The following is a 56,617-nucleotide window of genomic DNA, read 5'->3' as shown; positions in this document are numbered from 1 at the left end:
AGGGGGTTGATCTCGGAGACCGCGCCGACGAACGTGGTCTTGCCCACGCCGAAGCCGCCCGCCACCACGATCTTCGCGGAGGTGGTGGAGCGAGCGGTCCCGGCGTGGGAGCCTCCGTTAGAGCTTGCGAAGTCCACTGAGAACCCTCTCGAGCAGCGTTACATCCGGCGTGCCGCCGGCCTCTCCATTGCCCGGCTGGTGGATGGCCACCATTCCGGCCTCGGCCAGGTCGGCCACGAGGATCCGGGCGACGCCGAGCGGCATCGACAGCAGTGCCGAGACCTCGGCGACCGACTTGACCTCGCGGCACAGCGTGCAGATGCGCTGGTGCTCGGGGAGCAGGCCCGACAGGTGCATCGGATCGGCCGTGGTGCTGACCAGCGCCTCGATGGCGAGCTGGTAGCGCGGCCGGGTCCGGCCGCCGGTCATCGCGTAGGGACGAACCAGCGGCTGGTCGCCTTCCGCGTACGACGAATCTCCGTACGAATCGGGGTAGGCGGGGGGCGGGGTCATGAGTCCTCCGGGCTGGACAGCAGTGGTCAGCGTGCCGTCTGACGGGGCCGGTGGGGGGAAGAGATGACGGCCTGGTGGTGGTACTTGGCTCCCGGGGCCAGGGGCCCGGGTCTTCCGGCCGGCAGTACCGGCCGGCCGGAAGATGGCGGTCAGATGAGCAGGCTGCCCTGCAGTTCCGCGCGCAGGTCCGGGGTGAGGACGCTGCCCGCGCGGTCCACGAGGAGGGCCATCTCGTAGCCCACGAGGCCGATGTCGCATTCGGGGTGCGCGAGCACGGCCAGCGAGGACCCGTCGGAGACGGACATCAGGAACAGGAATCCCCGGTCCATCTCGACCACGGTCTGGTTGACGGCGCCGCCCTCGAAGATGCGGGAGGCTCCGGCGGTCAGCGAGGTCAGTCCGGAGGCCACGGCCGCCAGCTGATCGGCGCGGTCACGCGGGAAACCTTCGGACATCGCCAGAAGGAGGCCGTCGGCGGAGACCACCACGGTGTGGGACACCCCAGGGGTGTTGTCCACGAAGTTGGTGATCAACCAGTTCAGGTTCTGTGCCGCCTGGCTCATCGAACTCAACTATCGCTCCTGCTGGTAAGTGGGGTCGATCTGGTAACTGCCGGTCGCGGGCCCGCTGTTGCCGGCCTGACGTCCCTGCTGGATACCCCGTCGGAGGTTGGTCAGACGGCCGCGGACGTCGTCCGGGGCACGGGAGACCTGCGGGCCGGACTGGGCGTCGGCCTGCTGCTGCGCCGTACCGGCCACGAGGTTCGCTCGCGGGACCCGGCGGGGCAGCCCCGAGGTCGTGATGCCGCCCGCGGCGGGCTGGCGCACGCGCTCGGCCTGGCGCATCAGCTCGTCGTTGGGCGAGGAGCGCCAGCTCACCGTCGGCGTGGCACCGGTGGCCTGGGCCGCGGGCTCGGCCGCGCGCTCCTGGCCGCGCTGCGGCATCATCGGCGGCTGCTGACGCTGCGGCGGCTGGGCCGTCGGCGCCTGCTGCGGCTGCTGGGGCACGTTCTGGCCGCCGTCCTGGCGGGACCAGTTGGACTCCAGCGTGTCGAAGATCGGGCTGCGGGCCTCCGAGGAGCTCGGGGCCGGCGGCAGCGCCTCCGGCTGGTGGCCCTGCGGCAGCCGCGGCGTCTCCGGCCGCGCCGGTACGGGCGCCTGCGGGGCGCCCTGGCCCTGCTGGCCGTACGCACCGACACCCGGACCGCCCGGCCGCGGCGCGCCGAAGTCGGGGCGGGCGAACTGACCGGTGGACGCCGGGTCCTGCCCGCCGCGCACGTCGGGGCGCTCGAACTGGCCGGTGGTGCTGTTGGCGCTGTTGGACTGGGGGTACGGGGCGTTGAAGTCCGGGCGGGCGAACTCCGCCGTCGAGCCGGGGCCCGTCAGCTCGTCGTGACCGCGCGGGACGTCCTGGCCGCCCCGGCCCGGGGCGGCACCCCAGCTGGTGGTCTGCGGCTGGCCGGCCGGAGCGCCGCCGGCGCCCGGGAGCTCCGGACGCGGCGCGCCACCGCGCGGGGGCAGCTGCGCCCGCGGGCCGCGGCCCTGCGGAGCTGCGGGCGCGGACGGCGTGGCCGGCATCGGGGGCGCCGGCTGCGGCCGCTCGAAGCCGCCCGTGCCCTGGGGGAACCCGGCCGGACCGGCCTGGGCCGACGGCGCGGGAGCCGGACGCTGCTGCGGGCCACCGGCCGGCGGCCCGGCGGGCGAGGACGCGGCGGGGCCGCGGCCGGGACCGGCCGGAGCGCCGGCGCCGAAGGCGTTCTGGGTGGGACCCGCGGGCGCGCCCGGACCACGCTGCTGGCCGCGCTGCTGACCGGAGCCGTCGCGGCCCGGCAGGGCGGCACGCTGGGCGCCGCCGGGAACCTGACTGCGCTGCGGGCCCGCGCCGACCGGCTGACGGGCACCCGGAGCGGCCATGGAGTTCTGGGCGCCGGCCTGCTGGCCGCCGGGACCGCCCGGGGTGCCGGGCGCGCCGCCCGGACCGCCCTGACCGGGCATCGGGCCGGGCTTGCGGCCGCCCTGGGCCACGTCGACCGGGAGCATGACGAGCGCCGTCGTACCGCCGGAGTCGGAGGGACGCAGCTGGATGCGGATGCCGTGTCGCAGGGACAGGCGGCCGACCACGAACAGACCCATGCGCCGGGAGACCGACACGTCCACGGTGGGCGGCGACGCGAGCCGCTCGTTGATCGCGGCGAGGTCCTCGGGGGACAGACCGATACCGGTGTCGTGGATCTCGACCAGCACGCGGCCGTCGGGCAGCGCGTGACCGGTCACCTTGACCTTGGTCTGCGGCGAGGAGAACGAGGTCGCGTTCTCGAGCAGCTCGGCGAGGAGGTGCACGAGGTCGTTGACGACGCGGCCGGCCACATCGGTCGAGGGGACCGAGGCCAGTTCGATGCGCTCGTACTGCTCCACCTCGGACGCGGCGGCACGGAGCACGTCGACGAGCGGGACGGGGCGGGTCCACCGGCGGCCCGGCTCCTCGCCCGCGAGGACGAGGAGGTTTTCGCCGTTACGGCGCATACGGGTCGCGAGGTGGTCGAGCTTGAAGAGCGAGGACAGCTGGTCCGGGTCGGCCTCGCGCGACTCCAGCTCGGAGATGAGCGAGAGCTGGCGCTGGATGAGGCCCTGCGAACGGCGCGAGAGGTTGGTGAACATCGCGTTGACGTTGCCCCGCAGGAGGGCCTGCTCGGCGGCGAGGCGGACGGCCTCGCGGTGCACGTCGTCGAAGGCCGCGGCCACCTGGCCGATCTCGTCGCGCGAGTGCACACCGACGGACTCCACGGACGTGTCCACGTCCTGCGGGTCGGTCTCGGACAGCTGCTTGACGAGCTCGGGCAGACGTTCCTGGGCGACCTTGGTCGCGGTGTCCTGGAGCCGGCGCAGCGAACGGATCATGGACCGGGCCATGATGAACGCGCCGACGAGGGAGACGCCGAGGACGAGGAGGATCAGCGCACCGTTGATGATGGCGTCGCGCTGCGACTCGTTCTTGAGCTCGCGGGCCTTCTGCTCCATGTCCTCGAGCAGCGTGAGCTCGATGACCTTCATGGCGACGAGCTTGGTGTCGTCCGCGTCGTACCAGTCCATCCAGGACCGGTTCTTCTCCTTGCCGAGCTGCCCCGGGTTGCTGAGCACGCGGCGGGCGTAGTGGTCGGCGGTGCCGACCTCGGCGTTGCCGTCGCCGAGCGACTGCAGGAGGTCCTCGGCCTTGCCCTGGTAGACGAGCTCGAAGGTCTTCCTCGCCTGGCCCTCACCGCGGAGCGCGGACTGGCCGTACAGACGGTTGTTCTCGTCCATGACGCCCGGCTTGTCGCCCGTCTCGGGGAGGGCGGCGGCGATGATCGCGCGCTGGATCGAGGCGTACTCCTTGGCGGAGGAGAACGCGGCCAGGGCGCGCGTACGCTTGATCATCTCCGGGTTGGAGGTGGCCTGGGCCATGTCCTGGGAGAGCGAGAGCAGGGAGACGATCAGCGAGTTGTACTCGGTGATCGTCTGCTGGGCGCTGACCTGGTACGCCTTCTTGCGGATGTCGTCGATGGTCGCGAGCTGACGGCCGATCTGCAGGATGTTGTTGCGGATCGACTTGAGGGTCTCGTCGGTGTCGCTCTGGGTGTCGACCTTGTCCGTCGCGGCGTTGAAGGCCGCCAGGGCCGAGTCCGTGGAGTCACGGACGCCCTCGACGATGCTGTTGGGCTTGCCGGCCTTCTCGGGGTTGTTCTTGTCGACCGTCAGCGGACCCGCGGACTTGTCCCGCTCCTCCTGGAGCATGGCGGCCAGGTTGGTGGCCTGCCGGGTCATCGTCGTCAGGAGCTGCATGTGCTCCAGCTGATCGATGTCGTTGAGCGAGTCGTTGATACGGAAGCCACCCAGCGTGGTGGCCGCGACGACCGGCAGGGTCAGCAGCGACACCAGTCGCGTGCTGATGCGCCAGTTCTGCATGGACAGACGGGAACCGGACCCACTGGGGGCCTTGGGTATCGCCTGGTCCTGCTCGACGGCCTCGTCCGGCGGCGTGGTGGCGCCGCGGCCCTTGCCCTTGTTCCGGCCCCTGCCCGCCTTCACGGGGGTGGGGGAGGAGGTGTCGGGGGCGCCTTGACCGGCAGCCGGCCCGCGGTTCTGGGCGTGCTGGGGCGAGGAGCCACGGTCGGTCCCGCCGCGCGGCTCCTGCTCCGCCGCAGCGCTGCCATCCCTCTTGAATCGTCCCTGCACTAGCGTCGCAACCTCTGGACCAGGCGTCCCTCCGGGTGACCGGTGGGACGGTGTCGAGTCGTGGGGCGCGAATGGCCCCATGGTGGTCGTAGGTGACCGGCGCGTCTCCCCTTCCTGCCCGCCGGGCTCGGCGCGTGGAAGCGCCCCCTGCGCGCCGGCTGATACCCGCGGCGGTCCCGCGAATTCCAGCACAGTGCTCGATCTCCAACAAGGTGCGAGCGTGGCCCCGGAGCGTCGGTGACGTCACGTGACGGAGGCGCTACGTGGCGTGGAGGCTCTTTCGGTAGGAATCGGACGTACACCACCCAAACGACGAGATCGTCAAGGTGTCCCAGTCGAGATGATCAGGAGCGGAATGGCGCATTCAGTGGCGCAATGTCCGTTTCTTCGGGTCATTTTGACTGCCTGCAATGTCCATAATGCCCGGTCACTGGTGAGCAAACTCACACAGCTGTGGCCATTACTTCCCGGTTCCCGCGGGGATGCCGATGTTTAGCCTGAGCCTTTACAGGGGTGGCACATCCGACAACCGCCCCAGTGACCGAGGACCCGATACCCCGATGAAGACGACGATGATGTTCCGCAACATAGCCAACCCGCGCCGCACCACGCTCGCCCACCTCAAGGACGCCGAGGAGCTGCAGGCGCCGCAGGCCCCGGAGCACGCCGTCGAGCTGCCCACCCAGACGGCCAACCCGCGCCGCACCGTCCTCATGGACGCCCCGGCCGCCGCCGCGCAGTAGCGGCGGGGCCCCGCGCCGCCGCGCGAACAGCGCGGGGAGGCGCTGCCCACCGCGTTAGCCTGGAGTCCGCAGACTCCAGCCAGCGGAAACACAAGAGGGGCAGACGCAACACGTGCGCATCGCCAGGTTCTCGATCGACGGCAACGTCGCCTTCGGCGCGGTCGAGGGCGACGCCGCCCCCGGCGCCGAGGGCGAGCTCGTCCTCGACATCATCAAGGGCATCCCGTTCGCGGACTTCGAGCTCTCCGGCACGAAGGTCCCGCTGAACAAGGTCCGCCTGCTGCCGCCCGTGCTCCCGAACAAGATCGTGGCCATCGGCCGCAACTACGCGGAGCACGCGGCGGAGCTCGGCAACGAGGTCCCCGAGGCCCCGATCACCTTCTTCAAGCCCTCCACCTCCGTGGTCGGCCCGGGCGACCCCATCGCGTACCCCTCCTTCACCCAGGACCTCCACCACGAGGCGGAGCTCGCCGTGGTGATCGGCCGGATGTGCCGCGAGGTCCCCCGCGAGCGGGTCAAGGACGTCATCCTCGGCTACACCTGCGCCAACGACGTCACCGCGCGCGACGTCCAGCAGCGCGAGAAGCAGTGGTTCCGGGCCAAGGGCTTCGACAGCTCCTGCCCGCTGGGCCCCTGGATCGAGACGGACCTCGACCCGGCGGCGGTCGCCGCGGGCCTGGCCGTCCAGTGCACGGTCAACGGCGAACAGCGCCAGCTGGGCAGCACCAGCGACATGGTCCGCTCCGTCGAGGACCTGATCGTGCACATCACCGAGGCGATGACGCTGCTCCCCGGCGACGTCGTCCTCACGGGGACCCCGGCCGGAGTCGGCCCCCTCAACGTCGGCGACGAGGTCGCCGTCACCATCGAAGGCATCGGCACTCTCACCAACAAGGTGATCAAGCGTGGCTAACGGCTCCGTCCGCGTACGTTTCTGTCCCTCCCCGACCGGCAACCCCCACGTGGGCCTGGTCCGGACCGCCCTCTTCAACTGGGCGTTCGCCCGCCACCACGGTGGCACGTTCGTGTTCCGCATCGAGGACACCGACGCGGCGCGCGACTCCGAGGAGTCCTACGAGCAGCTGCTCGACTCCCTGAAGTGGCTCGGCTTCACCTGGGACGAGGGCCCCGAGGTGGGCGGCCCGCACGCCCCCTACCGCCAGTCCCAGCGGATGGGCCTCTACGCGGACGTCGCTGCGAAGCTCATCGACGGCGGCTACGCGTACCACTGCTACTGCACCGCCGAGGAGCTCGACGAGCGCCGCGAGATCGCCCGCCGCGAGGGCCGCCCCTCCGGCTACGACGGCATGTGCCGCGTGGTCACCCCCGAGCAGAAGGCGGCGTACGAGGCCGAGGGCCGCACCTCGATCGTGCGCTTCCGGATGCCCGACGAGCCGATCACCTTCACCGACCTGGTGCGCGGCGAGCTGACCTTCACCCCGGAGAACGTGCCGGACTACGGCATCCTGCGGGCCAACGGCGCGCCGCTGTACACGCTGGTCAACCCGGTCGACGACGCGCTGATGGAGATCACGCACGTGCTGCGCGGCGAGGACCTGCTGTCCTCCACCCCGCGCCAGATCGCCCTCTACAAGGCGCTGATCGAGCTGGGCGTGGCCAAGGAGATCCCGCAGTTCGGCCATCTGCCGTACGTCATGGGCGAGGGCAACAAGAAGCTCTCCAAGCGCGACCCGCAGGCCTCGCTGAACCTCTACCGCGAGCGCGGGTTCCTGCCCGCGGGCCTGCTCAACTACCTGTCGCTGCTGGGCTGGTCCTTCTCCAAGGACCAGGACATCTTCTCGATCGACGAGATGGTGGCGAAGTTCGACATCACGGACGTCAACGCCAACCCGGCGCGCTTCGACCTCAAGAAGTGCGAGTCGATCAACGGCGACCACATCCGCATGCTGGACCCGAAGGACTTCGCGGACGCCTGCGCCCCCTGGCTGCGGGCCCCGCACGCCCCCTGGGCGCCGGAGGACTTCGACCCGGTCGCCTGGGAGGCCATCGCGCCGCACGCCCAGACCCGGGTGACCGTCCTGTCCGACATCACGGACAACGTCGACTTCCTCTTCCTGAAGGAGCCGGCGTTCGACCAGGCCTCCTGGGACAAGGCGATGAAGGGCGAGCCGGCCGCGCTGCTCACCACGGCCCGCGCGCACCTGGAGGCGGCGGACTGGAGCGACCCCGAGTCGCTCAAGCAGGCCGTCCTGACCGCCGGCGAGGCCCACGGCCTCAAGCTCGGCAAGGCCCAGGCCCCGGTCCGCGTCGCCGTGACCGGCCGCACCATCGGCCTGCCGCTCTTCGAGTCCCTGGAGATCCTCGGCCGGGAGCGCACCCTGGCCCGCATCGACGCGGCCCTGGCCAAGCTCGCCGCGTAGGCACCGGCGGTCGGCGCACCCCGTCGCACCGCGTTCATCACCCGTACGTCCTGAAGCGCCCGGAAAGGCCCCCCGCCGCCGGGCGCTTCGGCGTAAGGTCGGTCACATGCCGATCCGCGCCGTGCTGTGGGACATCGACGACACGCTCTTCGACTACACGGGGGCGGACGCCGCCGGGCTGGCGCGCCACCTGGTGGACGAGGGGCTGGGGGAGAGCTACGGCACACCGCTCCAGGCGCTGGCCCGCTGGCGCGAGATCACCGACCGGAACTGGGCGCGCTTCGCCGCCGGCGAGGTGGGCTTCCAGGAGCAGCGGCGGGACCGGGTCCGGGACTTCCTGGAGCGGCCCGAGCTGGGCGACGAGGAGGCCGACGACTGGTTCGAGCGGTACGTCGCGCACTACAAGGCCGCCTGGGCGCTCTTCCCGGACGTCCTGCCGGTCCTGGACGCCCTGGGCGCGGACTACCGCCACGGGGTGCTGTCCAACTCCAGTACGGCCAACCAGGACCCCAAGCTGCGTCACCTGGGGCTGCGCGACCGCTTCGAGGTGCTGGTGTGCGCCGCCGAGCTGGGCGTGAGCAAGCCCGAGGCCGCCGCGTTCCGGGCGGCGTGCGACGCCCTGGGGCTGCCGGCCGCCGACGTGGCGTACGTCGGGGACCAGCCGGAGATCGACGCCCGCGGCGCGCGGGACGCCGGGCTGGTCGCCGTATGGCTGGACCGGGACGGCGAACGCGGTCCCGGACCGGACGGAGTGCACCGGATCAGGGGACTCGCCCAGCTCCCGGAGCTGCTGGCCGGGGATACCCGTTTTGGAGCACGGTCAGGCATCCGGTAATGTTCTTTCTGCGCCGCCGGAGCGGGCCGAAAGGCCGGACGGAGGCGCCACTCAAAAGAAAGCCCCACAGGGGGTTGACTTTTGGTGGGGTATAGTGTAATTGGCAACACGAGGGTTTCTGGTTCCCTTATTCTAGGTTCGAGTCCTGGTACCCCAGCGCAGTGCAGCAGTAACGCAGTGCTTAGCCCCCGTTGTGTAGCGGCCTAGCACGCCGCCCTCTCAAGGCGGTAGCGCCGGTTCGAATCCGGTCGGGGGTACAGATCCTTCCCGCGAGGTCTCTTGGGTAGCTCCCGGACGTCTCGATGCAGGATCGCTAGGGCCCCCGTTGTGTAGCGGCCTAGCACGCCGCCCTCTCAAGGCGGTAGCGCCGGTTCGAATCCGGTCGGGGGTACTCGGTCTGGTATAGACCACTTTGGGCTATGGTGTAATTGGCAACACGAAGGTTTCTGGTTCCTTTGTTCTAGGTTCGAGTCCTGGTAGCCCAGCGCAGTGCAGCGCATGCTGTGATGCAGGCCCCCGTTGTGTAGCGGCCTAGCACGCCGCCCTCTCAAGGCGGTAGCGCCGGTTCGAATCCGGTCGGGGGTACGCACAGGAGAGGCCCTCCGCGATGATCGCGGAGGGCCTCTTCGTCGTTTCCGGAACGTACGCCGGGACCCGCCGGCGGGCACAAGTAGGGGCCCGGGGGCGCGCGTTCGAACGTGTGCGGCGTCGTGCGCGCCCCGGGGCCCGGGGGGTGGAGGGACAGGCGGAACGGGTCAGCCGGAGCGGCGCAGGGCCTCCGTGAGGCGGGCGGCGGCGTCGATGACCGCCTGCGCGTGCATCCGGCCCGGGTGGCGGGTCAGGCGCTCGATCGGCCCGGAGACCGACACGGCGGCCACCACGCGGTTCGAGGGCCCGCGCACCGGCGCCGAGACGGACGCCACACCGGGCTCCCGCTCGCCGATGGACTGGGCCCAGCCGCGGCGCCGTACGCCGGAGAGGGCCGTCGCCGTGAAGCGCGCCCCCTGCAGACCGCGGTGCAGCCGCTCGGGCTCCTCCCAGGCCATCAGGATCTGGGCCGCCGAGCCGGCCTTCATCGGGAGCGTGGAGCCCACGGGCACGGTGTCCCGCAGGCCGGAGAGCCGCTCGGCAGCCGCCACGCAGATACGCATGTCGCCCTGCCGGCGGTAGAGCTGCGCGCTCTCGCCCGTCACGTCGCGCAGGTGCGTGAGCACCGGTCCCGCCGTGGCCAGCAGGCGGTCCTCGCCGGCCGCGGCGGCGAGCTCCGCCAGCCGCGGGCCGAGGATGAACCGGCCCTGCATGTCCCTCGCCACCATCCGGTGGTGTTCCAGTGCCACGGCAAGGCGATGTGCCGTGGGTCGTGCGAGCCCTGTCGCCGCGACCAGCCCGGCGAGGGTGGCCGGACCGGACTCCAGTGCGCTCAGTACCAGAGCTGCCTTGTCGAGAACGCCGACGCCGCTAGAGTTGTCCATGAAACGATATTCACGTCTCACACTGTGAAACGCAAGTTCAATTTCGCCAGGAACTTGCGAAGGTGGTTGTGCGGCCGTACAACGGCCCGCGAATCGGGCACCGAGAAGTGCCGGCGCAGCCGTCGGCCGGAGGGAAAGCGATGGGTAGGACACTCGCGGAGAAGGTCTGGGACGACCATGTCGTCCGGCGGGCAGAGGGCGAGCCCGACCTCCTCTTCATCGATCTGCACCTGCTGCACGAGGTGACCAGCCCCCAGGCCTTCGAGGGGCTGCGCCAGAACGGCCGCGCGGTCCGCCGCCTCGACCTCACCATCGCGACCGAGGACCACAACACCCCCACCCTCGACATCGACAAGCCGATCGCGGACCCGGTCTCCCGCGCGCAGCTGGAGACGCTGCGCAAGAACTGCGCCGAGTTCGGCGTACGGCTGCACCCGCTCGGCGACGTCGAGCAGGGCGTCGTCCACGTGGTGGGACCGCAGCTGGGCCTGACCCAGCCCGGCACCACCGTGGTCTGCGGCGACTCCCACACCTCCACGCACGGCGCCTTCGGCGCGCTGGCCTTCGGCATCGGCACCAGCCAGGTCGAGCACGTGCTGGCGACCCAGACGCTGCCGCTGGCCCGCCCCAAGACCATGGCGATCACGGTCACCGGCGAGCTGGCCGAGGGCGTCACCGCCAAGGACCTGATCCTGGCGATCATCGCCAAGATCGGTACCGGTGGCGGCCAGGGCTACGTCCTGGAGTACCGCGGCGCGGCCGTCGAGAAGCTCTCGATGGAAGCCCGCATGACCATCTGCAACATGTCGATCGAGGCCGGTGCCCGCGCGGGCATGATCGCGCCCGACCAGACCACCTTCGACTACCTCCAGGGGCGCGACCACGCCCCCACGGGCGAGGACTGGGACGCGGCGGTCGCGTACTGGAGGACCCTGCGCACCGACGATGACGCGGTCTTCGACGCCGAGGTCGTCATCGACGGCGCCTCGCTCTCCCCGTTCGTCACCTGGGGCACCAACCCGGGCCAGGGCGCGCCGCTGTCCTCCCGGGTCCCCGATCCGGCTTCGTACGAGGACGCTTCGGAGCGCCTGGCCGCCGAAAAGGCCCTGGAGTACATGGGGTTGACGGCCGGGCAGCCGCTGCGCGAGATCAAGGTCGACACGGTCTTCGTAGGTTCGTGCACCAACGGCCGCATCGAGGACCTGCGCGCGGTCGCCGGGATCATCGAGGGCCGCAAAGTCGCCGACGGCGTACGGATGCTGGTCGTCCCCGGCTCCGTCCGGGTCGCCCTCCAGGCCGTCGAGGAGGGCCTGGACAAGGTCTTCAAGGAGGCCGGCGCCGAATGGCGGCACGCGGGCTGTTCGATGTGCCTGGGCATGAACCCCGACCAACTGGCCCCGGGCGAGCGTTCCGCCTCCACCTCCAACCGCAACTTCGAGGGCCGGCAGGGCAAGGGCGGCCGTACCCACCTGGTCTCCCCGCAGGTGGCCGCGGCCACCGCGGTCCTGGGTCACCTGGCCTCGCCCGCCGACCTGTCCGAGTCCTCCGCCGCTCCCGCCCCCTCCGGAGTCTGATCAGCCATGGAAGCCTTCACCACGCACACCGGCCGGGCCGTCCCGCTGCGCCGCAGCAACGTCGACACCGACCAGATCATCCCGGCCCACTGGCTGAAGAAGATCACCCGTGACGGGTTCGAGGACGGGCTCTTCGAGGCCTGGCGCAAGGACCCCGAGTTCATCACGAACCGCCCGGAGCGCCAGGGCGCGACGGTGCTGGTCGCCGGACCCGACTTCGGCACCGGTTCCTCCCGCGAGCACGCCGTCTGGGCCCTGCAGAACTTCGGCTTCAAGACCGTCATCTCCTCGCGGTTCGCCGACATCTTCCGCGGCAACTCCCTCAAGAACGGTCTGCTGACGGTGGTCCTGCCACAGGCGACCGTCGACGCGCTGTGGGAGCTGACCGAGGCCGACCCCGCCGCCGAGATCACCGTCGACCTGGTCGCGCGCCAGGTCCGCGCGACGGGCATCGAGGCCGAGTTCGAGCTCGACGACAACGCCCGCTGGCGTCTGCTGGAGGGCCTGGACGACATCTCGCTCACCCTTCAGAACGAAGCCGACATCGCGGCGTACGAAAGCGCCCGGCCGTCCTACAAGCCCCGCACGATCGCGCTCTGATTCCAGCCTGATCAGCGCTTCTTCACCCCTCGGGTGATCACCGCACCGGCACTGTGCCCCCCGCCCTCCGGCGGGGGGCACAGTCGTATGTTGAGGCCCCGTGAGGCGACAACTCGCCCCAGATGGCACAATCTGTGCATGGAACGCGACAGTCAACTCGAGCTCTACGAACTCGTCGCGGACCGGTTGAAAGAAGCACACGCAAGGGTGCGCTCACTGCAAGTCCCGGAGGGCGTAAGGATGGCGCTGTCCCGGAAGCTGTTGGTCGTCACGGCTGCGGCGAAGCATGATCTCGCCGATGCGGCAAGGCGCCTGGACAGGTTGATGAAGGACCTCGACGAGGGTCGATTCCCTGAAGGCGACTGATGCGAAGGAACTCCGCAACGGCCCCCATCGTTGCGGCACTAGGGTGATTAGCCCGTTTCGTGTTTGATTTGCGGTATATATCCGCCTAACGTGCGAAATAGCTTGAACACATTCGTTCTGGCGATGTCTCCGAAGGGGAAGACGTGAACAAGGCGCAGCTCGTAGAAGCGATTGCCGACAAGCTCGGCGGCCGCCAGCAGGCCGCGGACGCCGTCGACGCGGTACTCGACGCGATGGTCCGCGCGGTCGTCGCGGGCGACCGGGTCTCGGTCACGGGCTTCGGCTCGTTCGAGAAGGTGGACCGTCCGGCCCGCTACGCCCGTAACCCGCAGACGGGTGAGCGCGTCCGGGTCAAGAAGACCTCGGTTCCCCGCTTCCGCGCGGGACAGGGCTTCAAGGACCTGGTCAGCGGCACCAAGAAGCTCCCCAAGGGTGACGAGGTGGCCGTCAAGAAGGCGCCGAAGGGCAGCCTGACCGGCGGCGCTTCCGCGACGGTCAAGAAGGCCGCCGCGAAGAAGACCGCCACCGCCAAGAAGGCCGCCGCGAAGAAGACCACGACGGCCGTCAAGAAGACCACGGCCACGGCCAAGAAGGCCGCCGTCAAGAAGACGACGGCCGCCAAGACCACGGCCGCCAAGAAGACCGCCGTCAAGAAGGCCGTCGCGGCGAAGAAGACCACGGCCGCCAAGAAGACGGCGACCGCGAAGAAGACGGCGCCGGCCAAGAAGGCCGTCGCCAAGAAGGCGCCCGCCAAGAAGGCCACGGCGCGCAAGACCACCGCGAAGAAGGCTCCCGCCCGCAAGAAGTAGGGCAGCCGTCACACACGCCGGGCCGGCTTCCCCGCTGGGGAGGCCGGCCCGCGGTGCGTCCGCACCCGCCGCCGCGCGGGAACCCGCAGGTCAGGCGGTCGCGGTCGCGGCCGTAGTCGTACGAGGCGTCAGAGCGTCTGCAGGGTGATCAGCGTGATGCGCAGGGCGCCGCCCGACCCCTCGGTCTCGATCCGCACCCGCTGCCCCGGCCGCAGCAGCCGCAGGCCGCCCGCGTCGAACGCCGGGGCCTCGAAGGGAACCGGGGTGCCGTCGTCCAGCAGCACACTGCCGCTGCGGGTCCGGGGGTCGTACGTGTACGCGGTCGCCTGCATACCGGCACTGTATCGGGCCGTGTACGGGCCCAGGCCCAGGGCCGCCGCCGCCCGCAGGTCCTCGGCGGTGTCCACGTCCCGCCGTACGCTCACCACGTCCGCCAGCGCGATTTCCACCGCCCCCGACGCCGAATGCCGGGCCCGCGACGGACCCCCGAACGAGGGTGCCAATTCCACGCCCGGGGCCGCGGAAAGCAGTGTCGTCCCGATTCCTGCCGCATCCGCCAGAAATGCCCGGGGGAATTCCGCGGCGTTTTCGAGCACGCGTAGCAATTCCGGCGTCCGCAGGGCCGGGAGATCCGCGTTCATCGCGGCCACCGCCGCCCGCGGGCGGCCCGAGCGCACCGCCCGCACCCCGTGGGCCAGCGCCGCGTTGAGCCCGGCCGCCGGCACGTCCGCGACGACCCGCGCGCCCAGCGCGGCCAGTTCCGCCCCGGCCAGCGCGTCGTCCGTGACGACCACCACATCCGCGACCGCCGCGCAGGCCAGCGCCCCCGCCACGGTGTCCTGCGCGAACGCCAGCGCGAGCCCCGCACGGTCCGCGCCCGCCGCCGCCGCGAGGCGGCTCTTGGCCACCGCGAGGGGCTTCAGCGGCACCACCAGGCTCCAGACGGCGTTCGTGACGGCCCCTCCCTGTCGTACGTACGTCCGTCCATTGTCGCCCCCGTACGGCGACCGGGGGTCCCGGTACCGCGAGCGGGGCGTACGGTGTTCTCGACAGAGACCGGACCTGGGGCGACACTTGTCCGGCCGACCGGGTGCCCGAGAGCCGCGCCGGTCCGAGAGGAAGGTGTACGCGTGTCCCGCCGCAGAATCGGCTTCTGGTACCGCCTGGCGGCGGTCATCGCAAAACCGCCGCTGGTAGTGCTGTTCAAGCGGGACTGGCGGGGAATGGAGCACATTCCGGCCGACGGCGGATTCATCACCGCGGTCAATCACAACTCGTATCTGGACCCGCTCTCCTACGCGCACTTCCAGTACAACAGCGGCCGGGTGCCCCGCCTGCTCGCCAAGGCCGCCCTCTTCAAGGCGCCCATCGTCGGATCGATCCTGCACGGCACCGGCCAGATCCCCGTGTACCGCGAGACCACCAACGCCCTGGACGCGTTCCGGGCCGCCGTGGACGCCATCGAGCGCGGCGAGTGCGTGGCCTTCTACCCCGAGGGCACCCTCACCCGCGACCCGGACCAGTGGCCGATGGCCGGGAAGACCGGCGCCGCCCGGGTCGCCCTGATCACCAAGGCGCCCGTCATCCCGGTGGCCCAGTGGGGCGCCAACCTGGCGATGCCGCCGTACGCCAAGGAGAACAAGCTCAGCCTGTTCCCCCGCAAGACGCTCAAGGTGCTCGCCGGACCGCCCGTGGACCTCTCCGAGTTCTACGACCGCGAGCCCACCCCGGAGGTCCTCAAGGCCGCCACCGAGGTCATCATGGCGGCCATCACCGAACTGCTGGAGGAACTGCGCGGCGAGAAGGCCCCCGCGCAGCCGTACGACCACCGCCGGGCCAGGGCGGAACAGCGGCGCAAGGCCGCGGGAGAGGGCAGCAAGTGACACGTCCCGTGAAGGTCGCCGTCTTCGGAACGGGCTCCTGGGGCACCGCCTTCGGCATGGTCCTGGCCGACGCCGGCTGCGAGGTGACCCTGTGGGGCCGCCGCCCCGAGCTCGCCGACGCCGTCAACACCGGCCGGACCAACCCCGACTACCTGCCCGGCGTCGAGCTCCCGAAGGGCCTCACGGCCACCACCGACCCGGCCGAGGCCGCGCACGGCGCCGACTTCACGGTGCTGGCCATCCCCTCGCAGACCCTGCGCGGCAACCTCGCCGAGTGGGCTCCGCTGCTGGCCCCCGACACCGTCCTCGTCTCCCTGATGAAGGGCATCGAACTCGGCACCGCCAAGCGGATGAGCGAGGTCATCGAGGAGGTCGCCAAGGTCCCCGCGCACCGGGTCGCCGTCGTCACCGGCCCCAACCTGGCCCGCGAGATCGCCGCCCGGCAGCCCGCCGCCTCCGTCGTCGCCTGCGTCGACGAGGCCGTCGCCCAGCGCCTCCAGGCGGCCTGCCACACCCCGTACTTCCGCCCCTACACCAACACCGACGTGGTCGGCTGCGAGCTCGGCGGCGCCGTCAAGAACGTCATCGGCCTCGCCGTCGGCATCGCGGACGGCATGGGCCTGGGCGACAACACCAAGGGCTCCCTCATCACCCGGGGCCTGGCCGAAACCACGCGGCTGGGCCTGGCGATGGGTGCCGACCCGCTCACCTTCTCCGGCCTCGCCGGCCTCGGCGACCTCGTCGCGACCTGCTCCTCGCCGCTCTCCCGGAACCACACCTTCGGCACCAACCTGGGCCGCGGGATGACCCTGGAGGAGACCATCGCGGTCACCAAGCAGACCGCCGAGGGCGTCAAGTCCTGTGAGTCCGTGGCCGATCTGGCCCGCCGGCACGGGGTGGACATGCCCATCACCGACACCGTCGTGGACATCGTCCACAACGGCAAGCCGCCGCTCCTCGCACTCAAGGACCTGATGTCCCGCAGTGCGAAACCGGAACGCCGCTGACACCTTCCCGTGCCACCGAGCGGGTAGTCTCAAGCCGATATGAGCAGCGAGAACTCCTCCCAGAGCCCTGAGCAGCAGGGTCGCAAGCCGCGTGTGGCCGTCGTGTTCGGCGGCCGCAGCTCCGAACACGCCATCTCGGTGGTCACCGCGGGCGCCGTCCTGCGCTCCATCGACCGGACCAAGTACGAGGTGCTGCCCATCGGCATCACCACGGACGGCCGGTGGGCGCTGACCGCCGACGCGCCCGAGCGCATGGCCATCACCGACGGCAGGCTCCCGAACGTCGACGAGCTCGCCGACTCCGACGGCGGTGTGATCCTCCCCGTCGACCCCGCCAGCCGCGAGGTCGTCTACACCGAACCCGGCGCCATCCCCAAGGCACTGGGCGAGGTCGACGTGGTCTTCCCGGTGCTGCACGGCCCGTACGGCGAGGACGGCACCCTGCAGGGCCTCCTGGAACTCTCCGGCATCCCGTACGTCGGCTCCGGCGTCCTGGCCTCGGCCGTCGGTCAGGACAAGGACTACATGAAGCGGGTGTTCACCTCCTTCGGGCTGCCCGTCGGCCCGTACGTGACCATCCGCCCCCGCGAGTGGGAGCAGGACGCCGCCGGCGCCCGCCGCCGGATCGTGGACTTCGCCGGCGAGCACGGCTGGCCGCTGTTCGTGAAGCCCGCCCGCGCCGGCTCCTCCATCGGCATCACCAAGGTCGAGGACGTCACCGGCCTGGAGGACGCGATCGAGGAGGCCCGCCGCCACGATCCGAAGATCATCGTGGAGGCGCTGCTGCGCGGCCGCGAGATCGAGTGCGGCGTCCTGGAGTTCGAGGACGGGCCGCGCGCCAGCGTCCCCGCCGAGATCCCGCCGGTCTCCAGCCACGACTTCTACGACTTCGAGGCCAAGTACATCGACTCCGCCTCCGGGATCGTGCCCGCCCCGCTCACCCCGGAGCAGACCGCCGAGGTGCAGCGCCTGGCGGTCGAGGCCTTCGACGCCGCCTCCTGCGAGGGCCTGGTGCGTGCCGACTTCTTCCTCACCGAGGACGGCACCTTCGTGATCAACGAGATCAACACCATGCCCGGGTTCACCCCGATCTCCATGTACCCGCGGATGTGGCAGGAGACCGGCATCGGCTACCCCGAGCTGGTCGACCGCCTCGTCCAGGCCGCACTGCGCCGCTCCACCGGGCTGCGCTAGAGCGGTACCGGCACCCGACGGCGCCGCGTACGGGACCCCGCGGCGGGGTCCCGTACGCGGCTTCCGTACGCCGCTTCAGTACGAGGAGATGCCCTCCGGCACGGTCTTCGCGATCGCGTCCGAGAGACCGACCAGCATCCCGGCGTCCTTGGCGTGCTCCTTGTCCACCGCCACCTGGACATAGGCCAGCCGGCCCCCGGTCGTGAACCGGAAACCGCCGCCCTCGGCCGCGGGGAGCTGCTCCAGCAGCCAGGCGACGCCGTTGACGTGGATGCCCTCCTGCTTCGGATCGGCCATCTCGCGGGGCCGGGGGATCCCGCACCACAGTACGATCGCCGAGCCGCCCCACGCGGCGGTCAGGTCCGAGCGCGGAGCGGTCTCGCGGCGTGCGAGGCCCGCCACCCGGTCCGGGAGCTCCTCGTGCAGCGCGGCACAGAGTCCCGCGACCGCGGCGGGCGGCGTGGGCGGTGGTTCCACCCGCGCCTCGCGGTCGCCGGGCGCGCAGCCCGCGAGGACCAGCGCGGCGACCAGGGCGGGCAGACGGCGGGACCGGCGGTGCAGGGACATCACCGGCCAAGAGTAGACGGGGGCTACAGATGGACCACGGGGCAGGTCAGGGTGCGGGTGATCCCTTCCACCTGCTGGACCTTGGCGACCACCATGCGGCCGAGCTCGTCCACGGTGTCGGCCTGGGCGCGCACGATCACGTCGTACGGCCCGGTCACGTCCTCGGCCTGGATCACCCCCTCGATCTTTCCGATGGCCTCGGCGACCACCGACGCCTTGCCCACCTCGGTCTGGATGAGGATGTACGCCTGTACCACGGAACCTCCAGGGCGGCCACGAGGATCATTTCCCCTACCCTTCGGATGGGCCCAGGGAAATCGGGTGGGCCCGGGGGAGAAGGGACGCCACGGTACCGCGTCGTCGCGTGCCGCGGGGAGACCCGCGGGCCCGGCGCCGCGCGCAGCGGGGCGTACGCAGAGCAGAAGTTGACGTATCTGTTGACGGTACCCAGAGCTGTGACGGCTCGCGACCGCAAGCGGACTGGGCCAGAAGGAGCACAGCGATGAAGGGCACTGTGGGCGAGCTCGGGGAGTTCGGGCTCATCAGGGAGCTCACCTCCCGGCTCACCAGCACCCCGGCGGTCCGGCTCGGGCCCGGTGACGACGCCGCGGTGGTGTCGGCCCCGGACCGGCGCGTGGTGGCCAGCACGGACATCCTGCTGGAGGGCCGGCACTTCCGGCGCGACTGGTCCACCGCCTACGACGTCGGCCGCAAGGCCGCCGCCCAGAACCTGGCCGACATCGCGGCCATGGGCGCCGTCCCGACCGCGCTGCTGCTCGGTCTCGTGGTGCCCGCCGAGCTGCCGGTCACCTGGCCCACCGAGCTGATGGACGGCATCCGCGACGAGTGCCAGGTCGCGGGCGCGGCCGTGGTCGGCGGGGACGTCGTACGCGGCGACACCATCACCGTCGCCATCACCGCCCTCGGCGATCTGCGCAACCACGAGCCGGTCACGCGCTCCGGCGCCCAGCCCGGCGACGTCGTCGCCGTCACCGGCTGGCTGGGCTGGTCCGCCGCCGGCTTCGCGGTGCTCTCCCGGGGCTTCCGCTCCCCGCGGGCCTTCGTCGAGGCGCACCGGCGCCCCGAGCCGCCGTACCACGCGGGCCCCGCGGCCGCCGGACTCGGCGCCACCGCCATGACGGACGTCAGCGACGGGCTGATCGCCGACCTCGGGCACATCGCCGAGGCCAGCAAGGTCCGCATCGACATCAGGTCCGGCGCCGTGGACATCCCCACGCAGATGCACGACATCGGCCAGGCCGTCGGCGTGGACCCGCTCCAGTGGGTGCTCACCGGGGGAGAGGACCACGCCATCGTCGCCACCTTCCCGCCGGACGTGAAGCTGCCGGCCCGCTGGAAGGTCATCGGCGAGGTGCTCAACCCCTCCGCCCAGCCCCAGGTGACCGTCGACGGCGCCCCCTGGACCAGCACCGGCGGCTGGGACCACTTCGGCGGCGACGTCACCGAGGAGCCGCTGCGGTGACCGCGGCACCCGCGCTGTGCCTGACCGTCGCCGGATCCGACTCCGGCGGCGGCGCGGGCATCCAGGCCGACCTCAAGACCATGCAGGCGCTCGGCGTGCACGGGATGAGCGTGGTGACCGCCGTGACCGCCCAGAACTCGACGGGCGTACAGGGAGCCTGGGAGCTGCCCGCCGAGGCCGTCACGGCCCAGTACCGGGCCGTCGTGGACGACATCGGCGTCCACGCGGTCAAGACGGGGATGCTCTCCTCCGCCACGCTCGTGGAGACCGTGGCGGAGCTGCTGGCCGGCACCGGCGCCCCGGTCGTGGTCGACCCCGTGGGGGTCTCCAAGCACGGGGACACCCTGCTCGCCGCGTCCGCGCTGGACGCCGTCCGCACCGCCCTGCTTCCGCGGGCCACCGTGGCCACGCCCAACCTCGACGAGGTGCGCCAGCTCACCGGCGTGGCCGTGGAGAGCGAGGACGACATGTACCGGGCCGCCGACGCGGTTCTCGGGTACGGCTCGCGCTGGGCGCTGATCAAGGGCGGGCACCTCGCGGCGCACGGCGGCGAGGCCGCGGACCTGCTCACCGACGGCGAGCGCCGGCTGTGGCTGCGCTCGCCCCGCTACGACAACCGGCACACCCACGGCACCGGGTGCACGCTGGCCGCCGCGCTGGCCGCGGGGCTGGCCCGGGGCCTTGACGTGCCGGAGGCCGCCACGGCGGCCAAGGAGTACGTCACCGGAGCGATCCGGGGCGGCTTCGCTCTGGGCGGCGGCATCGGCCCGGTCGACCACGCCTGGCGCTGGCGCGCGTAGCCTCGTCGGCCGCCGGCCCCGCCGGGCCCTCCGGGGCAAGGCAAAAGGCCGGTCCACCGAGGTGGACCGGCCTTCTTGGCAACCGGAAGGGCTGCGCTACGACGGGAGCGTCAGCGCGAGACCTTGCCGGCCTTGATGCACGAGGTGCAGGCGTTGAGGCGCTTCGGCGTCCCATTGACCACGGCACGAACGCGCTGGATGTTCGGGTTCCAGCGACGCGAGGTGCGGCGGTGCGAGTGGGAGATGTTGTTGCCGAAGCTCGGCCCCTTGGCGCAAACGTCGCAGTTGGCAGCCACAGGTCACTCCAAAGACTTCAGGTGCAATTACAGTGAATCCGGCGCACCGGAATCGATAAGTCCGAAGTGGTTTGCCGGGGGAATGGCCCAGCTTTCGCTGGGCAACCGGAGCAGCATACAACGGCTGCTCCCGTACAGGAAAACTACCATGGACCCCGCAGCAGCCGCCCCGCCCTTCGTTACCCTGCGGTGAACCCCAGCCCGCACGAGGAGGAACGCCCGGTGCCGCACGAGTCGCACACCCTCGACGCCGATGTGGTGCGCACCTGGAGCTCCCTGGCGCTGACCGCCCTGGGCCGGGCCCGCGAGGACATCGACGCGATCAACGTCTACCCGGTCGCGGACGCCGACACCGGCACCAACCTCTACCTGACCGCCGAATCGGCCGCCCGCGAGGTCGAGGCGGCCTGCGCGCCCGGGCACGTGAGCGGGACCACCGCCGCCGCCTCCCTCGCCGAGGCCGTGACGGCCTACGCGCACGGCGCCCTCATAGGCGCACGCGGCAACTCGGGCACCATCCTCGCGCAGCTGCTGCGCGGCATGGCCGACGTGCTCGGGGTCCCGGAGACCGCCGGTCAGGAGCCGGGCGCGCGGCTCGCCCACGCCCTGACCCGGGCCGCCGAGTCCGCCTACAAGGCGGTCGCCCACCCCGTCGAGGGCACCATGCTCACCGTCGCCGGCGCCGCCGCGCGGGCCGCCGAGACCACCGCCGGGGCGCCGGCCGCCGTGGCCCGGGCCGCCTACGACGCGGCCCGCACCGCCCTGGAGAGGACCCCCGCCCAGCTGGCCGTCCTCGGCAGGGCCGGGGTCGTGGACGCGGGCGGCTGCGGCCTGGTCGCCGTCCTCGGTGCGCTGTGGCAGGCGCTGTCCGGACAGGAACCGGCCGCCGAGCCGGTCCCCGGGCGGTCGGTACCCGTGCCACGCCCCGCCGAGCCCTGCGACCGGGAACTCGGGGGCGGGCCCGCGTACGAGGTGATCTACCTGCTGGAGGCCGCGGAGCCCGCCGTGGACATTCTGCGCGCCCGGCTGGACGGGCTCGGGGACTCCCTGGTCGTGGTCGGCGGCGACGGGCTGTGGAACGTCCACGTCCACGTCGACGACCCCGGGGCCGCTGTAGAGGCCGGCGTGGAGGCCGGGCGGCCGTACCGGATCCGCATCACGCACTTCGCCGACGACGCCCGGCAGCGGGCCCGCGCCGAACGCGCCCAGCGGGCCGTCGTCGCCGTGGTCCCCGGGGAGGGCCTGGCCGGGCTCTGCGGGGAGGCGGGCGCGACCACCGTGCTCGCCCGCCCCGGCGAGCCGCCGAGCGCCGCCGAGGTCGCCGACGCCGTACGCCGCGCGCACGCCCGCGAGGTGGTGCTGCTGCCCAACGACGCCGAATGGCGCCTGGCCGCCACCGAGGCCGCCGAAGCGGCCCGCGCCGAGGGCGTACGGGTCGCCGTCATCCCCACCCGCTCCGCGGTCCAGGGGCTGGCCGCCCTCGCCGTGCACGACCCCGACGGCAGCTTCGACGAGGACGTGGTCGCCATGACCGCGGCGGCCGGGGCCACCCGCTACGCGGAACTGGCCGTCGCCGAACGGCAGTCCTTCACCTCCGCCGGCATCTGCCAGGCCGGCGACGTCCTCGGCCTCATCGACGGCGACGTCGCGGTGATCGGCGCCGGGCTGCCGGAGACCGCCGAGGCGGTCCTGGACCGCATGCTGGGCTCCGGCGGCGAACTGGTCACCCTGGTCCTGGGCCCCGAGGTGCCGGACGCGCTCGCCGACCGGCTGGCGGCGTACGTACGGGGCGGGCACCTGGCCGTGGACACCGTCACCTACCGCGGCGGCCGCTACTCGGCCCCCCTGCTCATCGGGGTGGAGTAGCCGCCCTGTCACACCCATGGTGTGCAATGGAGCACGTGCCCGCGCTCGACGAACCACTGAAGAAGACGCTCGGCCCCGCCACCGCCAAGGTGCTGGCCGAGCAGCTCGGCCTGCACACGGTCGGCGACCTGCTGCACCACTACCCCCGGCGGTACGCCGAACGCGGCGAGCTGACCCCGCTCGCCGAGCTCGCCGACCAGCTGGACGAACACGTGACGGTCGTCGCGCAGGTCGCCGACGCCCGCGTGCTCACCTTCAACGGCGGCCGCGGCCGCCGCCTGGAGGTCACGATCACCGACGGCGCCGGCCGGCTCCAGCTGGTCTTCTTCGGCTCCGGCGTCCACAAGCCGCACAAGGAACTGCTGCCGGGCACCCGCGCGATGTTCGCGGGCAAGGTGGGCATGTTCAACCGCAGGCTCCAGCTCGCGCACCCCGCGTACGAGCTGCTCGGCGGCGAGGGCGCCGACCGCGACGCGGTGGACGCCTTCGCCAACCAGCTCATCCCGATCTACCCGGCCTGCGGGAAGCTGGAGACCTGGAAGATCTCCAAGGCCGTCGACGCGGTGCTCCCCAGCACCGCGGACGCCCTCGACCCGCTGCCGCCCGCCCTGCGGGAGGGCCGCGGCATGCTCACCCTCCCCGAGGCCCTGCACCAGATCCACCGCCCGCGCACCAAGGCCGACATCGCCCGCGCCCGCGACCGCCTCAAGTGGGACGAGGCCTTCGTCCTCCAGGTCGCCCTGGCCCGCCGCCGGCACGCCGACACCCAGCTGCCCGCCGTCCCGCGCCGCCCTGCCCCCGGCGGACTGCTCGACGCCTTCGACGCCAAGCTCCCCTTCACCCTGACCGACGGCCAGCAGAACGTCTCCCGCGAGATCTTCGACGACCTGGCCACCGACCACCCCATGCACCGCCTCCTCCAGGGCGAGGTCGGTTCGGGCAAGACGATGGTGGCCCTGCGGGCGATGCTCGCCGTCGTCGACTGCGGCGGACAGGCGGCCATGCTCGCGCCCACCGAGGTGCTCGCCCAGCAGCACCACCGCTCCATCACCGAGATGATGGGCGAGCTCGCCGAGGGCGGCATGCTGGGCGGCTCGGAGCAGGGCACCAAGGTGGTCCTGCTCACCGGCTCGATGGGCACGGCCGCGCGCCGGCAGGCTCTGCTGGACCTGGTCACCGGCGAGGCCGGGATCGTCATCGGCACGCACGCCCTGATCGAGGACAAGGTGCAGTTCCACGACCTCGGCCTGGTCGTCGTCGACGAACAGCACCGCTTCGGCGTGGAGCAGCGCGACGCCCTGCGCTCGAAGGGCAAGCAGCCCCCGCACCTGCTGGTGATGACCGCCACCCCCATCCCGCGCACCGTCGCGATGACCGTCTTCGGCGACCTGGAGACCTCGGTCCTGGACCAGCTGCCCGCCGGGCGCTCCCCGATCGTCACCCACGTGGTGCCCGCCAAGGACAAGCCGCACTTCCTCACCCGCGCCTGGGAGCGGGTCCGCGAGGAGGTCGAGGGCGGCCACCAGGCGTACGTGGTGTGCCCGCGCATCGGCGACGACGAGGAGGAGACCAAGGGCGGGAAGAAGAAGGCGTCCGCCGAGGACGAGGCCGAGAAGCGGCCGCCGCTCGCCGTCCTCGACATCGCCGCGCAGCTCGCCGCCGGCCCGCTGGCCGGGCTGTCCGTCGAGGTGCTGCACGGCCGGATGGACCCGGCCGACAAGGACGACGTCATGCGCCGCTTCGCCGCCGGTGAGGTCACGGTGCTGGTCGCCACCACCGTCATCGAGGTCGGCGTCAACGTCCCGAACTCCACCGTGATGGTGATCATGGACGCGGACCGGTTCGGCGTCTCCCAGCTGCACCAGCTGCGCGGCCGGGTCGGGCGCGGCTCGGCGGCCGGCCTGTGCCTGCTGGTCAGCGAGATGCCCGAGGCCAGCCCCGCCCGGGCCCGGCTGGCCGCCGTCGCCGCCACCCTCGACGGCTTCGAGCTCTCCCGTATCGACCTCGAACAGCGCCGCGAGGGCGACGTGCTGGGCCAGGCCCAGTCGGGCGTGCGGTCCTCGCTGCGCGTGCTGTCCGTCATCGAGGACGAGGAGGTCATCGCCCAGGCCCGGGAGGAGGCCACCCGCGTGGTCGCCGCCGACCCCGAGCTCGCCGCCCTGCCCGGGCTGCGCACGGCGCTGGACGCCCTGCTGGACACCGAGCGGGAGCGGTTCCTGGAGAAGGGCTGACAATGGGGGCGGGCCGTCCCCCGACGGGACGGTCCGCCCCGCCCCGACCCCGCAGACGACAAGGACCCCAGATGACCCGCGTGATCGCCGGCACCGCCGGCGGGCGACGCCTGGCCGTGCCGCCCGGCACCGGCACCCGGCCCACCTCGGACCGGGCGCGCGAGGGCCTGTTCTCCACCTGGGAGTCGCTGCACGGCCTCGACGGGGCCCGCGTCCTGGACCTGTACGGCGGCTCCGGCGCGGTCGGCCTGGAGGCGCTCTCCCGCGGCGCGGCCCACACCCTGCTCGTCGAGGCCGACGCCAAGGCCGCCCGCGCCATCCGGGAGAACATCAGGACCCTGGGCCTGCCCGGCGCCGAGTTCCGGGCCGGCAAGGCCGAGCAGATCGTGGCGGCTGCGGCCTCCGGGGAGCCGTACGACATCGTCTTCCTGGACCCGCCGTACGTCGTCAGCCATGACGATCTTCGGGAGATCCTGCTCACACTCCGGTCCAATGGCTGGCTCACGGACGACGCGCTCGTCACCGTGGAGCGCAGCACCAGGAGCGGTGCCTTTCCGTGGCCCGAGGGCTTCGAGCCGCTCCGGTCGCGCAAGTACGGCGAGGGCACCCTGTGGTACGGCCGCGCCGCCTTCACAAGCGAAGACTCATGAACGAGGGGGTTCAGTTGCGCCGCGCCGTCTGTCCGGGGTCCTTCGATCCCATCCACAACGGGCACCTCGACGTCATCGGACGTGCCTCCAGGCTGTACGACGTCGTGCACGTCGCCGTGGGGATCAACGAGACGAAGCAGGGCCTGTTCACCGTCGAGGAGCGGATCGAACTGATCCGCGAGGCGACGGCCGGGTACGGGAACGTCCAGGTCGAGGCCTTCCGCGGGCTGCTCGTCGACTTCTGCAAGCAGCGTGAGATCCCGGCCATCGTCAAGGGCCTGCGCGCCGTCAGCGACTTCGACTACGAGCTCCAGATGGCGCAGATGAACATGGGCCTGTCGGGCGTCGAGACGCTGTTCGTGCCGACGATCCCCACCTACAGCTTCCTGTCCTCCTCGCTGGTCAAGGAGGTCGCGTCCTGGGGCGGCGACGTCGCCCACCTGCTGCCGCCGCACGTGCACGCCGCGCTGATGGAACGTTTGGCCAGTCGCTGACCCCGGCGACCGGTGTCCCGGGGCCGGCCGGCGGCCGTACAGTCGTCCCGTCCGTCCCGGGAACCAGCCGGGGCCGAGAGAGTGCGAGCACCCCATGGACGTGCAGAAGAAGCTCGACGAGATCGTGGCGGCGGTCGACCGGGCGCGCTCCATGCCGATGTCGGCCTCCTGCGTGATCAACCGTGCGGAGCTGCTCGCCCTGCTCGACGAGGTGCGCGGGGCGCTGCCCGGCTCGCTCGCCCAGGCCCAGGAGCTGCTCGGCGGCCGTGAGCGGATGGTGGAGGACGCCCGCCGGGAGGCGGAGCGGATCATCGAGTCGGCGCACGCCCAGCGCGGCTCGCTGGTCTCCGACACCGAGGTCGCCCGCCGCTCGCGGCAGGAGGCGGACCGGATCCTGGCGCAGGCCCGCCACGAGGCCGCCGAGATCAGGGCCGAGGCCGACGACTACGTCGACAGCAAGCTGGCGAACTTCGAGGTTGTCCTCACCAAGACCATCGGCTCGGTCGACCGCGGCCGCGAGAAGCTCCTCGGCCGCGGCCCGGGTGCGGACGAGCACGGTCACGCGGACGCCGAGGCGCCCGAGCGCGGCCACGACCCCGAGACCCGCGCCCGGCAGGCCGACGCGTACGTGGACGCCAAGCTCGCGACCTTCGAGGCGGTGCTCTCCAAGACCCTGGAGGCCGTCGGGCGGGGCCGGCAGAAGCTGCTGGGCCGGCTGCCCGACGAGGACCTCGGGGCGCACATCGCGGCGCAGGACGCGGCGGGCGGCCCGGCCTCGTCGCGCTCGGGCAGCGACGCGGACTTCCTGGCGGGGCTGGCCGAGCCGGGGGCCCCGGTGGCGATCCCGGCCCAGGCCGCACCGGAGCCGGAACCCGTGTACGAGACGTACTCCTACCAGCAGCCGGTGTACCAGGACCCGTACGGGGGATACCCGCAGCCGGACCCGTACGCGGCGGCCGCCTACGCGCAGGCGCCCCGGCAGCAGATCCAGCCCCAGCAGGGCGACCCGTACGCCGCCTACCAGCAGCCGCACCAGCAGCAGCAGCCGCACCAGCCGCAGCCGCACCCGTACCCGCAGGTGCCGCAGCCGGGGCTCGACGAGACCAGCTTCTTCGACACGAGCATGATCAATCTCGACCAGCTGCGGCTGGGGGCACCTCCCTCGCGCGGCCACTTCGACGACCGGGCCTAGCCGCGCGACCGGCCCGGATTGGGCTCAGGGCGAAGCGCCGGGTATCCTGGCTGTTCGGTCGCGCGTATGCGACTCCCTCCATGCTGCCCGCAGGCGGCTATCTGAGCGATTTCACGAAAGCAGGAACGGCCCTGAACGCCCGCCTCGACCACCGCAACCCCCTCGTGTTCGACACGCACGAGCTGGGACGGCGTCCTGGTGCCATGCAGCGGCTGTCCCGCGAGATCGCGGCTCCGGCGGACCTCGGTCTCGAAGGGGTCATCGGGGTGCCGGAGGGCGCCCCCGTCCAGCTCGACCTCCGCCTGGAGTCGGTCATGGAAGGGGTGCTTGTCACAGGCACCGCCCGTGCATCGGCCGTGGGGGAGTGCGTAAGGTGTCTGGAGGCCGTGGAGCGTGAGCTCGACACGGACTTCCAGGAGATGTTCTCGTACCCTGACGCCGACGACCGGGGCCGCGTGAAGGCGGAGCCGGGCGACGACGCCGAGGACGACGAGGACAGGCTCTTCCTCGAGGACGGCTTGTTCGACCTCGAACCCGTGCTGCGGGACGCGGTGGTGCTCGCACTGCCGCTGCAGCCGGTGTGCCGGGAGGACTGTCTCGGACTGTGCCCCGAATGCGGGGTCAGCCTGAACGACGACCCGGACCACCACCATGAAGCCGTCGACATCCGTTGGGCGGCATTGCAGGGACTCGTCGTGACCGATCAGGACGGCGAGAAGGACAACATGAGCGGCACTGCATCTGACGACGTTCAGAGCGCCGCCGAGAAGCAGGAGAAGTAGCCGTGGCTGTTCCGAAGCGGAAGATGTCGCGCAGCAACACGCGCCACCGCCGGTCGCAGTGGAAGGCTGCGGTCCCCACCCTGGTTTCGTGTGAGCGTTGCCAGGAGCCGAAGCTCCAGCACATCGCGTGCCCGAGCTGCGGCACCTACAACAAGCGCCAGGTCCTCGAGGTCTGAGCGGCTGGTGAGAGGCGCAATGTCTGAGCTTGCCGGCGATAAGAAGCAGGCAGACAGCAGCAACGCGGCCTCGTCCCACACGCTTCTGGAAGGGCGGCTCGGCTACACGCTCGAGTCCGCCCTTCTGGTGCGTGCGCTGACGCACCGTTCGTACGCGTACGAGAACGGCGGCCTGCCCACCAACGAGCGCCTGGAGTTCCTCGGGGACTCCGTGCTCGGCCTGGTGGTCACGGACACGCTGTACCGCACCCACCCCGACCTGCCCGAGGGCCAGCTGGCCAAGCTGCGGGCCGCGGTGGTCAATTCGCGTGCGCTGGCGGAGGTCGGACGTGGCCTCGAACTGGGTTCCTTCATCCGGCTCGGCCGGGGCGAAGAGGGAACGGGCGGACGGGACAAGGCGTCCATCCTCGCCGACACCCTGGAAGCGGTGATCGGCGCGGTCTATCTCGACCAGGGACTCGACGCGGCCTCGGAGCTGGTGCACCGGCTCTTCGACCCGCTGATCGAGAAGTCCTCGAACCTCGGAGCCGGCCTGGACTGGAAGACCAGTCTCCAGGAGCTCACGGCGGCCGAGGGCCTTGGCGTACCCGAGTACCTGGTCACCGAGACGGGTCCGGACCACGAGAAGACCTTCACTGCTGCCGCCCGCGTCGGTGGTGTCTCGTACGGCACCGGCACTGGCCGCAGCAAGAAGGAAGCGGAACAGCAGGCGGCGGAGTCCGCGTGGCGCGCGATCCGCGCGGCCGCGGACGAGCGGATCGCGGCCCAGGCCGCGGCGGCGGCCGCCGGAGGAAGTGAGGACGGCGGGACGCCGACCCCTGCCGACACTCCTTCCGCCTGACCCGCCCTTCCTTCGGGCATCCCGCCCGCCCCCTCGGTCCGAGGGGGCGGGCGGCCCCGTTTTCCGGGCCTTCGGGCGGGGTCGGTAGGCTCGACCACGACCGACCCGCGCCCTTTTCCCCAGGAGAGACCGTGCCCGAGCTGCCCGAGGTGGAAGTCGTACGGCGCGGGCTGGAGCGCTGGGTGGCCGGCCGGACCGTCGACTCCGTCGAGGTGCTGCACCCGCGGGCCGTACGGCGCCACCCCGCCGGCGGGGCCGACTTCGCCGCCCGGCTGGCCGGGCGGACCATCGGCGTGCCGATGCGCCGGGGCAAGTACCTGTGGCTGCCCCTCGAAGGGCAGGGCACGTCGGTCCTGGGGCACCTCGGGATGAGCGGTCAGCTGCTCGTCCAGCCCGAGGAGGCCGCGGACGAGAAGCACCTGCGGATCCGGGTCAGGTTCCGCGACGACCTCGGCACCGAGCTGCGCTTCGTGGACCAGCGCACGTTCGGCGGGCTCTCGCTGCACGAGAGCGCCGCCGGCAGTACGGACGGCCTGCCCGACGTCATCGCCCACATCGCCCGGGACCCGCTGGACCCGCTGTTCGACGAGACGGCGTACCACCTCGCCCTGCGCGCCAAGCGCAGCACCGTCAAGCGGGCGCTGCTCGACCAGTCGCTCATCAGCGGTGTCGGCAACATCTACGCCGACGAGGCCCTGTGGCGGGCCCGGCTGCACTACGACCGCCCGACCGACCGGCTGACCCGGCCCCGGAGCGTGGAACTCCTCGGCCACGTACGCGACGTGATGAACGCGGCCCTCGCCGTCGGCGGGACCAGCTTCGACAGTCTGTACGTCAACGTCAACGGTGAATCGGGCTACTTCGACCGCTCGCTCGACGCGTACGGCCGCGAGGACGAGCCGTGCCGGCGCTGCGGGACTCCGATGCGGCGCCGGCCCTGGATGAACCGGTCCAGTTACTTCTGCCCGCGCTGTCAGAGGGTGCCGCGCGCCTCGTCGTAGGCCTCCCGGGCGGCCAGCACCTGCGGCATGCCCTCCTCCAGGAAGCGGATCAGCGTGAGCAGCCGGGTGGCGACCTCGCGCCCCATCGGCGTGAGTTCGTAGTCCACGCGCGGCGGGTTCGTCGGCTGCGCCTCCCGGTGCACCAGCCCGTCGCGCTCCAGCGCGTGCAGGGTCTGGGACAGCATCTTCTCGCTCACGCCGTCGACGCGCCGGCGCAGTTCGTTGAACCGGCACGAACCCTCGTACAGCGCTCCCAGGGTCAGGCCGCCCCAGCGGCCGGTGACGTGTTCCAGCGTTTCGCGGGACGGGCACGCGCGCGCGAAGACATCGAACGCCAGTTCGCAGGCCGTCGCGGTTTCGGTGCGGGCGGGAGTCTCCATGAGGCAAGCGTACCCCTGGGTAGCGCTAACTTGCAGATTGCGCTTTCAAAAGGAAAGTGCTTTTCTGTGGGTGTCGCCGCCGGGGGAGCCCCCGCACCGCCGCGCCGACACCCCGCCCGCAGTGCCCCGAGGAAAGGTCCCCGCCATGTCCGCCACCGCTCACACCCCCGTCGTCTCCATCGCCTACCACTCCGGCTACGGCCACACCGCCGTCGTCGCCGAAGCCGTACGCGACGGGGCCGTCGACGGCGGCGCCATCGTGCACCTGATCAAGGTCGACGAGATCGACGACACCCAGTGGGCGCTGCTCGACGCGTCCGACGCGATCGTCTTCGGCTCGCCCACCTACATGGGCACCGCCTCCGGCGCCTTCCACGTCTTCGCCGAGGCCAGCTCCAAGCGCTGGTTCCAGGACGCCTGGCAGGACAAGCTCGCCGCGGGCTTCTCCAACTCCGCCTCCAAGAGCGGCGACAAGCTGCACACCCTGCAGTTCTTCCAGACGCTGGCCGCCCAGCACGGGATGAACTGGGTCAACCTGGGCCTCAAGCCGGGCTGGAACAGCTCCACGGGATCCGAGAACGACCTCAACCGCCTCGGCTTCTTCGCGGGTGCCGCCGCCCAGACCAACTCCGACGAGGGTCCGGAGGGCGTGCACAAGGCCGACCTCGCCACCGCCCGGCACCTGGGCCGCCGGGTCGCCGAGCAGGCGGCCGTCGTCCTGGCCGGCCGTGCGGCACTGGCCGCCGTCGCCGCCTGAGGCACGCCCACCCCGGATGCGACCGCGCCCCCTGTCGTGGTGACAGGGGGCGCGGTCGCGTCCGTTTCGTGCGCGGGTGGGCTAGAAGCCGAAGTCCTGCGTCCACCACGGGCCGCCGGCGGCGACGTGGACACCGACGCCGAGGGTGCGGAACTCGCAGTTGAGGATGTTCGCCTTGTGGTCGGGGCTGTTCATCCAGGCGGTCATGACGGCCTGGGCGTCGCCCTGGCCGCGGGCGATGTTCTCGCCGCCCATCCCCGCCAGGCCGGCCTTGTCGGCGCGGTCCCACGGCGTGTTGCCGTCGGGGTCGGTGTGGGAGAAGAAGCCCCGGGTGGCCATGTCCTTGCTGAACGCGGCGGCCAGAGCGGCCAGCGGCGGGTTCGCGCGGACGGCCGGGCAGCCCGCCTTGGCGCGCTCCGCGTTGACCAGTTCCAGTACGGCCTTCTCCTCGGCGTCGTGCCCGGTCGCGACCGTGGGCACCACGTTCTTCGGGGGCTCGGGGACCTTGGTGGGTGCCGGGGCCTTCGGGGTCTTCGGGGCCGGGGGAGCCACGGGCGCCGCCGTGCGCGGCGCGGGCTTCACGTCCGGCAGGGCCGGCTTCCCGGTCTTCTCGGACTTCTCGGACTTCTCGGACTTCTCGGGGTTCCCGGGCTTCTCGGGCTTCTCGGGCTGGTCCGGTTCCTTCGCGGCGGGAGCGGACGCGGACGGCGTCGGCGCGGCGGAGGCCGAGGGGGAGGGGGAGGGGGAGGGGGACGGGGACGCGGAGGCCGACGGGGCCGGGGAACCGCTCGCGACGGCATCGGCCGTGGCGCGGGCGGAGAGGTTCGCCAGCCCGCCCTGCTGCTCCACCTCGGACGCGGTCGCGCGCGGGGTGCGCGGCGTCGCCCCGGCCTCGGTCTTCTTGCCCTCGGTGCCCACGTACGGGAAGGACCCGCCGACCGGTACCACGCCGGTGGTCACGGCCGCGGTGCCCAGGGCCACGGCCACCGAGATCCCCAGCAGCCCATTGCGCACGACGGAACCGCGCGGGGAGCGCGGAGCGGGAAGTCGGTGGCGTCCCATCGGCGAGCCTTCCAAGATCAGCCATTACCCACCCAAATGGGTGAGTTCATTGGTGGGGGACACTACGCCATGGAACGCGGGGGGTGGCGTGGCCCGACGGTGTGCGTCCCGTTAGCGTTCACGCATGAACGAAGACGTCCGGCTGACCGCATGGGTGCGCGGCCGTGTACAGGGAGTGGGCTTCCGCTGGTTCACCAGGGAGAACGCTCTGGAGATCGGCGGTCTGCAGGGCTTCGCGCTGAACCTCGACGACGGCCGAGTGCAGGTGGTGGCCGAAGGTCAACGTGAGAATTGCCACCGGCTGCTCGAATGGCTGCGATCTTCCGACACGCCGGGACGGGTCGACGGAGTCACGGAGATTTGGGGGACGCCGCGCGGCGGCTACGAGGGCTTCGCGATTCGCTGATCATGTACCGATCACATCTCCATACCGCCGGAACTGCGGTTACGTCCCCGAAACCCGACCGCCCGGCTTTCCGCGACGGGCTCACGGGGGCCCGGACGATCACCACGACCCTTGTGCGGACAGGGTTGCCCGCCGATACGGGGCGTGATCGTGTTGACCGTCAAACTTTTTGGTGAGACGCTGGAAGTCCCCGCGCACCTGAGCTGTTTGGCCGTGTTGGCAGTAGTAGCGCAGAGACTGACAGGCGCTGCCAGACACCGCGGGTGCGATTCCCTCACGACCCACACCGCTTCGGTCGGTCACTCAGTGTGGAGGACCATCCATCATGGCAAAGGCGCTTCTCGGTTACGTCGGCGGTTCCGACCCGCGACTCCTCGCCGAGATGCGACGGCTTCAGCAGCGCGTCCAGGACCTCGAGTCCGAGCTTGTACGGATTCAGTCCGAGAACGACGCGCTGAACGCGGCCGCCGCTCAGCACGGAGACTCGCTGCTGGACAGCATCGACCTCGACGTACCCAAGGCGGAGCCTGCGCTCACCTGATTCGCGCTATCTCGTCGCTCGACTCCAGCCCCGCATGATCTGCAAGGGACGCTCCGGCGTCCCTTCTTTCTTTGCGCCGCCCTTTGCGTCGTCCTCGCACCGGATCTTTTGACGTCTGTTGTGCCCTGCACCTTCATGGGCGAAACCGACCGTGAGAGGTAGAGTCCGGCGGCGTGCACCTCAAGTCCCTGACCCTGCGTGGCTTCAAATCGTTCGCTTCCGCGACCACCTTGCGTTTCGAGCCGGGCATCACCTGCGTGGTGGGCCCCAACGGCTCGGGCAAGTCCAACGTGGTCGACGCCTTGTCCTGGGTCATGGGCGAACAGGGGGCCAAGTCCCTGCGCGGCGGGAAGATGGAGGACGTCATCTTCGCCGGCACCACCGGGCGGCCGCCGCTGGGCCGGGCGGAGGTCTCGCTGACGATCGACAACTCCGACGGCGCCCTGCCGATCGACTACGCCGAGGTCACCATCACGCGGATCATGTTCCGCGGAGGCAGCAGCGAGTACCAGATCAACGGTGACACCTGCCGGCTGCTCGACATCCAGGAGCTGCTCTCCGACTCCGGCATCGGCCGCGAGATGCACGTCATCGTCGGCCAGGGCCAACTGGACTCCGTCCTGCACGCCGATCCGACGGGCCGGCGCGCCTTCATCGAGGAGGCGGCCGGCGTCCTGAAACACCGCAAGCGCAAAGAGAAGGCGCTGCGGAAGCTGGACGCGATGCAGGCCAACCTCGCCCGGGTGCAGGACCTGACGGAGGAGTTGCGGCGGCAGCTGAAGCCGCTGGGCCGGCAGGCCGCGGTCGCCCGGCGGGCGGCGGTCATCCAGGCGGACCTGCGCGACGCGCGGCTGCGGCTGCTCGCCGACGACCTGGTGACGCTGCGCGGGGCGCTGGCGGCGGAGGTCGCGGACGAGGCGGCACTGAAGGAGCGCAAGGAGGCCGCCGAGGCCGACCTGGCCCAGGCACTGCGGCGCGAGGCCGAGCTGGAGGCGGCCGTACGGGAACTGGCGCCGCGTCTGGCCCGGGCCCAGCAGACCTGGTACGAGCTGTCGCAGCTCGCCGAGCGGGTACGGGGCACGGTGTCGCTGGCGGACGCCCGCGTGAAGAGCGCGACGGCCCCGCAGGAGGAGGAACGCCGGGGCCGCGACCCCGAGGACATGGAGCGGGAGGCGGCCCGGATCCGCGAGCAGGAGGCGGAACTGACGGCGGCTCTGGAAGCCGCGTCGCGGGCCCTGGAGGACACCGTCGCCCACCGGGCGGAGCTGGAACGGGCGCTGGCGCAGGAGGAACGGCGGCTGCGGGACGCCGCGCGGGCCATCGCCGACCGGCGCGAGGGCCTGGCCCGGCTGACCGGACGGCTGGCCGCCGCGCGGTCCCGTGCCGGGGCCGCGCAGGCGGAGATCGACCGGCTGGTGGCGGCGAGCGACGAGGCGCGCGCACGCGCGGAACTGGCCCAGGAGGAGTACGAGGCGCTGGCCGCCGAGGTCGAGGACCTGGCCGGCGCCGGCGCCGGCGCCGAGACCGAACTCGACGGCGCGCGCACGGCGCTGAGGGCAGCGGAAGCGGACCTGGCGGCGGCCCGGGACGCACTGGGCGCGGCCGAACGCGCGCGGGCGGCGGCCACGGCCCGCCGCGACGCGCTGGCGCTCGGCCTGCGGCGCAAGGACGGCACGGGCGCGGTCCTCGCCGCCCGGGAACGGCTGGCGGGCCTGCTGGGCCCGGCGGCGGAACGTCTCTCCGTCACCCCCGGCCACGAGATCCCGGTCGCCGCCGCGCTCGGGTCGGCGGCGGACGCGCTGGCGGTGACCTCACCGGGCTCGGCCGCCGACGCCATCCGGCACCTGCGCGCGAGCGACGCGGGCCGCGCCACGTTCCTGATCACCCCGTCGGCCCCCGCGGTCCTCCCGCCCCGGGCCCAGGTGCCCACGCCGGCGCCGGCGCCGCGCGAGGGAGGCGTCCCGCACCCCGCGGCGCCCCCGGGCGGGGGAGCCGTCCCGGGCCCGGTTCCCACGCCGGCGTCCGCGCCCGCCGACGCAGCCGTTCCGTACCTCGCGGCGGCCCGGTCCGAGGGCTCCGCCCCGGTCCCACCGCCGGCAACCGCTCCCGTCGGCGGCGCCGTCGCGCCCCCGGCGGCGGCCCCCGGCGGGGGCCCCGCCCCCACCGCCGGGCCCGCCGACGGCGGGGCCTCGTACCCGGCCGGGGAGGAGACCGAGGGATGCGCGCCGGTCCCGGCGGCCGCGGTGGCCGTCGGCGGGGGCGCCGCCGCTCCGTCGGCCGCGGCCGGGCAGGGGATCCCCGCCGTGGAGTTGGTGCACGGGGATGCCGGGGTCGTGCGGGCGCTGGCGTGGGTGCTGCGGGATCACGTCGTCGTCGGGAGCCTCGACGAGGCCGAGGCCCTCGTGCGCGAGCGGGCGGACCTGGTGGCCGTGACCGCCGACGGTGACGTGCTCGGGGGGCACCTCGCGCAGGGCGGTTCGGCCGGGGCGCCGAGCCTGATCGAGGTGCAGGCCGCCGTCGACGAGGCCGGGCGCGAGCTCGCGGAACTCGACGTGCGGTGCGGCGAGCTGGCCGGCGTACAGGCGGAGGCCGAGGCGCGGCGCCGGGAACTGGCCGCCGCCGTCGAGACGCTGGCGGAGCGGCAGCGGGCCGGCGAGCGGGCCCGGGCCGGGGTGGCCCAGCAGCTCGGCAGGCTGGCCGGGCAGGCCAAGGGGGCCGCCGGCGAGGCCGAGCGCAGCGCCGCGGCCGCGGCCAAGGCGCAGGACGCGCTGGAGCAGGCGCAGGCCGACGTGGAGGAGTGCGCCGAACGGCTGGCCGTGGCCGAGGACATGCCCATCGAGGAGGAGCCGGACACCGCCGTCCGCGACCGGCTCGCCGCCGACGGCGCCAACGCCCGCCAGACCGAGATGGAGGCCCGCCTCCAGCTGCGGACGCACGAGGAGCGGGTCAAGGGGCTGGCCGGGCGGGCCGACGCCCTGGACCGGGGTGCCCGCGCCGAGCGGGAGGCCCGGGCGCGTGCCGAGCGCCGCCGTGCCCGGCTGCGCCACGAGGCCGAGGTGGCGGCCGCGGTCGCCGACGGCGCCCGCCAGCTCCTCGTCCACATCGAGGTGTCGCTGGCCCGCGCGGAGCAGGAGAAGGTGGCCGCCGAACACGCCAAGGGCCGCCGCGAGCAGGCCCTGGGCGAGGCGCGCACCCGCGGCCGCGACCTGAAGAGCGAGCTCGACAAGCTGACCGACTCCGTGCACCGCGGCGAGGTGCTGGGCGCCGAGAAGCGGCTGCGCATCGAGGCGCTGGAGACCAAGGCCCTGGAGGAACTCGGCGTCGAGCCCGCCGGCCTGATCGCCGAGTACGGGCCCGACCAGCCCGTACCGCCCTCGCTCCCCGCCGACGGGGAGGAGCTGCCCGAGGACCCCGCGCATCCGCGCAACCTGCCCGGGCCGTTCGTCCGGGCGCAGCAGGAGAAGCGGCTCAGGGCCGCCGAGCGCGCCTACCAGCAGCTCGGCAAGGTGAACCCGCTGGCCCTGGAGGAGTTCGCCGCCCTGGAGGAACGGCACAAGTTCCTGAGCGAGCAGCTCGAGGACCTGCGCAAGACCCGGGCGGACCTCCTTCAGGTCGTGAAGGAGGTCGACCAGCGCGTCGAGCAGGTCTTCACCGAGGCCTACCGGGACACCGCCCGGGAGTTCGAGGGGGTCTTCTCCCGGCTCTTCCCCGGCGGCGAGGGCCAGCTGATCCTGACCGATCCCGACAACATGCTCACCACCGGCGTGGACGTCGAGGCCCGCCCCCCGGGCAAGAAGGTCAAGCGGCTGTCCCTGCTCTCCGGCGGCGAGCGCTCGCTCACGGCGGTGGCGCTGCTGGTCTCGATCTTCAAGGCGCGGCCCAGCCCGTTCTACGTGATGGACGAGGTCGAGGCCGCCCTCGACGACACCAACCTCCAGCGGCTGATCCGGATCATGGAGGAGCTCCAGGAGAGCTCCCAGCTGATCGTCATCACCCATCAGAAGCGCACGATGGAGGTCGCCGACGCGCTGTACGGCGTATCGATGCAGGGTGACGGGGTGTCGAAGGTGATCAGCCAGCGGCTGCGCTGACTTCCTCCCTGCGGCAGCCTTCCCTCGTTTCTTCAAGTCTTGAACGACATGCCTTCGTCGGGTGCGCTCTTCGCCGGATTCTGTGGACTTGATCCGAAGTCTTGACTTCAGAAAATGAAGACATAGGCTCACCCCTGCCGTCTTCCCTCTTCGGGTGGTGTCCGATCTTGACCTGTGCGCCACTAGGAGAACGGACAAATCCCCCACGGAGTACACCTTGACCAGCACAGCGAAGGCGCCCACGCCGGGCGGCGGGCCCCGGCCCGAACACCTCGGCCACGTCATCTTCATCACGGCGGCGGCCGCCCTCGGCGGCTTCCTCTTCGGCTACGACTCCGCCGTGATCAATGGCGCCAGCGTCGCGATCAAGGAGCGGTTCGGGATCTCCGAGACCGAGCTCGGCACGGTCGTCGCGATCACCCTGCTCGGCTGCGCGGTGGGCGCCGCGGTCGCCGGCCGCCTCGCCGACCGGCTCGGCCGGATCCGGGTCATGCGGATCGCCGCCCTCCTCTTCACCGCCAGCGCCATCGGCTCGGCCCTCCCCTTCGCCGTCTGGGACCTGGGTGTGTGGCGCGCCATCGGCGGCTTCGGCATCGGCATGGCCTCCGTGATCGGCCCGGCGTACATCGCCGAGGTCGCACCGCCCGCCTACCGCGGCCGCCTCGCCTCCTTCCAGCAGGCCGCCATCGTGCTCGGCATCGCCATCTCCCAGCTCGTGAACTGGGCGATCCTCAACATGGCCGGCGGCGAACAGCGCGGCGTCCTCGCCGGCCTGGAGGCCTGGCAGTGGATGCTCGGCGTCATGGTCGTACCGGCCGTGCTCTACGGCCTGATGTCCTTCGTGATCCCCGAGTCGCCGCGCTACCTCATCGCGGTCGGCCGGGAGGACGAGGCCAAGAAGATCCTGGCCGAGGTCGAGGGGCCCGCCGCCGACCCCGAGGCCCGCGCGGCCGAGATCCGCCTCGCCATGCACAGCGAGCAGAAGTCGACGTTCAAGGACCTGCTCGGCGGCCGGTTCGGCTTCCTGCCGATCGTCTGGGTCGGTATCGGCCTGTCGGTCTTCCAGCAGCTGGTCGGCATCAACGTGATCTTCTACTACAGCAACGCGCTGTGGCAGTCGGTCGGCATCGACCCGGCGAGCTCCTTCTTCTACTCGTTCGAGACCTCGATCGTGAACATCATCGGCACCGTCATCGCGATGATCTTCGTCGACCGGATCGGCCGCAGGCCGCTCGCCCTGATCGGCTCCGCCGGCATGACGCTGGCGCTCGCCACCTGCGCCTGGGCCTTCTCGTACAAGACCGGCACCGGTGACGACATCTCGCTGCCCGACCTCCAGGGCACCGTCGCGATCGTCGCCGCCAACGTCTTCGTGCTCTTCTTCGCCCTCTCCTGGGGCGTGGTGGTCTGGGTGCTGCTCGGCGAGATGTTCCCCAACCGGATCCGCGCGGCGGCCCTCGGTGTCGCGGCCTCCGCGCAGTGGCTCGCCAACTGGGCGATCACCGTGTCCTTCCCGGACCTGTCCGCCTGGAACCTCTCCGGCGCCTACGTGATCTACGCAGGCTTCGCTCTGCTCTCGATCCCCTTCATCCTCAAGTGGGTGCCGGAGACCAAGGGCAAGGCGCTGGAGGAGATGGGGTAACCACCCCCGCCAACACCCCTCTCCTCGACACGGGTACTGCCCCGGCTCAGTCCACGAGCCGGGGCAGTACCTGTTCGCACAGCAGGCGCAGGCTGCGCCAGCCCTCCTCGACCGGCATCCCGCCGCACAGCGGATGCAGGACGAGGTTGCCCGCCTCGCCCGCCTCACGCGCGTACGCCACCGCCTCCTGGGGCGACAGGATCCGGTAGACGCCCTCCGCCCGCAGCTCCTCGACGCTGCGGGCGCCGGAGCGCACCGCCGAGCGGATGTCCTTGGACTGCCAGGACGCGTACATGCCGGCCTCGTGCAGGAAGTGCTCGCCGTACCGCGCCCAGGCCCGGTCCGGGTCCTCGGCGATGTGCAGCAACGGGGTCCGCGCGGCCGGCATCATGCAGAAGCCCTCGGTGCCGTGCTCGGCCAGCTGCTCCTCGTAGTACGCCTGGAGCTCCGGCAGGTGGGCGCTCGGGAAGAACGGCAGCCCCAGCCGGGCCGCGCGGCGGGCCGCCGCGCGCGAGCTGCCGCCCACCAGCAGCAGCGGGTGCGGCCGGGTGAAGGGCACCGGGGTGACCCGCACCGTCCGGCCGCGGAACATGAACGGCTCGCCCGTCCAGGCCTGCAGCAGCGTCTCCAGCAGCTCGTCCTGGAGGCGGCCGCGCCGGCCCCACTCGACGCCGTGCTGCTCGTACTCCTCCGGCCGGTAGCCGATACCGGCGACCGTGATCAGCCGCCCGCCGCTGAGCAGGTCCAGGACGGCGATGTCCTCGGCGACCTTCAGCGGGTCGTGGAGCGGGCCGATGATCGCCGAGACGGTGACGGAGATCCGGCGGGTGGCGCCGAAGAGCGCGCCGGCGAAGGCCAGGGGAGAGGGCAGCCAGTTGTTCCCGGTGCCGTGGTGCTCCTCGGTCTGGAGGGTGTCGATGCCGTGCTCGTCGGCGTACGCCGCCATCTCCAGCGCGGCCCGGTAGCGGGCCGAGAGGGTCTCGGGCGTGCCGTCGGGGTCGACGAGGTTGAACCGGGCCACGGTGATGGGCATGGAGAAGTCCCCCTCCGCCGGGTGTGGGTGGCGAGGGGGGACGTTAGCTGACGTGGCGTCAGTTGGACAGGGATCCGGTCGGCACGCGCGCGTCGGTGTCGCCGGCGGCGGCATCGGCCTCCGGGTCCGTGCCGTCGGCCCCGGCCGCCGGCGCCGCCGCGCGCGGCAGTACGGCGTACAGCACGCCGGAGGTGACGATGCCGGCCACCCAGCCCAGGCCGTTGCGCCCGATCCAGGTCCCGGCCAGCGGACCGCTGAACCAGTCCACGGACGTGAACAGCAGCCCCACCGCCAGCGCCACGCCCCAGGCGGTCATGGCCTGCCAGGCGAAACCGCCCCGGTACCAGTAGGCGCTGGTGCGCGTGGTGTCCAGCAGCGCCGCCCCGTCGTAGACCCGCCCGCGCAGCATGTCCACGCCGAACACACCGATCCACGCCGAGAAGGCCACGGCCAGCAGCGTCAGGAAGGAGATGAACGACCCGAAGAAGCTCGTCGCCACCACCATCAGCAGGAAACCGAAGACCAGACTGATGACCGCGTTCACGCTGACGGCCCAGGCGCGCGGCACCGTGATGCCCAGCGTCTGCGCGGTGAACCCGGCCGAGTACATCGACATCGAATTGATCAGCAGCATGCCGATCAGGGCGATCAGCAGGTACGGGACCGCCAGCCACGTCGGCAGCAGCTCGCCGATGAAGGAGACCGGGTCCTGCGCCTTCGCCAGGTCCGGGGTGCCGACCGCCATGACCGCGCCCATCAGCACCATCGGGACCACGACCACACCGGCCCCGCCGACGGTCGCGCCGACCATGGCCCGCGAGGAGGCGGTGCGCGGCAGATAGCGCGTGAAGTCCGGCCCCGACGGCACCCAGCTGATACCGCCCGCCGCGATGGTGCCGATACCCGCGATCATCATCGCCGTCGACCCGGCGGGCTTGCCGAAGACCGCCGACCAGTCGGTCGTGGCGACCAGGTAGCCGAGCACCAGCACGCTGAAGCCGCCGAAGAGGTACGTGGACCACGTCGAGCAGACCCGCAGCGCGTTGATGCCCAGGCCCGAGACCGCGAACGTGCAGCCGACGAAGAACACCAGCGTGACGACGATCAGCGCGGTGTTGCTCTGGATCCCGAAGAGCAGGTCGAGCACCGTCAGGACGGCGTAGGCGCCGCTGACCGCGTTGATCGTCTCCCAGCCCCACCGGGCGACCCAGATCAGCGAGCCCGGGAACAGGTTGCCGCGCTGGCCGAACACCGCCCGCGACAGCGCCATGCCCGGCGCGCCCCCGCGCTTGCCCGCGATCGAGATCAGCCCCACCAGCCCGTACGACAGGACCGGCGCGGCGAAGGCGACGAGGAGCACCTGCCAGAAGTTCAGCCCGTTGAAGATCACCAGACCGGCGCCCATGGTCAGCAGCAGCACGCTGATGTTGGCGGCGACCCAGGTCGGCACGAGCTCCCGGACGCGGCCGGTGCGCTCACCGTCCGGCACGGGCTCCAGGCCGCGGGTCTCTATCGCGCCGTCGGCGGACTCGGCAGGCATGCGCTACTCCGATGGGGATGAGGAGGGGGAGTCGCCCATCATCGTAGGTGTCGGCCGAAATACCCAAATAGGGGCTTCGGTCCCGGTACGCAGCGCGGCCGGTCCGGTCGGTTCGGCCCGCCGGCGGTCCGGTGGCCGATACTGGGTGCGTTATGGACATCCTCATCCTTGCTGTAGTCATCGCCCTGGTCGCGGTCGGTGCCATCAGCGGCCTCGTGGTCAGCAGCCGCAAGAAGAAGCAGCTGCCGCCCCCGCCGCCGAGCGCGCCGACCATCACTGCCCCGCCCGCCGAACCGCAGGTGGGGGAGGACGCCGCTCCGACGGTCGCCGAGCCGCGCCGGACCATCGAGGAGGTCGTGCTCCCCGAGGCGGAGGCCGCCGCTCCCGAGGCCCCCGCCGCGGCCGAGCCCGAGGCTCCGGCCGCGCCCGAGATCGAGGTGCCCGAGCCCACCGCCGGCCGCCTGGTCCGGCTGCGCGCGCGCCTGGCCCGCTCGCAGAACTCCCTCGGCAAGGGGCTGCTCACGCTGCTCTCGCGCGAGCACCTCGACGAGGACACCTGGGAGGAGATCGAGGAGACCCTCCTCACCGCCGACGTCGGCGTCAAGCCCACGCAGGAGCTGGTCGACCGGCTCCGCGAGCGGGTCCGGGTGCTCGGCACCCGCACCCCCGACGAGCTGCGCGCCCTGCTCCGCGAGGAGCTGCTGCACCTGATCGGCACCGACGCCGACCGCGCCGTGAAGACCGAGTCCGGGGTCGACACGCCCGGCGTCGTGATGGTCGTCGGCGTCAACGGCACCGGCAAGACCACCACCACCGGCAAGCTCGCCCGGGTCCTGGTCGCCGACGGCCGCTCCGTGGTCCTCGGCGCCGCCGACACCTTCCGCGCAGCCGCCGCCGACCAGCTCCAGACCTGGGGCGAGCGCGTCGGCGCCCGCACCGTGCGCGGCCCCGAGGGCGGCGACCCGGCGTCCATCGCCTTCGACGCCGTCAAGGAGGGCATCGCCGAGGGCGCCGACGTCGTCCTGATCGACACCGCCGGCCGCCTGCACACCAAGACCGGCCTCATGGACGAGCTCGGCAAGGTCAAGCGCGTCGTGGAGAAGCACGGCCCGCTGGACGAGATCCTCCTCGTCCTCGACGCCACCACCGGCCAGAACGGCCTGACGCAGGCCCGTGTCTTCGCCGAGGTCGTCGACATCACCGGCATCGTGCTCACCAAGCTCGACGGCACCGCCAAGGGCGGCATCGTCGTCGCCGTCCAGCGCGAGCTCGGCGTCCCGGTCAAGCTCGTCGGCCTCGGCGAGGGCCCCGACGACCTGGCACCGTTCGAGCCGGAGGCGTTCGTCGACGCCCTCATCGGCGACTGACGCACGGCGCCCGTACCGCACCCGTACGGCCAGCAGGGGCCCCGCGATCCACACCGGACCGCGGGGCCCCTGGCGTAGGCGCCGGTCCGACGCCCTCAGCGCTCCGAGCGGTGGCAGATGTAGGCGAGCGTGCCCAGCAGCAGCCGGGCCTCCGGCGGGCGCGAGGAGTCCAGCGCCGGCGGCCGCAGCCACGTCACCGGGCCCAGGCCCGCGTGGTCGGACGGCGGAGCGGTCAGGAAGGACCCCGCGCCCAGCGCGTGCAGGTCGAGGCCGGCGTCGTCCCAGCCCATCCGGTACAGCAGGTGCGGCAGCTCGGCCGCGGCGCCCGGCGCCACGAAGAACTGCGCCCGCCCGTCCGGGGTCGCGCTCACCGGGCCCAGCGGCAACCCCATCCGCTCCAGCCGCACCAGCGCCCGCCGCCCGGCCTCCCCGGAGACCTCGATCACGTCGAAGGCCCGGCCCACCGGCAGCAGCAGCGCCGCCCCCGGGAACCGCGCCCACGCCACCGTGACCTCGTCCAGCGTGGCCCCCGCCGGGACCACCGCCTCGAACGCCAGCGGATGCGCGCCCGGCGCCGCGCACTGCGCGTCCCCGCACGAACAGTCCCGCCCGGGCGCCGCGGCCCGCGCCCCGGGGACCACGTCCCAGCCCCACAGCCCGGTGTACTCCGCCACCGCTGTGCACTCCGACATCCGGCTGCGGCGCCGGGCGCCGGACCGGAACTCCCTGGTGCTCCGGCCGCCGATGCTGCCGCCGATCGTGAAGCCCATGCCCATGCCCCCTCCAACGGGTCGGACGCACCGGTGGTTACGTAGCGGTCCCCGGGGGCCGGCCGGCGCGCTCCGTGCCGCGCGCGCCCCGCCGTACACCCGTCCGCCACCTGCTTACGGCTGTCGTGTGTCAAGTGAATCGCGCTTGGCGGGTGGCGAGTTCATTCGAAGGGGTGGCGAATGGTGGCGATTGTGGAATCGACCTCGCCGAGGGGGTGATCGTAGGATTACTTTCAGTGCACGAGAGGCGAAGCTTCCGCATCCGTGGGTATGCCGGAGGCAAGAAGTGTTCCGGAATGGGGGCGTTCCAGTGAGCGGCAACGGCGCAGGCGGACCCGACGTGGACGCCGCGGACCCCGGGGACTGCGCGGCGCGCGGCACCGGCCCCAACGACCAGCTCACCTCCTGGTTCGTCCGCAGCGGCTGGTCCAAGGGCGAGCTCGCCCGCCAGGTCAACCGCCGCGCCCGTCAGATGGGCGCGCACCACATCAGCACCGACACCTCCCGCGTACGCCGCTGGCTCGACGGCGAACAGCCCCGCGAACCCGTCCCGCGGATCCTGTCCGAGCTGTTCTCCGAGCGCTTCGGCACGGTCGTCGCCATCGAGCACCTCGGCCTGCGCACCGCCCACCAGACCCCGTCCGTCTCCGGCGTCGACCTGCCCTGGGCCGGCCCCCAGACGGTGGCCCTGCTCGGCGAGTTCTCCCGCAGCGACCTGATGCTCGCCCGCCGCGGCTTCCTCGGGACCTCGCTCGCCCTGTCCGCCGGCCCCGCCCTCATCGAGCCGATGCAGCGCTGGCTCGTGCCGGTACCGGCCGCCGACCCGGTACCACGCGACGGGGGCGGGGCGGGCCCGGCCGGACACCGGCCGCCCCGCCTGTCCGAGCCCGAGCTCGACCTCCTCGAGGCCACCACCGCCATGTTCCGCCAGTGGGACGCTCAGTGCGGCGGCGGCCTGCGCCGCAAAGCGGTCGTCGGCCAGCTCCACGAGGTCACCGACCTGCTCCAGGAGAACCACACCGGGCCCGTCATGAAACGCCTCTTCAAGGTCGCCGCCGAACTCGCCGAACTCGCCGGCTGGATGAGCTACGACGTCGGGCTGCACCCCACCGCCCAGAAGTACTTCGTCCTCGCCCTGCACGCCGCCAAGGAGGCCGGCGACAAGCCGCTCGGCTCGTACATCCTCTCCAACATGAGCCGCCAGATGATCCACCTCGGCCGCCCCGAGGACGCCCTGGAACTCATCCACCTCGCCCAGTACGGCAGCCGCGACTGCGCCGGCCCCCGCACCCAGGCCATGCTGTATGCGATGGAGGCCCGCGCGTACGCCAATATGGGCCAGCCCAGCCGCTGCAAGCGGGCCGTCCGGATGGCCGAGGACACCTTCGGCGACGTCGGCCTCGGCGGCGAGCCCGAGCCCGACTGGATCCGGTTCTTCTCCGAGGCCGAACTCAACGGCGAGAACTCCCACTCGTACCGCGATCTCGCCTACGTCGCCGGCCGCAGCCCCACCTACGCCTCCCTCGCCGAACCCGTGATGGAACGCGCCGTCGAGCTCTTCGAGAAGGACGCGGAACACCAGCGCAGCTACGCCCTCAACCTCGTCGGCCTCGCCACCGTCCACCTGCTGCGGCGCGAGCCCGAGCAGGCCACCGCCCTGATCGACCGCGCCCTCACCGTGGCGCAAAAGGTGCGCTCGGAGCGCGTGAACAACCGGCTCCGCAAGACGGTGGACACCGCCGCCCGTGAGTACGGCGACGTCGCCGACGTCGTCCGCCTCACCGACCACCTCGCCGCCCGCCTCCCCGAGTCCGCGGAGGCGGTCTGAGGTCCGCCGCGGACCTCCCCGAGGCCCCGGCCGCGGCAGTCACCCCGTGAAGCCCGATCAGGCTCCCCCATGCCAGGTCATCCGGGTCACTGCCGCGGCCGGCTCCCCAGCCGTCGCCCCCACGGGGTTCATGGGCGCGTAACACGCCCGACCTCTTCGTCACCGTCGCGAAACATCGAGCGGCACCGCCGGAAACCGGCCTGCGCGAATCTCATGGCCAATAACCGGCCAGTCCCCAGGCCCCCCGCACTGGCTCCGCTCAGGTTTTCACGATCGCCCGCACGCGAACGTACCGACGACGAGGAGACGCCGATGGCACCAGCCATCACGACCCTTGCCGCAGACGCCCCACAGCTGTCTGCCGCGAACACCGGGTTCATGCTCATCTGCTCCGCCCTGGTCATGCTGATGACCCCGGGCCTCGCCTTCTTCTACGGAGGCATGGTCCGCGTCAAGAGCAGCCTCAACATGCTGATGATGAGCTTCATCAGCCTCGGGATCGTCACGATCCTGTGGGTCCTCTACGGCTTCAGCCTCGCCTTCGGCACCGATTCCGGCTCCGTCATCGGCTGGTCCTCCGACTACGTCGGCCTCAGCGGCATCGGCCTGACCCAGCTGTGGGACGGCTACACCATCCCGGTGTACGTCTTCGCCGTCTTCCAGCTGATGTTCGCGGTCATCACCCCGGCGCTGATCAGCGGTGCGCTCGCGGACCGCGTGAAGTTCACCGCCTGGGCCCTGTTCACCGCCCTGTGGGTCACCGTCGTCTACTTCCCCGTCGCCCACTGGGTATGGGGCCCCGGCGGCTGGCTCTTCGAGCTCGGCGTCATCGACTTCGCGGGCGGTACGGCCGTCCACATCAACGCCGGCGCCGCCGCCCTCGGCGTCATCCTCGTCATCGGCAAGCGCGTCGGCTTCAAGAAGGACCCGATGCGCCCGCACAGCCTCCCGCTGGTCATGCTCGGCGCCGGTCTGCTGTGGTTCGGCTGGTTCGGCTTCAACGCCGGCTCCTGGCTCGGCAACGACGACGGCATCGGCGCGGTGATGTTCGTCAACACCCAGGTCGCCACCGCCGCCGCCATGCTGGCCTGGCTGGCGTACGAGAAGCTGCGCCACGGCTCCTTCACCACCCTCGGCGCCGCCTCCGGCGCGGTCGCGGGCCTCGTCGCCATCACCCCCGCCGGCGGCTCCTGCTCCCCGCTCGGCGCGATCGCCATCGGCGCCATCGCCGGTGTCGTCTGCGCCATGGCCGTCGGCCTGAAGTACAAGTTCGGCTACGACGACTCCCTCGACGTGGTCGGCGTCCACCTCGTCGGCGGTGTCCTCGGCTCCCTCCTCGTCGGCCTCTTCGCCACCGGTGGCGTGCAGTCCGACGTGGCCGGCCTCTTCTACGGCGGCGGCCTGGAGCAGCTCGGCAAGCAGGCCATCGGCGTCTTCTCGGTCCTGGCCTACTCCCTCGTCGTGTCGGCCCTGCTCGCCTTCCTCCTGGACAAGACGATGGGCATGCGGGTCAGCGAGGACGACGAGGTGTCCGGCATCGACCAGGTCGAGCACGCCGAGACCGCCTACGACTTCAGCGGAGCCGGTGGCGGCGCCTCCTCGCGCAGCACCGCCGCACCCGCCCCCGTTGCCGCCGCGAGCAAGAAGGTAGACGCATGAAGCTCATCACCGCGATCGTCAAGCCCCACAAGCTGGACGAGATCAAGGAAGCCCTCCAGCAGTTCGGCGTCCAGGGCCTGACGGTCTCCGAGGCCAGCGGGTACGGCCGCCAGCGCGGCCACACCGAGGTCTACCGCGGTGCCGAGTACACGGTCGACCTGGTCCCCAAGATCCGCATCGAGGTCCTCGTCGAGGACGAGGCGGCCGACGACGTGATGGACGTGGTGGTCTCCGCGGCCCAGACCGGCAAGATCGGCGACGGCAAGGTGTGGAGCGTCCCCGTGGACACGGTGATCCGGGTCCGCACCGGCGAGCGCGGCGCTGACGCGCTCTAGCGGACGGGAGCTCCTGGGTGACGAGCGTCGAGCACTCCACGACGGATCCGTCCGATCCGGCCGGCCCGGGAGCCAGCGGTTACGCCGCGGCCCGGCTGCGACTCCTCCAGGAGGAGTCGCGGTCCGGGCCTTCGCGGCGTTCCGCGCTGGCGGGGCTGACCGACGACTGGCTGAACGCCCTCTTCACGACGGCCGCGCGCGAGACAGGAGTCCGCGGCGCCACCCTCGTCGCCGTCGGCGGCTACGGGCGCGCCGAACTCTCCCCGCGCAGCGACCTGGACCTGCTGCTGCTCCACGACGGCAAGGCCGGGGCCAAGGCGCTGAGCGCGCTGGCCGACCGGATCTGGTACCCCGTGTGGGACCTGGGCCTGGCCCTCGACCACTCGGTGCGCACCCCGGCCGAGGCCCGGAAGACGGCAGCCGAGGACCTCAAGGTGCACCTGGGACTGCTCGACGCCCGGCCCGTCGCCGGCGACCTCGGGCTGCTGGCCTCCCTGCGCACCTCCGTACTGGCCGACTGGCGCAACCAGGCGCCCCGGCGGCTGCCCGAGCTGCACTCGATGTGCCGGGACCGCGCCGAGCGCTGGGGGGAGCTGCGCTTCCTGCTCGAACCCGACCTCAAGGAGGCCCGCGGCGGACTGCGCGACATCACCGCGCTGCGGGCGGTCGCCGCTTCCTGGGTCGCCGACGCCCCCCGCGCCGGCCTCGCCGACGCCCGGCGGCGGCTGCTGGACACGCGCGACGCCCTGCACCTGGTCACCGGGCGTGCCGCCGACCGGCTCTCCCTCCAGGAGCAGGACGCCGTCGCCGGCCGGCTCGGCGTGCTGGACGCGGACGCCCTGCTGCGGGACGTGTACGAAGCGGCCGGCGTCGTCGCGTACGCGGGCGACGTGACCTGGCGCGAGGTGGGCCGCGTGCTGCGGGCCCGGGCGGCCCGGCCGCGGCTGCGCGCCCTGCTGGGCCCGCGCGGCGGCGCCGTCGAGCGGGCCCCGCTGGCGGAGGGCGTGGTCGAACAGGACGGCGAGGTCGTCCTGGCCCTGGCCGCCCGCCCCGAACGCGACCCGGTCCTCCCGCTGCGGCTGGCGGCCGCCGCCGCCCAGGCCGGACTGCCGGTCTCCCCGCACGCCGTACGGCGGCTGGCCGAGGCCGCCGGACCGCTGCCGGTGCCCTGGCCGGCCGAGGCCCGCGAGCAGCTGCTGACGCTGCTGGGCGCGGGTGAGCCGACCGTGGGCGTCTGGGAGGCCCTGGAGGCGGAGGGGCTGATCACCCGGCTGCTCCCGGACTGGGAACGGGTGCGCTGCCGCCCGCAGCGCAACCCCGTCCACACCTGGACGGTGGACCGGCACCTGGTCGAGACCGCCGTACGGGCCTCGGAGCTGACCCGCCGGGTCGGCCGCCCCGACCTGCTGCTGATGGCCGCCCTGCTGCACGACATCGGCAAGGGCTGGCCCGGGGACCACTCGGTGGCGGGCGAGACGATCGCGCGCGACGTCGCCGCACGGCTGGGCTTCGAGCCCGCCGACGTGACGGTGCTCGCCACGCTGGTCCGCCACCACCTGCTGCTGGCCGAGACCGCGACCCGCCGCGACCTGGACGACCCGGCCACCGTCCGGGCCGTTGCCGAGGCGGTCGGCTCGCCGGTCACGCTGGAGCTGCTGCACGCGCTGACCGAGGCAGACGCACTGGCGACCGGGCCCGCCGCCTGGTCGGCGTGGCGGGGCTCGCTCGTCGCCGACCTGGTGCGCCGGGTCGCGGCGGTCCTGGACGGCACGGCGCCGGCGGCGGAACCGCCGGCCCCGAGCACCGAGCAGGAACGGCTGGCGGTCGAGGCCCTGCGCACCCGGGAGCCGGTCCTGACCCTGCACGCCCGGCACGAGGAGGACGTGGTCGGCGTCGAGCTGGCCGTGGCCGTCCCCGACCAGCCGGGCGTGCTGCCCGCCGTCGCCGGGGTGCTGGCCCTGCACCGGCTGACCGTACGGGCGGCCGACCTGCGCTCGGTGGAACTGCCCGACCACCTGGGCGAGGTCCTCGTCCTGCGCTGGCGGGTCGCCGCCGAGTACGGCTCCCTCCCGCAGGCCGCCCGGCTGCGCGCGGACCTGGTCCGGGCGCTGGACGGCTCCCTGGACGTGCCGGCGAAGCTGGCGGACCGGGAGGCGGCGTACCCGCGCCGGCGCGGGGTGGTCCCGCCGCCCCCGCGGGTGACGGTGGTCCCGGACGTCTCCTCCCTGGCGACGGTCCTGGAGGTCCGGGCCCCCGACGCGGTCGGGCTGCTGCACCGGATCGGCCGGGCCCTGGAGGCGGGCCGGGTCCGGGTCCGCAGCGCGCACGTCTCGACACTGGGCGCCAACGCGGTGGACACGGTGTACGTCGTGGACACGGACGGCAAGCCGCTGGCGGGGCCGGAGGCGGCGGCCCTGGCCGCGGCGGTGGAGGCGGCGCTGGTGTAGCGGGTGGGGGGGGGGCGCCCCCCCCCCCCCCCCCCCCCCCCCCCCCCCGGGCCCGGGCGGGGGCGCAAGACGCGCCGGGGGGGCCGGGGGGGGGGGGGGCCCCGGGGCCGGCGGGGGGGGGGGGGGGCCCCGCGCCGGGGGGGGGGGGGGGGGGGGGGGGGCCCGGGGGGGGGGGGGGGGGGGGGGGGGGTGGTGGGGGGGGGGGGGGCCCCCCCCCCCCCACCCCCGCGCCCGCACCCCGGAAGGGCCGAGATCGGCGGCAAATGCGGCCCGTGGGGCAGGGGCCGTGGCGGAGCCCGATACCCTGGGGGACGACCACCCTGCCCCCGACCCGAGGAATCGCGACCACCGTGTTCGATACGCTTTCCGACCGCCTCAGCGCGACCTTCAAGTCCCTCAGGGGCAAAGGCCGCCTCTCCGAGCAGGACATCGACGCTGCGGCGCGGGAAATCCGTATCGCCCTCCTCGAGGCCGACGTCGCCCTCCCGGTCGTCCGCTCGTTCATCGCGAACGTCAAGGAGCGCGCCCGCGGCGCGGAGGTCTCCAAGGCGCTCAATCCCGCCCAGCAGGTCCTGAAGATCGTCAACGAGGAGCTCGTCGGCATCCTCGGCGGCGAGACCCGCCGGCTGCGGTTCGCCAAGACCGCGCCCACCGTGATCATGCTCGCCGGTCTCCAGGGTGCCGGTAAGACCACCCTCGCCGGCAAGCTCGGCCTCTGGCTCAAGGGCCAGGGCCACGCGCCGCTGCTCGTCGCCTGCGACCTCCAGCGCCCCAACGCCGTCAACCAGCTCTCGGTCGTCGCCGAGCGCGCGGGTGTCGCGGTCTACGCGCCCCAGCCGGGCAACGGTGTCGGTGACCCGGTCCAGGTCGCCAAGGACTCGATCGAGTACGCGCGCACCAAGCAGCACGACATCGTCATCGTCGACACCGCCGGCCGCCTCGGCATCGACCAGGAGCTGATGCAGCAGGCCGCGGACATCCGCGACGCCGTCAGCCCCGACGAGATCCTCTTCGTCGTCGACGCCATGATCGGTCAGGACGCGGTCAACACCGCCGAGGCCTTCCGCGACGGCGTCGGCTTCGACGGCGTCGTGCTCTCCAAGCTCGACGGCGACGCCCGCGGTGGTGCCGCGCTCTCCATCGCGCACGTCACCGGCAAGCAGATCATGTTCGCCTCCAACGGCGAGAAGCTCGACGACTTCGACGCGTTCCACCCCGACCGCATGGCCGGCCGGATCCTCGACATGGGTGACATGCTCACCCTCATCGAGCAGGCCGAGAAGACCTTCTCGCAGGCCGAGGCCGAGAAGATGGCGGCCAAGCTCGCCAAGGGGCCCAAGGAGTTCACGCTCGACGACTTCCTGTCCCAGATGGAGCAGGTCCGCAAGATGGGCTCCATCTCCAAGCTGCTCGGCATGCTGCCGGGCATGGGGCAGATCAAGGACCAGATCAACAACATCGACGAGCGCGACGTCGACCGCACCGCCGCGATCATCAAGTCGATGACGCCGGCCGAGCGCAACGACCCGACGATCATCAACGGCTCCCGCCGCGCCCGTATCGCCAAGGGCTCGGGCACCGAGGTCAGCGCCGTCAAGAACCTCGTCGAGCGGTTCTTCGAGGCCCGCAAGATGATGTCGCGCATGGCCCAGGGCGGCGGGATGCCCGGGATGCCCGGCATCCCGGGCATGGGCGGCGGCCCCGGCCGGCAGAAGAAGCAGGTCAAGCAGGCCAAGGGCAAGCGCAAGAGCGGCAACCCGATGAAGCGCAAGGCCGAGGAGGCCGCCGCCGCGGCCCGCCGCGAGCAGGGTGGTCCGGGTGACGAGGCGGTCGCCGGCGGCAACCCGTTCGGCCTGCCGGCCGGGCAGCCCGGTCAGGACTTCGAGCTGCCGGACGAGTTCAAGAAGTTCATGAAGTAGCGCGCAGCGCGCGTACGACGAAGGGCCCCGCCGGGCGGACCGGCGGGGCCCTTCGTCATGATCCTCCGGGAGCGACCGCCCGGTTTGTCGCTTATGGTCGGCCGGGAGGACGGCAGAAGGAGGCGGCCACGTGCCCCAGCCCACCCCCGTGCCCCCGCGTGACCGGTCCGGCGCGCCCTGGCGCTCCGAAGGCGCCCCGCCGTCCCCGCCGCCCCGCAAGAAGATCAGCTGGCGGAACCTGATCCTCGCCGCCCTGATCGTCTACCTGCTCACCAACCTGGTGCTCTCCTTCTTCAACGAGGGCGACGAGCCGACCGTCTCGTACACCGAGTTCAGCAAGCAGGTCGCCGAAGGCAACGTCGCGAAGATCTACTCCAAGGGCGACGCCATCGAGGGCGAGCTGAAGAGCAAGCAGCCGGTGCCCGGCGGCAAGGGCGACTACACCAAGTTCATCACCCAGCGGCCCGCCTTCGCCGACGACGACCTCTGGGCGAACCTGACCGCCAAGGGCGTCACCGTCACCGCCTCCCCGGTCGTCGAGCACCGCAGCTTCCTCGTCAACCTGCTGATCTCGCTGGCGCCGATGCTGCTGCTGGTCGGCCTGTGGGTGCTCGTCGCCCGCCGGATGGGTTCGGCGATGGGCGGCGGGCTCGGCGGACTCGGCCGGAAAACGCCCCCCAGACCGGTGGAGCTGGCGGGCGCCCGGCGTACCACCTTCGACGACGTCGCCGGCATCGACGAGGTCAAGGCCGAGCTGAGCGAGGTCGTGGACTTCCTGAAGAACCCGGCGGCCTACCGCAGGATGGGCGCCCGGATGCCCGGCGGGGTGCTGCTCGCCGGCCCGCCCGGCACCGGAAAGACCCTGCTGGCACGGGCCGTCGCGGGCGAGGCGGGCGTGCCCTTCTTCTCCGCCTCGGCCTCGGAGTTCATCGAGATGATCGTGGGTGTGGGCGCCTCGCGGGTGCGGGAGCTGTTCGCCGAGGCCCGCAAGGTGGCCCCGTCGATCATCTTCATCGACGAGATCGACACCATCGGCCGGGCCCGGGGCGCCGGCGCGGGCATGGGCGGCCACGACGAGCGCGAGCAGACGCTCAACCAGATCCTCACCGAGATGGACGGCTTCTCCGGCTCCGAGGGCGTCGTCGTGATCGCCGCGACCAACCGCCCCGACGTCCTCGACCCCGCCCTGACCCGGCCGGGCCGCTTCGACCGGACCGTCCAGGTCTCCCCGCCCGACCGCGGCGGCCGCGCGGCCATCCTGGCCATCCACACCCGCGAGATCCCGCTGGCACCGGACACCGACCTCGTCCAGGTGGCCCGGGCCACCCCCGGCATGACCGGCGCCGAGCTCGCCAACCTGGCCAACGAGGCCGCCCTGCTCGCCGTGCGCCGCGCGCACACCGAGGTCACCCGGGAAGACCTCTCTGACGCCCTGGAGAAGATCCAGCTCGGCGCCGAGCGCTCCCTGGTCATGCCCGACGAGGAGCGCCGGCGCACGGCGTACCACGAGAGCGGGCACGCCCTGCTGGGCATGCTGCACCCGGGCGCCGACCCGGTCCGCCGGGTCACGATCGTGCCGCGCGGGCGCGCCCTGGGCGTCACGCTGTCCACGCCGGACGCCGACCGGTACGCGTACACCGAGGAGTACCTGCGCGGGCGGATCATCGGCGCGCTCGGCGGCATGGCCGCCGAACACGTGGTCTACGGGGTCATCACCACCGGCGCGGAGAACGACCTCGAACAGGTGACCAATCTGGCGCGCGGCATGGTCGGCCGCTGGGGCATGAGCGAGCGCGTCGGCAGGCTCACCGCGGTCCCCGCCGACAGCCAGGTCGCGTACGGCCTCGCGGCCGCCCCCGCCACCCTGGACACCGTCGACGCGGAGATGCGGCGGATCGTCGACGAGTGCTACGAGAACGCCTGCCGGCTGCTGCGCGAGCACCGCGACCGGCTCGACGCCCTGGCCACGGCCCTGCTGGCGGAGGAGACCCTGGACGAGGAGGCGGCGTACGCGGCCGCCGGCGTCCCCCGCACGAAGAAGTGACCGGTGCGGAAGCGGCCGGGCCGCGCACGGGGCCCGCGGGAGGGGAGGGCGTTCAGCCCACCCGGGTGACGACGTAGCGGAAGATGTTCGGCAGCCACACCGTGCCGTCGGCCCGTTCGTACGGGTGCAGGGCCTCCGTCAGCTCCTTCTCCGCCTGCGCGGGGTCCGAGACGTCGTACAGGCCGGTGGACAGCAGTCCCCGCGCCGCGCTCTCCATGTCCGCGTAGCCGAACGGGCAGAACACCCGGCCCGAGCCGTCCGGCCGCAGCCCGGCCGCCTCGGCCAGCGCGTCCAGGTCGCGCGGGACGGGCCCGCCGCCCAGCACCGCCGGTGCCGTGCAGCGCTCCGGCGGCCCCCAGTCGGCCAGCACCACCGCCCCGCCGCGCCGCACCAGCGCCGCGGCGGCCGGCAGCGCGTCCGGATCCGGGGCGAAGGCCAGCAGGACGTCGTACGGGCGGGCCGCGGCGGGCGCGGGCGGCTGCGGCAGCACCTCCAGCAGCCGCTCGCGCGCCAGGGCCCGGCGCGCGGGGTCCGGCTCCACGCCGGTCGCCGTGGCGCCGCGCCCGGCGGCCAGCAGCAGCGGCAGCCCGGCCCCGCAGTCCAGGCCGAGCAGCCGGCAGCCCGGCCCGACCTCCAGTCGCTCGTACACCGCTTCGTACAGCGGTACCAGCATCCGTTCCTGGATCTCCGCCCAGTCCCGGGCGGCCAGCGTCGGCGTCAGCGTCGGTGTCATCGAAAGAGCGCTCCTGATTCCCGTCTCGCCCCCATGCCCCCGTTGTCAGAGAACTCCCACTTCGCCCCCGCGTCCAGAGGACTGCCGGACCCGATTCACGCTCGACGCGCCCGGCGCCGTACCATTCGCGCCATGGCAAAGGCTCCCGTTCTCACCCCCCAGTCGGAGGACTTCCCCCGCTGGTACCAGGATCTGATCAACAAGGCCGAGCTGGCCGACAACGGCCCGGTGCGCGGCACGATGGTCATCCGACCGTACGGCTACGGCCTGTGGGAGCGGATGCAGCAGGAGATGGACGCGCGCATCAAGGACGCGGGCGCCCAGAACGCGTACTTCCCGCTGTTCATCCCGCAGTCGTACCTGACGCGGGAAGCCGAGCACGTCGAGGGCTTCGCGCCCGAGCTCGCGGTCGTCACGCACGGCGGCGGCAAGGAGCTGGAGGAGCCGGTCGTCGTCCGGCCGACCTCCGAGACGATCATCAACGACTACTTCTCCAAGTGGGTGCAGAGCTACCGCGACCTGCCCCTGCTGATCAACCAGTGGGCCAACGTGGTCCGCTGGGAAATGCGTCCCCGCGTCTTCCTCCGTACGAGCGAGTTCCTGTGGCAGGAGGGCCACACGGCCCACGCCACGTACGAGGACGCCCGCGACTACGCCGCGCACATCCACCGCCACGTCTACGGCGACTTCATGACGAACGTGCTCGGCATCGACGTCGTGCTCGGCCGCAAGACCGCCAAGGAGCGCTTCGCGGGCGCCATCAACACCCTCACCCTCGAGGGCATGATGGGCGACGGCAAGGCGCTGCAGATGGGCACGAGCCACGAGCTCGGCACCAACTTCGCCAAGGCCTTCAACACCCAGTACCTGTCCAAGGAGGGCCAGCAGGAGCTGGTCTGGCAGACCTCCTGGGGCGTCTCGACCCGCATGGTCGGCGGTCTGATCATGTCCCACGGCGACGACAACGGTCTGCGCGTGCCGCCGCGGCTGGCCCACGTCCAGGTCGTCGTCATGGCGATCAAGGGCGACGAGGCCGTCGCGAAGGTGCGCGAGCTCGGTGCGCAGCTGAAGGCCGCCGGGATCCGCGTGCAGGTCGACGACCGCGTGGACACGCCCTTCGGCCGCCGCGCGGTGGACTGGGAGCTCAAGGGCGTCCCGGTCCGCGTGGAGATCGGCCCGCGCGACCTGGAGGCCGGCACCGCGATGCTCGCGCGCCGCATCCCGGGCGGCAAGGAGCCGGTGAGCATCGACGCGCTGGCCGACCTGCTGCCGAAGGTGCTGGAGGAGGACCAGGCGCAGCTGCTGCGTGAGTCCCGCGAGCGCCGTGAGGCCCGTACCAGCGACGTGGCGACGATCGCCGAGGCCGCCGAGGCCGCGATCGCCGGCGGCTGGGCGCGGATCCCGTGGGACGTGCTGGGCCCGGAGGGCGAGGCCAAGCTCGCCGAGCAGGCCGTCTCCGTACGGTGCCTGATCGCCGAGGACGGCTCGGTGCCGGTGGCGGACGACGCCCCGGGCACGCTGGCGATCGTGGCGCGTTCGTACTGACGCGCGCCGGCCCGCGCGCGCCGGTGGCGCGCGCGGGCGGTGAATTCCGGGGGTTCCCCGGACGTGGGGCGGCCGTGAGGCGACTACGTCCGGGGGACCCCCATACGTACCGACTCCTCCTGAGTTCTGCGCACCCGCCCTCGTCCGGTCGCATGAGACTGAACTGACTGGTACGTGCAAAAAATTTGGAATGGCCCGGAATCGGAACACCGTGGCACCTCGGCTCGTTGTCACGACGTGAGCACGACACCACCTGTTCTCGCCGCAGAGCTGGCGCAGGCGTGGGCCGACATTCAGCGGTACCACCCCGAGCTGCCTGACCTTGCCGCGCCCGAGTCCCTGATCGGAGAGTCCTCGTCCGCCTGTGGCGCGGAACTCTCCTTCGAGCGACTGCTGCACGAGGCAGTCCACGGCATCGCCGCCGCGGGGGGGGGGCGGGGCACCCCCCCCCCCCCCCCCCCCCCCCAACCCCCCCCCCCGGCGGTGGGCCCCGCGGTGGGCCAGGGGCCACCCCACCCGCCCCCCCCCCCCACCCGGCTAAAGCGGGGGTA

General features: G+C 72.4%; 48 protein-coding genes, 5 tRNA genes and 3 pseudogenes. 41 read left to right on the top strand and 15 right to left on the bottom strand.

Annotated features, from left to right (window positions below; translation table 11 throughout):
* The 4 genes and pseudogenes from ACZ6KO_RS30335 to ACZ6KO_RS30320 all read right to left on the bottom strand — a co-directional run.
* A pseudogene (locus ACZ6KO_RS30335) lies at positions 1–137 on the bottom strand (ATP-binding protein); the annotation flags it as partial.
* Positions 118–513 (bottom strand): DUF742 domain-containing protein, encoded by a 396-nt coding sequence (locus tag ACZ6KO_RS30330; RefSeq protein ID WP_401457033.1) that lies wholly within the window; start codon positions 511–513, stop codon positions 118–120. The pseudogene ACZ6KO_RS30335 and the gene ACZ6KO_RS30330, both read right to left, overlap by 20 nt.
* A gap of 149 nt (positions 514–662) precedes the next feature.
* A complete protein-coding gene (locus ACZ6KO_RS30325) occupies positions 663–1,076 on the bottom strand; it encodes a roadblock/LC7 domain-containing protein (protein WP_008739864.1) in 414 nt (137 codons plus the stop codon).
* 9 nt (positions 1,077–1,085) lie between these two features.
* Complete coding sequence (locus tag ACZ6KO_RS30320) at positions 1,086–4,724, bottom strand: sensor histidine kinase (RefSeq protein ID WP_469307182.1); 3,639 nt, start codon at positions 4,722–4,724, stop codon at positions 1,086–1,088.
* 560 nt (positions 4,725–5,284) lie between these two features.
* On the opposite strand from ACZ6KO_RS30320, the gene ACZ6KO_RS30315 reads away from it, so the two are divergent.
* The 9 genes from ACZ6KO_RS30315 to ACZ6KO_RS30275 all read left to right on the top strand — a co-directional run bounded on the left by ACZ6KO_RS30315 (position 5,285) and on the right by ACZ6KO_RS30275 (position 9,268).
* The gene (locus tag ACZ6KO_RS30315) at positions 5,285–5,467 is read left to right on the top strand and encodes a hypothetical protein (protein ID WP_226729351.1); all 183 of its coding nucleotides are present in this window, start codon (positions 5,285–5,287) and stop codon (positions 5,465–5,467) included.
* A gap of 112 nt (positions 5,468–5,579) precedes the next feature.
* Positions 5,580–6,380: a fumarylacetoacetate hydrolase family protein gene (locus ACZ6KO_RS30310; RefSeq protein ID WP_469307181.1), complete on the top strand. Its 801-nt coding sequence runs from the start codon at positions 5,580–5,582 to the stop codon at positions 6,378–6,380.
* Complete coding sequence (gene gltX / locus ACZ6KO_RS30305; protein ID WP_469307180.1) at positions 6,373–7,848, top strand: glutamate--tRNA ligase; 1,476 nt, start codon at positions 6,373–6,375, stop codon at positions 7,846–7,848. Before ACZ6KO_RS30310 ends, gltX begins: the two co-directional genes overlap by 8 nt.
* Positions 7,849–7,954: 106 nt before the next feature.
* A complete protein-coding gene (locus tag ACZ6KO_RS30300; protein WP_469307179.1) occupies positions 7,955–8,683 on the top strand; it encodes an HAD family hydrolase in 729 nt (242 codons plus the stop codon).
* An 85-nt stretch (positions 8,684–8,768) separates the two neighbouring features.
* Positions 8,769–8,840, top strand: a tRNA-Gln gene (locus tag ACZ6KO_RS30295).
* Positions 8,841–8,867: 27 nt separating this feature from the next.
* A tRNA-Glu gene (locus ACZ6KO_RS30290) sits at positions 8,868–8,940 on the top strand.
* Between the two features lie 61 nt (positions 8,941–9,001).
* Positions 9,002–9,074, top strand: a tRNA-Glu gene (locus tag ACZ6KO_RS30285).
* Between the two features lie 22 nt (positions 9,075–9,096).
* Positions 9,097–9,168 (top strand) — tRNA-Gln (locus tag ACZ6KO_RS30280).
* Between the two features lie 27 nt (positions 9,169–9,195).
* Positions 9,196–9,268 (top strand) — tRNA-Glu (locus tag ACZ6KO_RS30275).
* Between the two features lie 170 nt (positions 9,269–9,438).
* Here the strand turns inward: ACZ6KO_RS30275 and ndgR are convergent.
* On the bottom strand, positions 9,439–10,155 hold the full coding sequence (gene ndgR / locus ACZ6KO_RS30270) for an IclR family transcriptional regulator NdgR (protein WP_030304142.1): 717 nt from the start codon (positions 10,153–10,155) through the stop codon (positions 9,439–9,441).
* A 140-nt stretch (positions 10,156–10,295) separates the two neighbouring features.
* On the opposite strand from ndgR, the gene leuC reads away from it, so the two are divergent.
* From leuC to ACZ6KO_RS30250, 4 genes are all read left to right on the top strand, one after another.
* Entirely contained in the window at positions 10,296–11,729 is a 1,434-nt protein-coding gene (gene leuC / locus ACZ6KO_RS30265) for a 3-isopropylmalate dehydratase large subunit (RefSeq protein WP_469307178.1), read from the top strand.
* A 6-nt stretch (positions 11,730–11,735) separates the two neighbouring features.
* Positions 11,736–12,329 (top strand): 3-isopropylmalate dehydratase small subunit, encoded by a 594-nt coding sequence (leuD, locus tag ACZ6KO_RS30260; protein ID WP_469307177.1) that lies wholly within the window; start codon positions 11,736–11,738, stop codon positions 12,327–12,329.
* Between the two features lie 138 nt (positions 12,330–12,467).
* Positions 12,468–12,695, top strand: coding sequence for an SCO5555 family protein (locus tag ACZ6KO_RS30255; RefSeq protein WP_219667952.1), 228 nt, complete (start codon positions 12,468–12,470; stop codon positions 12,693–12,695).
* A gap of 143 nt (positions 12,696–12,838) precedes the next feature.
* Positions 12,839–13,504, top strand: coding sequence for an HU family DNA-binding protein (locus ACZ6KO_RS30250; RefSeq protein WP_469307176.1), 666 nt, complete (start codon positions 12,839–12,841; stop codon positions 13,502–13,504).
* A gap of 329 nt (positions 13,505–13,833) precedes the next feature.
* Here ACZ6KO_RS30250 and cofC read toward each other — a convergent pair.
* Positions 13,834–14,439 (bottom strand): annotated as a pseudogene (gene cofC, locus ACZ6KO_RS30245) (2-phospho-L-lactate guanylyltransferase); the annotation flags it as partial.
* 195 nt (positions 14,440–14,634) lie between these two features.
* Between cofC and ACZ6KO_RS30240 the strand changes: the two are divergent.
* The 3 genes from ACZ6KO_RS30240 to ACZ6KO_RS30230 are packed head-to-tail and all read left to right on the top strand — an operon-like array spanning position 14,635 to position 17,588.
* The gene (locus tag ACZ6KO_RS30240) at positions 14,635–15,387 is read left to right on the top strand and encodes a lysophospholipid acyltransferase family protein (protein WP_469307175.1); all 753 of its coding nucleotides are present in this window, start codon (positions 14,635–14,637) and stop codon (positions 15,385–15,387) included.
* A complete protein-coding gene (locus ACZ6KO_RS30235; RefSeq protein ID WP_469307174.1) occupies positions 15,384–16,394 on the top strand; it encodes an NAD(P)H-dependent glycerol-3-phosphate dehydrogenase in 1,011 nt (336 codons plus the stop codon). The genes ACZ6KO_RS30240 and ACZ6KO_RS30235 overlap by 4 nt, the downstream gene beginning before the upstream one ends.
* 39 nt (positions 16,395–16,433) lie before the next feature.
* Positions 16,434–17,588 (top strand): D-alanine--D-alanine ligase family protein, encoded by a 1,155-nt coding sequence (locus ACZ6KO_RS30230; protein WP_401457057.1) that lies wholly within the window; start codon positions 16,434–16,436, stop codon positions 17,586–17,588.
* A gap of 75 nt (positions 17,589–17,663) precedes the next feature.
* On the opposite strand, the gene ACZ6KO_RS30225 is transcribed toward ACZ6KO_RS30230, so the two are convergent.
* Both ACZ6KO_RS30225 and ACZ6KO_RS30220 read right to left on the bottom strand, forming a co-directional pair.
* The gene (locus tag ACZ6KO_RS30225; RefSeq protein WP_469307173.1) at positions 17,664–18,155 is read right to left on the bottom strand and encodes a DUF3515 family protein; all 492 of its coding nucleotides are present in this window, start codon (positions 18,153–18,155) and stop codon (positions 17,664–17,666) included.
* A gap of 23 nt (positions 18,156–18,178) precedes the next feature.
* Positions 18,179–18,412: an Lrp/AsnC family transcriptional regulator gene (locus tag ACZ6KO_RS30220; RefSeq protein ID WP_469307172.1), complete on the bottom strand. Its 234-nt coding sequence runs from the start codon at positions 18,410–18,412 to the stop codon at positions 18,179–18,181.
* Between the two features lie 245 nt (positions 18,413–18,657).
* Between ACZ6KO_RS30220 and ACZ6KO_RS30215 the strand changes: the two genes are divergently transcribed.
* Positions 18,658–19,638: a thiamine-phosphate kinase gene (locus ACZ6KO_RS30215; protein WP_401457063.1), complete on the top strand. Its 981-nt coding sequence runs from the start codon at positions 18,658–18,660 to the stop codon at positions 19,636–19,638.
* On the top strand, positions 19,635–20,438 hold the full coding sequence (gene thiD / locus ACZ6KO_RS30210) for a bifunctional hydroxymethylpyrimidine kinase/phosphomethylpyrimidine kinase (RefSeq protein WP_469307171.1): 804 nt from the start codon (positions 19,635–19,637) through the stop codon (positions 20,436–20,438). The genes ACZ6KO_RS30215 and thiD overlap by 4 nt, the downstream gene beginning before the upstream one ends.
* 110 nt (positions 20,439–20,548) lie before the next feature.
* Here thiD and rpmB read toward each other — a convergent pair whose 3' ends face one another.
* Positions 20,549–20,734 (bottom strand): 50S ribosomal protein L28, encoded by a 186-nt coding sequence (gene rpmB, locus ACZ6KO_RS30205; RefSeq protein ID WP_007266795.1) that lies wholly within the window; start codon positions 20,732–20,734, stop codon positions 20,549–20,551.
* A gap of 222 nt (positions 20,735–20,956) precedes the next feature.
* Between rpmB and ACZ6KO_RS30200 the strand changes: the two genes are divergently transcribed.
* The 9 genes from ACZ6KO_RS30200 (at position 20,957) to mutM (ending at position 29,967) form a co-directional block, all read left to right on the top strand.
* Positions 20,957–22,600 carry a DAK2 domain-containing protein gene (locus ACZ6KO_RS30200; RefSeq protein ID WP_469307189.1) on the top strand — a complete coding sequence of 548 codons (1,644 nt, stop codon included), beginning with the start codon at positions 20,957–20,959 and terminating at the stop codon, positions 22,598–22,600.
* A gap of 26 nt (positions 22,601–22,626) precedes the next feature.
* On the top strand, positions 22,627–24,831 hold the full coding sequence (gene recG / locus ACZ6KO_RS30195) for an ATP-dependent DNA helicase RecG (RefSeq protein ID WP_469307170.1): 2,205 nt from the start codon (positions 22,627–22,629) through the stop codon (positions 24,829–24,831).
* 71 nt (positions 24,832–24,902) lie between these two features.
* Positions 24,903–25,481: a 16S rRNA (guanine(966)-N(2))-methyltransferase RsmD gene (gene rsmD / locus ACZ6KO_RS30190; protein WP_469307169.1), complete on the top strand. Its 579-nt coding sequence runs from the start codon at positions 24,903–24,905 to the stop codon at positions 25,479–25,481.
* Positions 25,482–25,495: 14 nt separating this feature from the next.
* Positions 25,496–25,975 carry a pantetheine-phosphate adenylyltransferase gene (gene coaD / locus ACZ6KO_RS30185; RefSeq protein WP_469307188.1) on the top strand — a complete coding sequence of 160 codons (480 nt, stop codon included), beginning with the start codon at positions 25,496–25,498 and terminating at the stop codon, positions 25,973–25,975.
* Between the two features lie 94 nt (positions 25,976–26,069).
* The gene (locus ACZ6KO_RS30180; RefSeq protein WP_469307168.1) at positions 26,070–27,167 is read left to right on the top strand and encodes an ATP synthase F0 subunit B; all 1,098 of its coding nucleotides are present in this window, start codon (positions 26,070–26,072) and stop codon (positions 27,165–27,167) included.
* An 80-nt stretch (positions 27,168–27,247) separates the two neighbouring features.
* Complete coding sequence (locus ACZ6KO_RS30175; protein WP_469307167.1) at positions 27,248–27,949, top strand: YceD family protein; 702 nt, start codon at positions 27,248–27,250, stop codon at positions 27,947–27,949.
* Between the two features lie 2 nt (positions 27,950–27,951).
* The gene (gene rpmF / locus ACZ6KO_RS30170) at positions 27,952–28,125 is read left to right on the top strand and encodes a 50S ribosomal protein L32 (RefSeq protein ID WP_003965982.1); all 174 of its coding nucleotides are present in this window, start codon (positions 27,952–27,954) and stop codon (positions 28,123–28,125) included.
* A gap of 19 nt (positions 28,126–28,144) precedes the next feature.
* Positions 28,145–28,966: a ribonuclease III gene (gene rnc, locus ACZ6KO_RS30165; protein ID WP_469307166.1), complete on the top strand. Its 822-nt coding sequence runs from the start codon at positions 28,145–28,147 to the stop codon at positions 28,964–28,966.
* A gap of 131 nt (positions 28,967–29,097) precedes the next feature.
* Positions 29,098–29,967 (top strand): bifunctional DNA-formamidopyrimidine glycosylase/DNA-(apurinic or apyrimidinic site) lyase, encoded by an 870-nt coding sequence (gene mutM / locus ACZ6KO_RS30160; protein ID WP_469307165.1) that lies wholly within the window; start codon positions 29,098–29,100, stop codon positions 29,965–29,967.
* Here mutM and ACZ6KO_RS30155 read toward each other — a convergent pair.
* Positions 29,940–30,347, bottom strand: coding sequence for a winged helix-turn-helix transcriptional regulator (locus ACZ6KO_RS30155; RefSeq protein ID WP_469307164.1), 408 nt, complete (start codon positions 30,345–30,347; stop codon positions 29,940–29,942). The genes mutM and ACZ6KO_RS30155 overlap by 28 nt on opposite strands.
* A gap of 145 nt (positions 30,348–30,492) precedes the next feature.
* Here ACZ6KO_RS30155 and ACZ6KO_RS30150 point away from each other — a divergent pair, with 145 nt between their 5' ends.
* Positions 30,493–31,104, top strand: a complete 612-nt coding sequence (locus tag ACZ6KO_RS30150; protein WP_469307163.1) for a flavodoxin family protein — start codon at positions 30,493–30,495, stop codon at positions 31,102–31,104.
* Positions 31,105–31,185: 81 nt separating this feature from the next.
* Here the strand turns inward: ACZ6KO_RS30150 and ACZ6KO_RS30145 are convergent, their stop codons facing one another.
* Positions 31,186–32,118 (bottom strand): CAP domain-containing protein, encoded by a 933-nt coding sequence (locus ACZ6KO_RS30145; RefSeq protein ID WP_469307162.1) that lies wholly within the window; start codon positions 32,116–32,118, stop codon positions 31,186–31,188.
* Positions 32,119–32,290: 172 nt separating this feature from the next.
* Here ACZ6KO_RS30145 and ACZ6KO_RS30140 point away from each other — a divergent pair, with 172 nt between their 5' ends.
* The 4 genes from ACZ6KO_RS30140 to ACZ6KO_RS30125 all read left to right on the top strand — a co-directional run bounded on the left by ACZ6KO_RS30140 (position 32,291) and on the right by ACZ6KO_RS30125 (position 38,846).
* On the top strand, positions 32,291–32,572 hold the full coding sequence (locus ACZ6KO_RS30140; protein ID WP_401457081.1) for an acylphosphatase: 282 nt from the start codon (positions 32,291–32,293) through the stop codon (positions 32,570–32,572).
* Between the two features lie 325 nt (positions 32,573–32,897).
* Positions 32,898–33,113: a hypothetical protein gene (locus tag ACZ6KO_RS30135; RefSeq protein WP_401457083.1), complete on the top strand. Its 216-nt coding sequence runs from the start codon at positions 32,898–32,900 to the stop codon at positions 33,111–33,113.
* A gap of 173 nt (positions 33,114–33,286) precedes the next feature.
* Positions 33,287–37,204, top strand: coding sequence for an AAA family ATPase (locus tag ACZ6KO_RS30130; RefSeq protein WP_469307161.1), 3,918 nt, complete (start codon positions 33,287–33,289; stop codon positions 37,202–37,204).
* Positions 37,205–37,421: 217 nt separating this feature from the next.
* A complete protein-coding gene (locus ACZ6KO_RS30125; protein ID WP_469307160.1) occupies positions 37,422–38,846 on the top strand; it encodes a sugar porter family MFS transporter in 1,425 nt (474 codons plus the stop codon).
* Between the two features lie 46 nt (positions 38,847–38,892).
* Here ACZ6KO_RS30125 and ACZ6KO_RS30120 read toward each other — a convergent pair whose 3' ends face one another.
* Positions 38,893–39,879 carry an LLM class flavin-dependent oxidoreductase gene (locus tag ACZ6KO_RS30120; protein WP_469307159.1) on the bottom strand — a complete coding sequence of 329 codons (987 nt, stop codon included), beginning with the start codon at positions 39,877–39,879 and terminating at the stop codon, positions 38,893–38,895.
* Positions 39,880–39,937: 58 nt separating this feature from the next.
* Positions 39,938–41,419 carry a cytosine permease gene (locus tag ACZ6KO_RS30115; RefSeq protein WP_469307158.1) on the bottom strand — a complete coding sequence of 494 codons (1,482 nt, stop codon included), beginning with the start codon at positions 41,417–41,419 and terminating at the stop codon, positions 39,938–39,940.
* Positions 41,420–41,571: 152 nt separating this feature from the next.
* Between ACZ6KO_RS30115 and ftsY the strand changes: the two genes are divergently transcribed.
* On the top strand, positions 41,572–42,786 hold the full coding sequence (gene ftsY, locus ACZ6KO_RS30110) for a signal recognition particle-docking protein FtsY (RefSeq protein ID WP_469307157.1): 1,215 nt from the start codon (positions 41,572–41,574) through the stop codon (positions 42,784–42,786).
* Between the two features lie 95 nt (positions 42,787–42,881).
* Here ftsY and ACZ6KO_RS30105 read toward each other — a convergent pair whose 3' ends face one another.
* Positions 42,882–43,556 carry a bifunctional DNA primase/polymerase gene (locus ACZ6KO_RS30105; protein WP_469307156.1) on the bottom strand — a complete coding sequence of 225 codons (675 nt, stop codon included), beginning with the start codon at positions 43,554–43,556 and terminating at the stop codon, positions 42,882–42,884.
* Between the two features lie 310 nt (positions 43,557–43,866).
* Between ACZ6KO_RS30105 and nsdA the strand changes: the two genes are divergently transcribed.
* The 6 genes from nsdA (at position 43,867) to ftsH (ending at position 53,788) form a co-directional block, all read left to right on the top strand.
* Positions 43,867–45,384, top strand: a complete 1,518-nt coding sequence (gene nsdA, locus ACZ6KO_RS30100; RefSeq protein WP_469307155.1) for a transcriptional repressor NsdA — start codon at positions 43,867–43,869, stop codon at positions 45,382–45,384.
* A gap of 312 nt (positions 45,385–45,696) precedes the next feature.
* The gene (locus tag ACZ6KO_RS30095) at positions 45,697–47,043 is read left to right on the top strand and encodes an ammonium transporter (protein WP_469307154.1); all 1,347 of its coding nucleotides are present in this window, start codon (positions 45,697–45,699) and stop codon (positions 47,041–47,043) included.
* Positions 47,040–47,378, top strand: a complete 339-nt coding sequence (locus tag ACZ6KO_RS30090) for a P-II family nitrogen regulator (protein ID WP_469307153.1) — start codon at positions 47,040–47,042, stop codon at positions 47,376–47,378. Before ACZ6KO_RS30095 ends, ACZ6KO_RS30090 begins: the two co-directional genes overlap by 4 nt.
* Positions 47,379–47,395: 17 nt before the next feature.
* Positions 47,396–49,825, top strand: coding sequence for a [protein-PII] uridylyltransferase (locus tag ACZ6KO_RS30085; RefSeq protein WP_469307152.1), 2,430 nt, complete (start codon positions 47,396–47,398; stop codon positions 49,823–49,825).
* Positions 49,826–50,175: 350 nt separating this feature from the next.
* The gene (ffh, locus tag ACZ6KO_RS30080) at positions 50,176–51,744 is read left to right on the top strand and encodes a signal recognition particle protein (RefSeq protein ID WP_469307151.1); all 1,569 of its coding nucleotides are present in this window, start codon (positions 50,176–50,178) and stop codon (positions 51,742–51,744) included.
* Positions 51,745–51,874: 130 nt separating this feature from the next.
* Positions 51,875–53,788 carry an ATP-dependent zinc metalloprotease FtsH gene (ftsH, locus tag ACZ6KO_RS30075; protein ID WP_469307150.1) on the top strand — a complete coding sequence of 638 codons (1,914 nt, stop codon included), beginning with the start codon at positions 51,875–51,877 and terminating at the stop codon, positions 53,786–53,788.
* A 52-nt stretch (positions 53,789–53,840) separates the two neighbouring features.
* On the opposite strand, the gene ACZ6KO_RS30070 is transcribed toward ftsH, so the two are convergent.
* Positions 53,841–54,521, bottom strand: a complete 681-nt coding sequence (locus ACZ6KO_RS30070; RefSeq protein WP_469307149.1) for a class I SAM-dependent methyltransferase — start codon at positions 54,519–54,521, stop codon at positions 53,841–53,843.
* Positions 54,522–54,653: 132 nt separating this feature from the next.
* On the opposite strand from ACZ6KO_RS30070, the gene proS reads away from it, so the two are divergent.
* Both proS and ACZ6KO_RS30060 read left to right on the top strand, forming a co-directional pair.
* Positions 54,654–56,066 carry a proline--tRNA ligase gene (gene proS / locus ACZ6KO_RS30065; protein ID WP_469307148.1) on the top strand — a complete coding sequence of 471 codons (1,413 nt, stop codon included), beginning with the start codon at positions 54,654–54,656 and terminating at the stop codon, positions 56,064–56,066.
* 237 nt (positions 56,067–56,303) lie between these two features.
* Positions 56,304–56,510 (top strand): annotated as a pseudogene (locus ACZ6KO_RS30060) (hypothetical protein); the annotation flags it as partial.
* Positions 56,511–56,617 lie beyond the last annotated feature (107 nt).

The sequence above is a fragment of the Streptomyces sp. NPDC042102 genome, assembly GCF_055582305.1.
This window is presented reverse-complemented; position numbering and strand designations above follow the sequence as displayed.

Bases quoted from the DNA above. Each gene is read 5' to 3' on its own strand.
- ACZ6KO_RS30070 (WP_469307149.1), bottom strand. From the start codon at position 54,521: ATGACACCGACGCTGACGCCGACGCTGGCCGCCCGGGACTGGGCGGAG.
- leuD (WP_469307177.1), top strand. From the start codon at position 11,736: ATGGAAGCCTTCACCACGCACACCGGCCGGGCCGTCCCGCTGCGCCGC.
- ACZ6KO_RS30115 (WP_469307158.1), bottom strand. From the start codon at position 41,419: ATGCCTGCCGAGTCCGCCGACGGCGCGATAGAGACCCGCGGCCTGGAG.
- rsmD (WP_469307169.1), top strand. From the start codon at position 24,903: ATGACCCGCGTGATCGCCGGCACCGCCGGCGGGCGACGCCTGGCCGTG.
- ACZ6KO_RS30090 (WP_469307153.1), top strand. From the start codon at position 47,040: ATGAAGCTCATCACCGCGATCGTCAAGCCCCACAAGCTGGACGAGATC.
- ACZ6KO_RS30175 (WP_469307167.1), top strand. From the start codon at position 27,248: ATGCTGCCCGCAGGCGGCTATCTGAGCGATTTCACGAAAGCAGGAACG.
- ACZ6KO_RS30255 (WP_219667952.1), top strand. From the start codon at position 12,468: ATGGAACGCGACAGTCAACTCGAGCTCTACGAACTCGTCGCGGACCGG.
- ACZ6KO_RS30300 (WP_469307179.1), top strand. From the start codon at position 7,955: ATGCCGATCCGCGCCGTGCTGTGGGACATCGACGACACGCTCTTCGAC.
- ACZ6KO_RS30230 (WP_401457057.1), top strand. From the start codon at position 16,434: ATGAGCAGCGAGAACTCCTCCCAGAGCCCTGAGCAGCAGGGTCGCAAG.
- ACZ6KO_RS30225 (WP_469307173.1), bottom strand. From the start codon at position 18,155: ATGTCCCTGCACCGCCGGTCCCGCCGTCTGCCCGCCCTGGTCGCCGCG.
- ACZ6KO_RS30180 (WP_469307168.1), top strand. From the start codon at position 26,070: ATGGACGTGCAGAAGAAGCTCGACGAGATCGTGGCGGCGGTCGACCGG.
- ACZ6KO_RS30330 (WP_401457033.1), bottom strand. From the start codon at position 513: ATGACCCCGCCCCCCGCCTACCCCGATTCGTACGGAGATTCGTCGTAC.
- ACZ6KO_RS30140 (WP_401457081.1), top strand. From the start codon at position 32,291: ATGAACGAAGACGTCCGGCTGACCGCATGGGTGCGCGGCCGTGTACAG.
- rnc (WP_469307166.1), top strand. From the start codon at position 28,145: ATGTCTGAGCTTGCCGGCGATAAGAAGCAGGCAGACAGCAGCAACGCG.
- proS (WP_469307148.1), top strand. From the start codon at position 54,654: ATGGCAAAGGCTCCCGTTCTCACCCCCCAGTCGGAGGACTTCCCCCGC.
- ACZ6KO_RS30095 (WP_469307154.1), top strand. From the start codon at position 45,697: ATGGCACCAGCCATCACGACCCTTGCCGCAGACGCCCCACAGCTGTCT.
- ACZ6KO_RS30135 (WP_401457083.1), top strand. From the start codon at position 32,898: ATGGCAAAGGCGCTTCTCGGTTACGTCGGCGGTTCCGACCCGCGACTC.
- ACZ6KO_RS30105 (WP_469307156.1), bottom strand. From the start codon at position 43,556: ATGGGCTTCACGATCGGCGGCAGCATCGGCGGCCGGAGCACCAGGGAG.
- ACZ6KO_RS30325 (WP_008739864.1), bottom strand. From the start codon at position 1,076: ATGAGCCAGGCGGCACAGAACCTGAACTGGTTGATCACCAACTTCGTG.
- ACZ6KO_RS30150 (WP_469307163.1), top strand. From the start codon at position 30,493: ATGTCCGCCACCGCTCACACCCCCGTCGTCTCCATCGCCTACCACTCC.
- ACZ6KO_RS30215 (WP_401457063.1), top strand. From the start codon at position 18,658: ATGAAGGGCACTGTGGGCGAGCTCGGGGAGTTCGGGCTCATCAGGGAG.
- recG (WP_469307170.1), top strand. From the start codon at position 22,627: ATGGAGCACGTGCCCGCGCTCGACGAACCACTGAAGAAGACGCTCGGC.
- leuC (WP_469307178.1), top strand. From the start codon at position 10,296: ATGGGTAGGACACTCGCGGAGAAGGTCTGGGACGACCATGTCGTCCGG.
- ndgR (WP_030304142.1), bottom strand. From the start codon at position 10,155: ATGGACAACTCTAGCGGCGTCGGCGTTCTCGACAAGGCAGCTCTGGTA.
- ftsY (WP_469307157.1), top strand. From the start codon at position 41,572: ATGGACATCCTCATCCTTGCTGTAGTCATCGCCCTGGTCGCGGTCGGT.
- ACZ6KO_RS30120 (WP_469307159.1), bottom strand. From the start codon at position 39,879: ATGCCCATCACCGTGGCCCGGTTCAACCTCGTCGACCCCGACGGCACG.
- ACZ6KO_RS30315 (WP_226729351.1), top strand. From the start codon at position 5,285: ATGAAGACGACGATGATGTTCCGCAACATAGCCAACCCGCGCCGCACC.
- ACZ6KO_RS30155 (WP_469307164.1), bottom strand. From the start codon at position 30,347: ATGGAGACTCCCGCCCGCACCGAAACCGCGACGGCCTGCGAACTGGCG.